57 protein-coding genes (1 of these 57 only partly in view) are annotated in these 57671 nt (G+C 42.4%); 37 read left to right on the forward strand and 20 right to left on the reverse strand.

All coding sequences use genetic code 11. The features are described from left to right. The 4 genes from cyoB to cyoE form a co-directional block, all read left to right on the forward strand. Positions 1–1681: the 3' portion of a cytochrome o ubiquinol oxidase subunit I gene (gene cyoB, locus AN394_RS01590; protein ID WP_055020653.1), read on the forward strand. The gene continues 308 nt to the left of window position 1, outside the view; the window shows 1681 of its 1989 coding nt (coding positions 309–1989); the start codon falls outside the window, past its left edge; it ends in the stop codon at positions 1679–1681. After that, entirely contained in the window at positions 1678–2313 is a 636-nt protein-coding gene (gene cyoC / locus AN394_RS01595) for a cytochrome o ubiquinol oxidase subunit III (protein WP_054562296.1), read from the forward strand. Before cyoB ends, cyoC begins: the two co-directional genes overlap by 4 nt. Continuing rightward, entirely contained in the window at positions 2313–2672 is a 360-nt protein-coding gene (gene cyoD / locus AN394_RS01600; RefSeq protein WP_055020654.1) for a cytochrome o ubiquinol oxidase subunit IV, read from the forward strand. Before cyoC ends, cyoD begins: the two co-directional genes overlap by 1 nt. Before the next feature lie 141 nt (positions 2673–2813). Further along, positions 2814–3698, forward strand: coding sequence for a heme o synthase (cyoE, locus tag AN394_RS01605; RefSeq protein WP_054554292.1), 885 nt, complete (start codon positions 2814–2816; stop codon positions 3696–3698). 82 nt (positions 3699–3780) lie between these two features. Here cyoE and AN394_RS01610 read toward each other — a convergent pair whose 3' ends face one another. Continuing rightward, positions 3781–4689 (reverse strand): histone deacetylase, encoded by a 909-nt coding sequence (locus AN394_RS01610; RefSeq protein ID WP_055020655.1) that lies wholly within the window; start codon positions 4687–4689, stop codon positions 3781–3783. Between the two features lie 53 nt (positions 4690–4742). Beyond that, positions 4743–5108, reverse strand: a complete 366-nt coding sequence (locus AN394_RS01615; protein ID WP_055020656.1) for a PilZ domain-containing protein — start codon at positions 5106–5108, stop codon at positions 4743–4745. Between the two features lie 163 nt (positions 5109–5271). On the opposite strand from AN394_RS01615, the gene AN394_RS01620 reads away from it, so the two are divergent. Continuing rightward, on the forward strand, positions 5272–6021 hold the full coding sequence (locus AN394_RS01620; RefSeq protein ID WP_055020657.1) for an EAL domain-containing protein: 750 nt from the start codon (positions 5272–5274) through the stop codon (positions 6019–6021). Between the two features lie 26 nt (positions 6022–6047). On the opposite strand, the gene ettA is transcribed toward AN394_RS01620, so the two are convergent. Beyond that, entirely contained in the window at positions 6048–7721 is a 1674-nt protein-coding gene (gene ettA / locus AN394_RS01625; RefSeq protein WP_054562291.1) for an energy-dependent translational throttle protein EttA, read from the reverse strand. Positions 7722–7967: 246 nt separating this feature from the next. Between ettA and metA the strand changes: the two genes are divergently transcribed. The 4 genes from metA to AN394_RS01645 all read left to right on the forward strand — a co-directional run bounded on the left by metA (position 7968) and on the right by AN394_RS01645 (position 14018). Beyond that, positions 7968–8915 (forward strand): homoserine O-succinyltransferase, encoded by a 948-nt coding sequence (gene metA / locus AN394_RS01630; protein ID WP_054562290.1) that lies wholly within the window; start codon positions 7968–7970, stop codon positions 8913–8915. Next, complete coding sequence (locus AN394_RS01635) at positions 8905–9972, forward strand: homocysteine S-methyltransferase family protein (protein ID WP_054562289.1); 1068 nt, start codon at positions 8905–8907, stop codon at positions 9970–9972. The genes metA and AN394_RS01635 overlap by 11 nt, the downstream gene beginning before the upstream one ends. A gap of 9 nt (positions 9973–9981) precedes the next feature. Further along, a complete protein-coding gene (gene metH / locus AN394_RS01640) occupies positions 9982–12612 on the forward strand; it encodes a methionine synthase (RefSeq protein WP_055020658.1) in 2631 nt (876 codons plus the stop codon). Between the two features lie 365 nt (positions 12613–12977). Beyond that, positions 12978–14018, forward strand: coding sequence for a GGDEF domain-containing protein (locus AN394_RS01645; protein ID WP_055020659.1), 1041 nt, complete (start codon positions 12978–12980; stop codon positions 14016–14018). Between the two features lie 40 nt (positions 14019–14058). Here AN394_RS01645 and AN394_RS01650 read toward each other — a convergent pair whose 3' ends face one another. Both AN394_RS01650 and AN394_RS01655 read right to left on the reverse strand, forming a co-directional pair. Continuing rightward, entirely contained in the window at positions 14059–14256 is a 198-nt protein-coding gene (locus AN394_RS01650; RefSeq protein WP_055020660.1) for a CsbD family protein, read from the reverse strand. A 196-nt stretch (positions 14257–14452) separates the two neighbouring features. After that, complete coding sequence (locus AN394_RS01655) at positions 14453–15220, reverse strand: ABC transporter substrate-binding protein (RefSeq protein WP_055020661.1); 768 nt, start codon at positions 15218–15220, stop codon at positions 14453–14455. Positions 15221–15389: 169 nt separating this feature from the next. Here AN394_RS01655 and hrpB point away from each other — a divergent pair, with 169 nt between their 5' ends. Then, positions 15390–17810, forward strand: coding sequence for an ATP-dependent helicase HrpB (gene hrpB, locus AN394_RS01660; protein ID WP_055020662.1), 2421 nt, complete (start codon positions 15390–15392; stop codon positions 17808–17810). A gap of 151 nt (positions 17811–17961) precedes the next feature. After that, positions 17962–18399, forward strand: a complete 438-nt coding sequence (locus tag AN394_RS01665) for an MBOAT family O-acyltransferase (RefSeq protein ID WP_055020663.1) — start codon at positions 17962–17964, stop codon at positions 18397–18399. Between the two features lie 4 nt (positions 18400–18403). Here the strand turns inward: AN394_RS01665 and AN394_RS01670 are convergent, their stop codons facing one another. Both AN394_RS01670 and AN394_RS01675 read right to left on the reverse strand, forming a co-directional pair. Beyond that, complete coding sequence (locus tag AN394_RS01670; protein WP_055020664.1) at positions 18404–19495, reverse strand: alkene reductase; 1092 nt, start codon at positions 19493–19495, stop codon at positions 18404–18406. 98 nt (positions 19496–19593) lie between these two features. Then, a complete protein-coding gene (locus tag AN394_RS01675; RefSeq protein ID WP_055020665.1) occupies positions 19594–20481 on the reverse strand; it encodes a LysR substrate-binding domain-containing protein in 888 nt (295 codons plus the stop codon). A gap of 110 nt (positions 20482–20591) precedes the next feature. On the opposite strand from AN394_RS01675, the gene AN394_RS01680 reads away from it, so the two are divergent. The 7 genes from AN394_RS01680 (at position 20592) to AN394_RS01710 (ending at position 28414) form a co-directional block, all read left to right on the forward strand. Then, positions 20592–21773: an MFS transporter gene (locus AN394_RS01680; protein ID WP_054562280.1), complete on the forward strand. Its 1182-nt coding sequence runs from the start codon at positions 20592–20594 to the stop codon at positions 21771–21773. 89 nt (positions 21774–21862) lie between these two features. Next, positions 21863–22330, forward strand: a complete 468-nt coding sequence (locus AN394_RS01685; RefSeq protein ID WP_055020666.1) for a nuclear transport factor 2 family protein — start codon at positions 21863–21865, stop codon at positions 22328–22330. A 292-nt stretch (positions 22331–22622) separates the two neighbouring features. Then, complete coding sequence (betI, locus tag AN394_RS01690; protein ID WP_055020667.1) at positions 22623–23213, forward strand: transcriptional regulator BetI; 591 nt, start codon at positions 22623–22625, stop codon at positions 23211–23213. Between the two features lies 1 nt (position 23214). Further along, positions 23215–24678 carry a betaine-aldehyde dehydrogenase gene (gene betB, locus AN394_RS01695; protein ID WP_054562277.1) on the forward strand — a complete coding sequence of 488 codons (1464 nt, stop codon included), beginning with the start codon at positions 23215–23217 and terminating at the stop codon, positions 24676–24678. Further along, positions 24678–26348, forward strand: a complete 1671-nt coding sequence (betA, locus tag AN394_RS01700) for a choline dehydrogenase (RefSeq protein ID WP_055020668.1) — start codon at positions 24678–24680, stop codon at positions 26346–26348. The genes betB and betA overlap by 1 nt, the downstream gene beginning before the upstream one ends. Positions 26349–26477: 129 nt before the next feature. After that, complete coding sequence (locus AN394_RS01705; RefSeq protein WP_054562275.1) at positions 26478–27695, forward strand: choline transporter; 1218 nt, start codon at positions 26478–26480, stop codon at positions 27693–27695. An 11-nt stretch (positions 27696–27706) separates the two neighbouring features. Continuing rightward, positions 27707–28414 carry a TorF family putative porin gene (locus AN394_RS01710; protein WP_055020669.1) on the forward strand — a complete coding sequence of 236 codons (708 nt, stop codon included), beginning with the start codon at positions 27707–27709 and terminating at the stop codon, positions 28412–28414. A gap of 77 nt (positions 28415–28491) precedes the next feature. On the opposite strand, the gene AN394_RS01715 is transcribed toward AN394_RS01710, so the two are convergent. Genes AN394_RS01715 through AN394_RS01725 form a run of 3 tightly spaced genes read right to left on the reverse strand, consistent with a single transcriptional unit; the run spans position 28492 to position 30845 of the window. Then, the gene (locus AN394_RS01715; protein WP_054562273.1) at positions 28492–28707 is read right to left on the reverse strand and encodes a hypothetical protein; all 216 of its coding nucleotides are present in this window, start codon (positions 28705–28707) and stop codon (positions 28492–28494) included. A gap of 47 nt (positions 28708–28754) precedes the next feature. Further along, positions 28755–29645, reverse strand: a complete 891-nt coding sequence (locus AN394_RS01720; RefSeq protein ID WP_054562272.1) for a dienelactone hydrolase family protein — start codon at positions 29643–29645, stop codon at positions 28755–28757. Between the two features lie 48 nt (positions 29646–29693). Beyond that, on the reverse strand, positions 29694–30845 hold the full coding sequence (locus AN394_RS01725) for a hypothetical protein (RefSeq protein WP_054562271.1): 1152 nt from the start codon (positions 30843–30845) through the stop codon (positions 29694–29696). Between the two features lie 127 nt (positions 30846–30972). On the opposite strand from AN394_RS01725, the gene AN394_RS01730 reads away from it, so the two are divergent. Both AN394_RS01730 and AN394_RS01735 read left to right on the forward strand, forming a co-directional pair. Further along, on the forward strand, positions 30973–31437 hold the full coding sequence (locus AN394_RS01730) for a MarR family winged helix-turn-helix transcriptional regulator (RefSeq protein ID WP_054562270.1): 465 nt from the start codon (positions 30973–30975) through the stop codon (positions 31435–31437). Between the two features lie 86 nt (positions 31438–31523). Next, the gene (locus AN394_RS01735) at positions 31524–32273 is read left to right on the forward strand and encodes an RIO1 family regulatory kinase/ATPase (protein ID WP_054562269.1); all 750 of its coding nucleotides are present in this window, start codon (positions 31524–31526) and stop codon (positions 32271–32273) included. Between the two features lie 32 nt (positions 32274–32305). Here AN394_RS01735 and AN394_RS22480 read toward each other — a convergent pair whose 3' ends face one another. From AN394_RS22480 to AN394_RS01770, 7 genes are all read right to left on the reverse strand, one after another. After that, on the reverse strand, positions 32306–33718 hold the full coding sequence (locus tag AN394_RS22480; RefSeq protein WP_054562268.1) for a family 43 glycosylhydrolase: 1413 nt from the start codon (positions 33716–33718) through the stop codon (positions 32306–32308). A gap of 255 nt (positions 33719–33973) precedes the next feature. Then, positions 33974–34444, reverse strand: a complete 471-nt coding sequence (locus AN394_RS01745; protein ID WP_054554318.1) for a hypothetical protein — start codon at positions 34442–34444, stop codon at positions 33974–33976. After that, a complete protein-coding gene (locus tag AN394_RS01750; protein ID WP_055020670.1) occupies positions 34444–35586 on the reverse strand; it encodes a PepSY domain-containing protein in 1143 nt (380 codons plus the stop codon). The genes AN394_RS01745 and AN394_RS01750 overlap by 1 nt, the downstream gene beginning before the upstream one ends. A gap of 108 nt (positions 35587–35694) precedes the next feature. Further along, positions 35695–36534, reverse strand: a complete 840-nt coding sequence (locus AN394_RS01755) for a mechanosensitive ion channel family protein (protein ID WP_055020671.1) — start codon at positions 36532–36534, stop codon at positions 35695–35697. Between the two features lie 33 nt (positions 36535–36567). After that, positions 36568–37278 (reverse strand): LrgB family protein, encoded by a 711-nt coding sequence (locus AN394_RS01760; RefSeq protein ID WP_054562264.1) that lies wholly within the window; start codon positions 37276–37278, stop codon positions 36568–36570. Next, positions 37268–37621, reverse strand: coding sequence for a CidA/LrgA family protein (locus AN394_RS01765; RefSeq protein WP_055020672.1), 354 nt, complete (start codon positions 37619–37621; stop codon positions 37268–37270). The genes AN394_RS01760 and AN394_RS01765 overlap by 11 nt, the downstream gene beginning before the upstream one ends. 69 nt (positions 37622–37690) lie before the next feature. Continuing rightward, the gene (locus tag AN394_RS01770; protein ID WP_055020673.1) at positions 37691–38482 is read right to left on the reverse strand and encodes a crotonase/enoyl-CoA hydratase family protein; all 792 of its coding nucleotides are present in this window, start codon (positions 38480–38482) and stop codon (positions 37691–37693) included. 258 nt (positions 38483–38740) lie between these two features. Between AN394_RS01770 and AN394_RS01775 the strand changes: the two genes are divergently transcribed. The 5 genes from AN394_RS01775 (at position 38741) to AN394_RS01795 (ending at position 44844) form a co-directional block, all read left to right on the forward strand. Then, positions 38741–39943 (forward strand): efflux RND transporter periplasmic adaptor subunit, encoded by a 1203-nt coding sequence (locus AN394_RS01775; RefSeq protein ID WP_235575478.1) that lies wholly within the window; start codon positions 38741–38743, stop codon positions 39941–39943. A gap of 9 nt (positions 39944–39952) precedes the next feature. Continuing rightward, a complete protein-coding gene (locus tag AN394_RS01780) occupies positions 39953–43066 on the forward strand; it encodes an efflux RND transporter permease subunit (protein WP_055020674.1) in 3114 nt (1037 codons plus the stop codon). A gap of 118 nt (positions 43067–43184) precedes the next feature. Continuing rightward, positions 43185–43505 carry an HI1450 family dsDNA-mimic protein gene (locus AN394_RS01785; RefSeq protein ID WP_054554325.1) on the forward strand — a complete coding sequence of 107 codons (321 nt, stop codon included), beginning with the start codon at positions 43185–43187 and terminating at the stop codon, positions 43503–43505. A 59-nt stretch (positions 43506–43564) separates the two neighbouring features. Then, positions 43565–44359 (forward strand): YdiY family protein, encoded by a 795-nt coding sequence (locus AN394_RS01790; protein WP_370316364.1) that lies wholly within the window; start codon positions 43565–43567, stop codon positions 44357–44359. A gap of 14 nt (positions 44360–44373) precedes the next feature. Continuing rightward, the gene (locus AN394_RS01795; RefSeq protein ID WP_054562259.1) at positions 44374–44844 is read left to right on the forward strand and encodes a hypothetical protein; all 471 of its coding nucleotides are present in this window, start codon (positions 44374–44376) and stop codon (positions 44842–44844) included. A gap of 54 nt (positions 44845–44898) precedes the next feature. Here AN394_RS01795 and AN394_RS01800 read toward each other — a convergent pair whose 3' ends face one another. Continuing rightward, positions 44899–45384, reverse strand: a complete 486-nt coding sequence (locus AN394_RS01800; protein WP_054554327.1) for a peptidylprolyl isomerase — start codon at positions 45382–45384, stop codon at positions 44899–44901. A 12-nt stretch (positions 45385–45396) separates the two neighbouring features. Then, entirely contained in the window at positions 45397–46308 is a 912-nt protein-coding gene (ygfZ, locus tag AN394_RS01805) for a tRNA-modifying protein YgfZ (RefSeq protein ID WP_054562258.1), read from the reverse strand. A 120-nt stretch (positions 46309–46428) separates the two neighbouring features. Between ygfZ and AN394_RS01810 the strand changes: the two genes are divergently transcribed. Together AN394_RS01810 and AN394_RS22505 are read left to right on the forward strand one after the other, a co-directional pair. Continuing rightward, positions 46429–46680 carry a succinate dehydrogenase assembly factor 2 gene (locus AN394_RS01810; RefSeq protein WP_054562257.1) on the forward strand — a complete coding sequence of 84 codons (252 nt, stop codon included), beginning with the start codon at positions 46429–46431 and terminating at the stop codon, positions 46678–46680. A gap of 40 nt (positions 46681–46720) precedes the next feature. Beyond that, complete coding sequence (locus tag AN394_RS22505; protein ID WP_408003007.1) at positions 46721–47080, forward strand: protein YgfX; 360 nt, start codon at positions 46721–46723, stop codon at positions 47078–47080. Here the strand turns inward: AN394_RS22505 and nadB are convergent. After that, positions 47055–48677, reverse strand: coding sequence for an L-aspartate oxidase (gene nadB / locus AN394_RS01820; RefSeq protein ID WP_054562255.1), 1623 nt, complete (start codon positions 48675–48677; stop codon positions 47055–47057). The genes AN394_RS22505 and nadB overlap by 26 nt on opposite strands. 393 nt (positions 48678–49070) lie before the next feature. Between nadB and rpoE the strand changes: the two genes are divergently transcribed. The 10 genes from rpoE (at position 49071) to pdxJ (ending at position 57592) form a co-directional block, all read left to right on the forward strand. Beyond that, complete coding sequence (rpoE, locus tag AN394_RS01825; protein WP_036969086.1) at positions 49071–49652, forward strand: RNA polymerase sigma factor RpoE; 582 nt, start codon at positions 49071–49073, stop codon at positions 49650–49652. A 1-nt stretch (position 49653) separates the two neighbouring features. After that, a complete protein-coding gene (locus tag AN394_RS01830) occupies positions 49654–50280 on the forward strand; it encodes a sigma-E factor negative regulatory protein (protein ID WP_054562254.1) in 627 nt (208 codons plus the stop codon). A 4-nt stretch (positions 50281–50284) separates the two neighbouring features. Further along, positions 50285–51238: a MucB/RseB C-terminal domain-containing protein gene (locus AN394_RS01835; RefSeq protein WP_054562253.1), complete on the forward strand. Its 954-nt coding sequence runs from the start codon at positions 50285–50287 to the stop codon at positions 51236–51238. 3 nt (positions 51239–51241) lie between these two features. Continuing rightward, positions 51242–51691 (forward strand): SoxR reducing system RseC family protein, encoded by a 450-nt coding sequence (locus AN394_RS01840; protein WP_054562252.1) that lies wholly within the window; start codon positions 51242–51244, stop codon positions 51689–51691. A gap of 70 nt (positions 51692–51761) precedes the next feature. Then, a complete protein-coding gene (gene lepA / locus AN394_RS01845; RefSeq protein ID WP_054562251.1) occupies positions 51762–53549 on the forward strand; it encodes a translation elongation factor 4 in 1788 nt (595 codons plus the stop codon). A 26-nt stretch (positions 53550–53575) separates the two neighbouring features. Next, a complete protein-coding gene (lepB, locus tag AN394_RS01850; protein ID WP_054562250.1) occupies positions 53576–54511 on the forward strand; it encodes a signal peptidase I in 936 nt (311 codons plus the stop codon). 2 nt (positions 54512–54513) lie between these two features. Next, entirely contained in the window at positions 54514–55191 is a 678-nt protein-coding gene (gene rnc / locus AN394_RS01855) for a ribonuclease III (RefSeq protein ID WP_054554337.1), read from the forward strand. Continuing rightward, a complete protein-coding gene (gene era, locus AN394_RS01860; protein WP_054554338.1) occupies positions 55181–56113 on the forward strand; it encodes a GTPase Era in 933 nt (310 codons plus the stop codon). Before rnc ends, era begins: the two co-directional genes overlap by 11 nt. Positions 56114–56130: 17 nt before the next feature. Then, complete coding sequence (gene recO / locus AN394_RS01865; protein WP_054562249.1) at positions 56131–56817, forward strand: DNA repair protein RecO; 687 nt, start codon at positions 56131–56133, stop codon at positions 56815–56817. 43 nt (positions 56818–56860) lie between these two features. Then, on the forward strand, positions 56861–57592 hold the full coding sequence (pdxJ, locus tag AN394_RS01870) for a pyridoxine 5'-phosphate synthase (RefSeq protein WP_054554340.1): 732 nt from the start codon (positions 56861–56863) through the stop codon (positions 57590–57592). Positions 57593–57671: the final 79 nt, after the last annotated feature.

Genomic DNA, 57671 nt, shown 5'->3' on the forward strand with positions numbered 1-57671 from the left:
AATATTTACGGCACACGGGGTGATTATGATCATCTTTATGGCGATGCCGTTTATGATTGGTTTAATGAACATCATTTTACCGCTGCAAATTGGTGCCCGTGATGTTGCATTCCCATTCTTAAATAACCTTAGCTTTTGGTTAACTGCTGGCGGTGCAATCCTAATCAATATCTCATTATTCTTTGGAGAGTTTGCGAAAACGGGTTGGGTGGCATATCCACCGTTGTCAGAGTTGTCATTCAGTCCAGGTGTCGGGGTCGATTATTATATATGGGCCTTGCAAATATCCGGCTTGGGTACCTTATTAACATCGGTAAACTTCTTAGCGACTGTATTTAAAATGCGTGCACCAGGCATGACATTAATGAAAATGCCTATTTTTACTTGGGCATGTACGTGGGCGAATATCTTAATTGCAGCATCGTTCCCAATTTTAACGGCTGTACTGGCAATGCTAACGCTTGACCGTTATCTCGATTTCCACTTCTTCACAAATGAACTAGGTGGTAACGCGATGATGTACATCAACTTATTCTGGGCATGGGGTCACCCTGAGGTTTACATTCTGATCTTACCTGCGTTTGGTATTTTCTCAGAAGTTATCTCTACGTTTGCTGGTAAACGCCTGTTTGGTTACAAGTCGATGGTTTACGCAAGTGGTGCAATTTCGATTTTAGGTTTCATCGTTTGGCTTCACCACTTCTTTACGATGGGCTCAAGCGCTAACGTTAATGCCTTCTTTGGTGTTATGACCATGGTTATTGCGGTACCGACCGGGGTTAAGTTGTTTAACTGGTTATTCACTATGTATCGTGGTCGTTTACGTATTACTGTGCCTGTCCTTTGGACTTTAGGCTTTATGGTGACGTTCACTATCGGTGGTATGACGGGTGTTCTACTTGCTATTCCTGGTGCTGACTACGTATTACATAACAGCTTATTCTTAATCGCTCACTTCCATAACACCATTATTGGTGGTGCGGTATTTGGTTATTTAGCTGGTTTTGCGTTTTGGTTCCCTAAAGCAATGGGCTTCAAACTTGACGAGAGCTGGGGCAGACGATCTTTCTGGTGCTGGTTAATTGGTTTCTTCGTGGCATTTATGCCGTTATACGTACTTGGTTTCTTAGGTATGACACGTCGCTTAAACCACACGAACAACCCTGATTGGAACATTTGGTTATACATTGCAGCTGGCGGTGCGGTGATCATTATGTTCGGTATCTTGTTCCAAGTTGTGCAACTTGTAGTGAGCTTCAAAAACCGCGAGCAACTTGATGATACAACGGGCGATCCGTGGAATGGTCATACTCTTGAGTGGGCATCGGCTTCACCTCCGCAGTACTACAACTTTGCGAAAATCCCTCATGTTGATGACATCGATGCGTGGACAGACATGAAAGAAAAAGGCTTAGCTTACAAGCAAGAAGACTCTTATAGCCCAATTCATATGCCAAAAAATACATCGGCAGGTGTATTAATGAGCGCGGCTTTAACAACCTTCTGTTTTGCCATGATCTGGCACATTTGGTGGCTTGCAGCCTTTGGTTTACTGGGTGCTATCGTGGTGTTCATCAAGCGTTGTTACACCAGCGATATTGATTACTACGTGCAACCAGATGAAATTGTTGAACTAGAAACGGCTCACAATACAGCCGCTACGAAGGAGGTGAATGCATGAGTACCATTTCTGCAGGGCTCGACACCTTAAACGGCGCACACGGTCATGTCGATGCACATGACCATGAGCACCACGATACAGGTGGTAACACCGTATTTGGTTTCTGGCTTTACCTTATGACTGACTGCCTGTTGTTTGCATCATTCTTTGCAACCTACGCAGTATTGTTTATGAACACTGCTGGCGGTGTGTCGGGTAAAGACATTTTTGAACTTGATTTTGTGGCGGTTGAAACCGCAGCTCTACTACTCAGTAGTATCACTTTTGGTTTTGCGATGATTTCTGCTCATGGGCAGAAAAAGGCGGCTACATTAACTTGGTTGCTAGTTACCTTTGCCTTTGGTGCAGTGTTTATTGGTATGGAAGTGTACGAATTTCATCACCTAATTGCGCATGGTAATGGCCCTCAGCAAAGTGCCTTTTTAACATCGTTCTTCTCTCTAGTGGGCTTACATGGTCTTCACGTTACAGCTGGTCTTATTTGGATGACTGTCCTAATGATTGAAGTTGTGCGCCGTGGTTTAAACCCACAAACAGTGACACGCCTAAGTTGTTTAAGCCTATTCTGGCACTTCTTAGATGTGGTGTGGATCTGTGTATTTACCGTTGTTTATTTAATGGGAGCAATGTAATGAGCCACAGTGAATCACATGTAATTAATAACTTAGAAGTTCATACGCATAATGAACAATCACATGGCAGCGTTAAAGACTATTTAATTGGTTTTCTACTGTCAGTGGTTTTAACGGCTATTCCATTTTGGGCTGTGATGAGTGGTTCGTTTTCGAAAACGACCACTGCATGGAGCATCGTGAGCATGGCGATTGTGCAAATTTGGGTGCATTTGAAATATTTCTTACACCTAAACTTCAAAACTGAAGACGGCAAGGCAAGTTCATTGTCGTTTATCTTTAGTGCTTTAATCATTGTAATGGTGGTTGGTTTGTCGGTGTGGATCATCTACGAATCGAACGCCATGATGATGTACTAATAACAATTACTTGGTAATTGGTAAAAGATTTACGAGAGGAGCTGGTTAGTCTGAGGTTGTGTCTCCAGTTCTCACAGTCTGTTACTAACTAGTTTCTTTCGTAATATTGCGTTTGTGCTGAAAATTAGAGGAGTCGAGGAAGTGTTTCGACGTTATTTAAATGTCACTAAACCTGGCATTATCATGGGCAATTTGATCTCTGTCGCGGGGGGATTCTTGCTAGCCTCTCGTGGTGATATTGACCCATGGTTAATGATCGCAACCTTACTAGGGTTATCTTTAGTAGTAGCATCAGGATGCGCGATCAATAACGTAATTGATCGTGATATTGATGTTGCTATGGCGCGCACTCGCAAACGCGTCACAGTGACTGGCGAAATGTCAGCAAAGGCGGCTATGGCACATGGCATCGTGCTTGGTGTTATTGGTTTCGGATTATTAGCAGTGTATACCAACGTAGTGGCACTCTTATTTGCTACTTTTGGTTACGTCATCTACGTAGGTGTGTACAGCTTATATATGAAACGTCGTTCTGTGTACGGCACCTTTGTAGGAAGTTTATCTGGCGCAGTACCACCTGTAGTGGGTTATTGTGCCGTGACTGGGCAGTTTGATGCTGGTGCTGTGATTTTATTGGTTATGTTTAGTCTATGGCAAATGCCTCATTCATATGCAATTGCAATCTTTCGTTATAACGACTACCAAGCGGCCAGAATTCCTGTGTTACCAGTAGCGCAGGGGATCGAGAAGGCAAAGCATCACATTGTTTTATATATCGCCGTGTATGCGTTGGTTGTGATGTTATTAACCATTAGTGGTTATACAGGTTTAGCCTTTATGGCTGTAGCCTGTACAACGAGTTTTTGGTGGTTGCTAATGGCGCTTCGTGGCTATCGTCGCAATATTGATGTAAGCGGCTGGGCGCGCCAAGTGTTTGCTTTTTCAATTGTAAACATCACGGTTTTGAGCATAGCGATGGCTTTAGATTACCATTCGGTAGCTCCACAGCTACTTGTTTTAACTTAGAAAAAAGTTGCTAACATATCCCAATGTTACAGTAGCAAAGGCCCGGTTTTTTCTCCACCGGGCCTTTTTTCTTTGTTATTTTTTAAAAACGAGCAGCTTGCTCTACCACAATACCATGGCGAGCCGCTAAACGGCGATGATCTTTATCATAGCCACCACCAATTACTGTTGCGACAGGTACATTGTGCTCAAGGCAACGCTTGAGGACTAAATGGTCGCGTTGCTCTATCCCTTGCCAGCTTATATCGAGTTTCCCTAAAACATCTTGCTGCCATACATCTACACCTGCATCATAAAGCACTAAATCTGGGTTTAGGGTGTTTAATAAATAACTCAGAGTATCGTCAACAACGCCTAGGTATTCACTATCAGCGACATTCGGCGCTAAACCTATGTCTAAATCGCTGGTTGACTTTCGAAATGGAAAATTCTTTTCACAGTGAATAGAGCAGGTATAAGCATAGGGCTGATGCGCCAGCATTGCTGCGGTACCATCACCTTGATGAACATCTAAATCAAAAATAAGTATATTGGTTACTTCACCACTTTTTATCAGAGTTTCGCTGGTAAAAGCGAGGTCGTTTACCATGCAATAGCCTGAGCCAAAATCAGTATGGGCATGGTGAGTGCCCCCCGCTAAGTGACAAGCAATGCCATGTCTAAGTGCTAAACGTGCTGTTTGTAAGGTGCCTAGAGGCGCAGTAAAGGTACGTGCCATCAGCTCTTTTGACCAAGGTAAGCCAATACGGCGCATCGCTTTTTCATCTAAGCGGTTGTGCCAAAGGTCGTGGATATAGTTTTCGCAGTGCACTAATTCAAGGGGCTCAGGGCTGCCAAGCATCGGTTGAGTTAGGTTGTCATTTATTAATCCAAGGTTTTGTACATGCTCATATAAATAAGCAAACTTACTCATCACAAAGCGATGATTAGGATCGAAACTAAACGAGTAATTTGGATGATACACCAAGGGTAAGTGGGGATTTAACTGCATAGCTCATTGAATAGCTGAATTTGCTACAGCATAACGAATCTACCGACAAAAGTTTACTCTGGCGCGTGAATTAAATGGGCTAACTCGCGATGTAATAATGCTTCATCACCCAGATTTAGCTCAATCAACCGTTTTAAGTGAGTAATACTATCAATATCGATATGTTCACAGCGAAGGCCAGCATGTTGATGCTCAACATGACATAGCTCCACTTGCATTTTAATCTCGATAGTTGATTCTGGCAGGGTGAAGATTAAGTCAGCTTTACTATGAATAGGCACTAAAAATGAATCACTTTTAGTAATGAGCGCACCTTGCAAAGATAGATCAAGTAACTGACAGTGATAGTCGTTATCTTCGATACGAAGGATCGCAGGGCAAGAAAATAATACCCGCGAAAACTCTCTGCGTTCATTCATAGCTGTATCTCCTACTTTAGTGACCTAATGAGTATAGTCGAGTCAGCGGTTGTCGCCTGATTAAATGGCAGCTGAGTATTGAAATTCAAAATCCGGTGGGTTGCCATTATTTGCAAATTAATCTCCTCGGTCTATCTTTAATAGGCATTGATAGGAGTATGATGTGATTACACTTGCAGAAATTGAAGCGGCACTTGATAACAATGAATTCTTTTTAGAATACTTACCCACAATACGTTTAAGTGATAATCGGTGTGTTGGAGCAGAAGCGCTTATTCGTTGGCAGCGAAATGATAAAGTCGTCCCACCTCTCGAGTTTATACCGTTAATTGAAGGTTCTGTATTAAGTGGCATGATCACATACTGGGTCATAGATAAAGTAGCCGAAGAGCTTGCTGAGTGGCTGAATAAGCATGACAACGTACATGTAGGTATTAATGTTCCACCAGAGCTTTGGGGGCGAGGCGGAGTATTCTATACCCTGAAAAAGTCAGCTTTGAATAGTAATGCCAGCAAAGTGATATTTGAATTATCTGAGCGAGGGATCCCCGATAGAATGGGTGTTCAAACTATTCTAGAAAATATCTCTAAGGCAAAAATGGCGTTAGATGATATGCAATTAGGTGAAGCGAATATCTTAGCGCTTGCGCAGTTAAATGTTGATTATATAAAAATAGATAAGTCGGTAATCGATCTGATTTTACAAGATGACTGGGCTACTTCATTACAAAAGAAACAACTCGCAAATTGTGGTTATGACAGTAATCATGCCTATATTGCTGAGGGAGTCGAAACCAAAAAACAAGCCCAAGTAGTCGCTAAAGCGGGGATACAATTTGCACAAGGTTGGTATTTTTCGAGATCATTGAAAGTTGATGAATTCCTTGCATACTTTGCACAAAAAAGCCCCTAAATAGGGGCTTTTTGAGTATCAGCTAATTAGCCAATTTTTTTGTATTTAATACGCTTAGGTTGTGCTGCTTCTGCGCCTAAGGTTTTCTTCAACCACTCTTCGTATTCTGTGTAGTTACCATCGAAGAAGTTAATTTGGCCTTCGTCACGGTAATCAAGAATATGTGTAGCAATACGGTCAAGGAACCAACGGTCATGCGAGATACACATTACACAGCCAGGGAACTCTAAAATAGCGTTCTCAAGTGCACGTAGTGTTTCAACGTCTAGGTCATTGGTTGGCTCATCCAGTAGTAATACGTTGCCACCTGCTTTTAATAGCTTAGCTAGGTGTAAACGGTTGCGCTCACCACCTGATAGGTCTTTAACGAATTTTTGTTGGTCGTTACCTTTGAAGTTAAAGCGGCCAACATAGGCACGGCTTGGGAATTCAAAGTTACCAATTTTTAATACGTCTTGGCCGTTAGAGATTTCTTGGAAAACAGTGTTGCTTTCGTCCATGTCGCCACGGAACTGATCAACCGTTGCAAGCTCAACTGTGTCACCAACAATAATCTCACCGCTATCAGGCGTTTCTTCACCACTTAGCATTTTGAATAGCGTTGATTTACCCGCACCATTGGCACCGATAATACCTACGATAGCGCCTTTCGGCATTGCAAAGTTTAAGTCATCGATTAATACACGGTCGCCAAAGCTCTTCTTCAGGCCTTTCACTTCGATAACTTGGTCACCTAAGCGTGGACCCGGTGGAATGAATAGTTCATTCGTTTCGTTACGCTTTTGGTAATCGTTTTGTTGAAGCTCAGAGAACTGTGCCATACGTGCTTTAGACTTAGCTTGACGGCCTTTCGGGTTTGAACGAACCCATTCAAGTTCTTGCGCGATTGATTTTTGACGTGCTTTTTCAGATTTCTGTTCTTGTTGTAAACGTAAATCTTTTTGCTCAAGCCACGATGAGTAGTTACCTTCCCAAGGAATACCTTCACCACGGTCAAGCTCTAAAATCCAACCTGCTACGTTATCTAAGAAATAACGGTCGTGGGTTACAGCAACCACGGTACCTTCGTAGTCGTGTAAGAAGCGCTCTAACCAAGCAACTGACTCAGCGTCTAAGTGGTTGGTCGGTTCGTCAAGAATAAGCATATCTGGTTTTTCAAGTAGTAAACGACAGATCGCAACACGGCGACGCTCACCACCCGAAAGGTGTTCAATTTTTGCATCCCAAGGTGGAAGGCGTAATGCATCAGCTGCACGCTCTAACACGTTGTCGATATTGTGACCGTCGTGCGCTTGGATGATAGCTTCTAGTTCGCCTTGCTCTTTAGCAAGTGCATCGAAGTCAGCACCGTCCATTGCATACTCGTTGTATACTTCATCAAGGCGATTTAGTGCATTTTTAACTTCGCTTACAGCTTCTTCTACTGTTTCGCGAACTGTTTTGCTTTCGTCTAGCACGGGTTCTTGCGGTAAGTAACCGATTTTAGTGCCTGGTTGAGGGCGAGCTTCACCTTCAAAGTCTTGGTCAACACCAGCCATAATGCGAAGTAACGTTGATTTACCTGCACCGTTTAGACCTAGCACACCAATTTTTGCGCCTGGGAAAAAGTGTAAAGAAATATCTTTTAAGATAGTGCGCTTAGGTGGCACAACCTTAGATACTCGACTCATCGAGAATATAAACTTGTCTGGTAACACCATGAAAGAAGCCTTCAATTTATAATAAAAATTAACAGCAAGTATTGTATACCCAAACTACCTCAAAATACAGAATTCAGCGTTTATGATAGGCTTAATATCAAGGTGTTATTTACTCAAAGAGTCATACATTTTAATTAATGACCGCTCAGAAATACTATTTCATTTAGACATCTAAACATCTAGAGGTTGAAATTTCTAACTATCCGTTCATAATTAGCAGTCAGATAAGTATGCTCGGAGCCAGCTATGCCCATTACAGTAAAAGATGAATTGCCTGCCATTGCAAAGTTACGTCAAGAAAACGTGTTTGTAATGCCAAAAAGTCGTGCTAAAACGCAAGAAATCCGCCCAATGCGTTTGGCCATCTTAAACTTAATGCCAAACAAAGTTGAAACCGAAGTGCAGTTTATTCGCTTGTTAGCAAACTCACCGCTGCAAGTTAATGTTGAGCTGTTGCGCTTAGATACCCATCGCACCAGCAGTAACTCTGAACAGCACATGGATACGTTTTATCGTTATTTTTCAGAAGTGAAAGATAATAACTACGATGCCATGATCATAACGGGCGCACCGCTTGCTCATTTAGAGTATGACGAAGTTGCCTACTGGGATGAACTAAAAATTATTTTAGATTGGGCAGAGCAGCATGTGACGTCTACGCTGTTTTCGTGTTGGGCGGCCCATGCGGGGCTTTATCATCACTATGGTCTTAAACGTGATCTGAAACCAAACAAATTAAGCGGTGTTTTCACCCATAAAAGCTATTTTGACCACGCAGCGCTAACGCGTGGCTTTGATGATACCTTTTTAGTGCCACATTCTCGTTATGGTCATATTGATATCGATAAGATCAATGCCTGCGAGGAGCTAGTGGTGTTAGCCGGATCAGAGCGAGTAGGTGCCTACTTAATTAAAAATAAATCAGGTAGCCAAGTGTATATTACTGGCCATCCAGAGTACGATGCTCATACCTTAAAAGGGGAGTATTTACGCGACCAAGAAAAATCAGCGGATGCACCTAAGCCAGAAAATTACTTCCCTGACGATAACCCAGACAACGAACCGTCGAAAACGTGGCAAAGCCATGCCTTTTTATTGTTTTCGAATTGGTTAAACTATTATGTGTACCAAACTACACCGTATGATATTAACTTAGTTAGCCAAGATGTAAGGACTAACAACTATGCCGAGTAATGCAGTGAATAAACGCGAACAATTAACCGAGGCGCTAAAACAGCGAATTTTAATCCTCGATGGCGCGATGGGCACCATGATCCAAGAATATAAATTAGAAGAACAGGATTATCGCGGTGAGCGCTTTAAAGACTGGCACGTACTTATTAAAGGCAATAACGATTTATTAAGCCTGACTCAGCCAAAAATCATTGCTGATATTCACCGTGCTTATTTAGAAGCCGGTGCCGATATCATCGAAACGAATACCTTTAATGCCACGACTATTTCTATGGAAGATTACGACATGGCGAGCCTTAGCCGCGAAATCAACCTCGAGTCAGCGAAGCTTGCACGCGGCGTGTGTGATGAACTTGAAGCAAAAGATCCTAGCAAACCGCGTTATGTAGCCGGTGTACTTGGGCCAACGTCAAAAACCTGTTCTATTTCACCAGATGTAAATGACCCAGGTTATCGTAATATCAACTTTGATAAGCTGGTGGCTGCGTATGTTGAGTCAACACTGGCATTAATGGAAGGTGGTGCTGACCTTATTTTAATAGAAACCATCTTTGATACCCTTAATGCTAAAGCGGCTTCGTTCGCAGTAGAAGAAGCATTCGAGCAAGCTGGTCGTAGTTTACCTGTGATGATTTCGGGCACCATTACCGATGCCTCTGGCCGTACTTTATCAGGGCAAACCACAGAAGCATTTTATAACTCAATTCGTCATATTAAACCGCTATCAATCGGCCTTAACTGCGCCCTAGGCCCTGACTTACTGCGCCAGTATGTTGAAGAGTTATCGCGCGTTTGTGAAACCTTTACCTCGGTGCATCCAAATGCAGGTTTACCGAACGAGTTTGGCGAATATGATTTAGAAGCTCCTGAAATGGCAAAAGAAATTATTGATTGGGGCAAGTCTGGCTTTATCAATATTGTAGGTGGTTGTTGTGGCACGACACCGGCTCATATTAAGGCGTTTGCGAAAGGCCTTGAAGGTGTAAAACCTCGCCAATTACCTGAGCTTGAAGTGCGTATGCGCTTATCGGGCCTTGAAGCGTGTAACTTAAACTAGGAAACCGACATGACTGACCAAATTGCTGTATTTACTAACGTCGGTGAGCGTACCAATGTAACAGGCTCGGCTAAGTTTAAGCGCTTGATCATGGAAGAAGATTACGAGACCGCTCTCGATGTTGCCCGTGAACAAGTAGAAAATGGCGCGCAAGTGATTGATATCAACATGGATGAAGCTATGTTGGACTCAAAAGCGGCGATGGTAAAGTTTTTAAACTTAATTGCCTCAGAGCCTGATATCTCAAAAGTACCTATCATGGTCGACTCATCTAAATGGGAAGTGATTGAAGCAGGCTTAAAGTGTATTCAAGGTAAGGCCATTGTTAACTCAATTTCACTTAAAGAAGGTGAAGAGCCATTCATCCGCCAAGCTAAGCTAATTAAACGCTTTGGTGCTGCTGCGGTGGTTATGGCGTTTGATGAAACCGGGCAAGCAGAAACTGCTGATCGTAAGTTCGAGATTTGTCAGCGTAGTTACAAAATACTCGTTGATGATATTGGCTTTCCGCCAGAAGACATTATTTTTGACCCAAACATTTTTGCCGTCGCAACGGGCATTGAAGAGCACGATAACTACGCTGTTGAGTTTATTGAAGGTACGCGCCGAATTAAGCAAGGCTTACCGCACTGTAAAGTGTCGGGTGGTGTATCGAATGTGTCGTTCTCGTTCCGTGGTAATAACCCAGTACGTGAAGCTATTCACTCAGTGTTTTTATACCACGCGATTAAAGCGGGTATGGACATGGGCATTGTAAATGCGGGCCAATTAGCGGTTTACGATGATATTCCCGAAGAGCTGCGCAAAGCTGTAGAAGATGTGATCCTCAATACCGACCCAGGTGCCGGTGAGCGACTTGTTGAACTTGCACCCAAATACTCTGGCATGGCGCAAGCAGAGAAAGTTGAAGATTTAGAGTGGCGTACTTGGCCTGTTGAAAAGCGCCTTGAACATGCACTAGTAAAAGGCATTACCGAATACATCGATGAAGATACCGAAGAGTGCCGCAAGAGCAAAGCTAAGCCTATCGAAGTGATCGAAGGCCCGCTTATGGACGGCATGAACGTAGTAGGTGACTTATTTGGCGCAGGTAAAATGTTCTTACCTCAGGTTGTTAAGTCTGCTCGTGTGATGAAGCGCGCCGTAGCCTATCTTGACCCTTTCATTGAAGCTGAAAAAGAAGAAGGCGCAACCAATGGTAAAGTGGTTATGGCAACCGTTAAGGGTGACGTACACGACATTGGTAAAAACATTGTAGGCGTGGTACTGCAATGTAATAACTACGAGGTTATTGACCTTGGTGTGATGGTGCCGGCAGAGAAAATTTTGCAAACCGCCATTGACGAAAAAGCCGATATTATTGGTTTATCAGGGCTTATTACCCCTTCGCTTGATGAAATGGTGCATGTTGCGAAAGAAATGACCCGCCGTGGTTTTGAATTACCGCTACTGATTGGTGGTGCAACAACCTCTAAAGCGCATACCGCGGTTAAAATTGAACCTCAGTATGATAAAGGTGTGGTTTATGTAAATAACGCCAGCCGCGCTGTGGGTGTGGTTTCTAATTTATTGTCGAAAGAGTTAAAGCCGGCATTTTTAGAGAAAACCAAAGCTGAGTATGAAAAAGTACGTGAACAACAAGCACGTAAAAAGCCGCGCTCAAAACCCGTTACTTTACAGCGTGCTCGCGACAACGCTGTAAAACTCGATTGGGACAACTACACGCCACCTGTGCCGAAAAAACTGGGGGTGACTGAGTTTAAAGATGTTTCGATTGCGACGTTAAGACAGTACATCGACTGGACACCTTATTTCATGACGTGGTCAATCGCTGGTAAGTACCCACGTATTCTTGAAGATGAAATTGTAGGTGAACAGGCTAAAAGCTTATTCGCTGATGCCAACGCAATGCTTGATGAGCTTGAGCAATCAGGTGCGCTACAACCTCTAGGTGTCATTGGTTTATTCCCTGCAAACCGAGTAGGGGATGACATTGAGATTTACACCGATGAGTCGCGTACAACGCTTTTAACTACAGCGTGTCATTTACGTCAGCAAACAGAAAAAACCGACTTTGCTAATTATTGTTTAGCTGATTATATTGCGCCAAAAGGCACCCCTGATTACTTTGGTGCTTTTGCGGTTACTGGTGGTCTTGAAGAAGACGACCTTGCCGATGCCTTCGATGCTAAGCAAGATGATTATAATAAGATCATGGTTAAAGCCGTAGCAGATCGCTTGGCTGAGGCATTTGCTGAGTACTTGCATGAGCAAGTACGTAAAGAGTATTGGGGCTATGCGGTAGATGAAAATCTATCGAACGATGAACTTATTCGTGAAAACTACCAAGGTATTCGCCCTGCGCCAGGTTATCCTGCTTGTCCTGAACATACAGAGAAGAAGAAAATCTGGCAGTTACTTGATACCGAGCAGCGTATTGGCATGAAGCTAACCAGTTCATATGCAATGTGGCCGGGTGCGGCGGTTTCTGGTTGGTATTTCTCTCACCCTGAAGCTAAGTACTACGCTGTAGCGCAAATTCAAAAAGATCAGGTTGAAGATTACGCTAAGCGTACCAACATGACTCTTGCAGAAGCTGAGCGTTGGTTGTCGCCTAATTTGGGCTATGAACCAGAATAATAACCTTTAGTTATTAGCTTTTGTTTAAATTAAAAACGAGCCCACAAATGGCTCGTTTTTTTATGCTCATTTTTTATCATACTTTTTTCTTTTTAATTGTTTTAATACTGGTAAATTCCTTCTAATTTATATATTTGTGTTAAAGTTATACCAATTCGCTTAATAAAGTGGTCTATTTTGAGGCAATAAAACCTCGTTGATAACAAGGCAAAAATTTCGTTATTTAGTTGTTCTAAATCAGAAATTTTTTTGTTCTAAATCAGAAATTTTTAACGCAGGTAGCGACAGGTTTAATCCCTCAAAATGATTAAGTATTATTGCGGATTGGTATTATTGAGATTGATCAAGAAATCTAAGGTGAAATTGTGATTGATACAGTGAATGCAAGTGACAAAGATAAAGCACGATTTTTACGTGTTTTCGCATTTATTGGTTCGATTACCTCGTTTTTAATGGCGATCACCAGCTATCAAGATGGTTACCATGCCCTTAGCTATTTATTGATTATTGGCGGCTTTGTGTTTGCCTCACCTTTCGTCATTAAAAATCGTGACGAAACCATCGCAGTACTTATGCTGTACGCCCTCTATTCGATGATGTGTTTTTTAATTGTCTCTGGGGGGAGCAATGGCACTGGGCCGTTATGGCTGTTTATTGTATCTCCTGTGACATTTTTTATTCGTGGCTTAAAGCGCGGAGCGTTCGATCTTATCTTGCTTGCCAGTATTATCTCGGTGCTTTTCTATTTTACCGATCAATTTGGTTATTACAGTTATCCGAGTCACTACTTTCCGACACGTGTCATGCTGTGTTTCTCGATTTTATGTATTTTGGCTGGCTTCTACGAATATTACCGCAACAAATACAGTTTGCAGTTAATGGAACAACTTAAGCTTAATCAAAAGCTTGCACGTACTGATGCGATGACTGAACTCGCTAACCGTCGCTACGCAACTGAATGCTTGCAAGATAAGCGCTTTGGCGAAGGGGCTGTGTTCTTGCTGATGGATGTTGATAACTTTAAACAAATCAACGATACCTACGGTCATCAAGTGGGCGATGAGGTGCTAATATTTTTCGCTGATGTCTTTAAAGAAGTGTGCACAGAAGAAGATGTTATTTCCCGTTGGGGCGGCGAAGAGTTTTTAATAGTGATCCCAACAGGGTATGAGCTTAGAGCCAGAAAAGTAGCTGAAAAAATCCATAAGAAGCTTGCTGAAAAGCCATTTACGAGCGGCCAGCATCGTTTTAATGTCACCTTAAGTATTGGCTTGTACGTGCGCGTTGCTGATGAGAGCGTGGATCACTGTTTGAACATTGCCGATAAACGGCTTTACCGCGCTAAATCGCAAGGTAAAAATCAAACGGTTGCTGAAGTCGATTTAGCAAAGCATGAGCCTGCTTGATAAATAAAGCCGCAATTAGCGGCTTTATTGATTGCTCAAATTAATGGCTTTTTTCAAAGTCGCTGACTTCACGCTCAGCTTCTTCCTTAGATTTACCGTATTTTTGCTGAAGCTTACCAATCAGCTCTTTACGGCTACCTTCAATTTTATCTAAATCATCATCGGTAAGGTCACCCCATTTACGTTGTGCTTTACCTTTAAGCTCTTTCCAATTGCCTTCTAAACGATCGCTGTTCATCATAATCTCCTTACTTTGTTAAACATTCATCTTAGTAAGAGCAATCGCTGTACCAATTTGGTGAACTTTGTTAACTGATTGATTTATAGTTGTTTTATGCTTTTACATATAATGAGTGGAATTTATAAGTTTGCAATTACTACGTAGTTTTTAGAATCAGCCTGTAATATTTTCTGTTGCGCTAGTTTTTAGATACTTAGTGGCTCTTAGAGGTATAGCGATTGATTATCCGCGTGTATTCTTCAGTTGATTTTAGTTTACGCAAGTTCTCGTTAAACAGGTCTCTTAAGGCTTCGTCTCGAAATAAAAAGCCACTGGGGTTTTTGCCAAACAACGCAAATCGTTGCACAGGTTTAGAGACATCAATTTCGTCATTGATATTAATTAATGCTCGATAATAATCAAAAATTTTACCGTCCATCTGGATCACCTCGTAGCGCTCTCGATACAAAAGCTGTACTTGTGCAAGTTGATCATAGGTTTCTGCGTATTGTGGGTTTTCTCTGGCCATTGCTTGATATTCTGGTGTGAGTAATTCTTTTGCACCTTGCCATGAAAGAACACTAAAGTGTTTTAATTGTGCAATAGAGCTAAGCTGCAGGTTTTGCTTGGCCAGACTAAAAGCGAAGTTCTCGTAGCTGTAAGCAATATCTGAAAAGTAACCGCTCATTTGATGGGTTTCGATAACTTTTTCATTAATATCAGACACAACATCAACTAAGTTCTCAGTATACAAAGGGATCCGCCTTGCATAGGGAACGTAGACAAAGTGTATTTGATAACCGTGAACACCGAGTGTCGCACGAAGTAAGTCAGGAATTATGCCTGTGTTGTCTTCAACCATCACCCAAGGTGGTAGTGTATTGCCAAGTGCAACCGTAATTTTTTGCTGACTAAACGCTTTTTGAAACGGGAAAACTAACAGTAGCAAGGTGATTAAGATACGGGTGTAAATCCTGAACAAGTTAATTCCTTATTCTGATTTTTGTTTGGTCGTTTAATCAAGAATAAGTCTAAACTGGCAGAATGCAATGTTTTCACTTCTAAAGCCCGAGATAGAAAATAAGCCTATAGCCATCGCAATTTTTAGTTTTTTGATACAATGCGTGAAAAGAAAGTAAGAGATACCTAACGTGCTGCCAGTTCAAGATATTTATCAATCCTTGTTAACCACATTACAGAGTAACCCAATGGCCTTATTGCAAGCGCCACCGGGAGCGGGTAAATCGACATGGCTGCCTCTTACCTTAATGCGCGAAGGGCACTTTAAACGCATTGTTATGTTAGAGCCAAGACGACTGGCTGCACGCAATATTGCCCAGTATTTGGCAAGTCAGCAGAATGAAAAAGTCGGTGACAGTGTCGGCTTACGCATTCGTGGTGAATCAAAAGTAAGTTCTACAACTAAACTCGAAATTGTCACCGAAGGCATGTTGACGCGTATGTTGCAAAATGACCCAGAGCTTAGTGATGTAGACTTACTTATTTTTGATGAGTTTCACGAGCGCTCAATTGCCGCAGATACGGCTTTGGCATTTGCCCTCGAAACACAGGCAGCACTTCGCGATGATTTAAAAATCTTACTGATGTCGGCAACCCTAGATGGCGATCGTTACAGTGAGTTTTTCAGCTGTCCTATTATCTCATCACAAGGTCGAAGCTACCCCATTGATGAAGTGTATATTCCACTTAAAGACGAAAGCCGTTGGCTCGATGACATACCTACACTAATAAAACAGGCGCTTAGTGAGCAAACGGGCAGTGCTTTAGTATTTTTACCAGGGCAGCGTGAAATCATGCGCGTTCAGCAGTCTTTAAATGATTTAGGTGATAGCGTCGAAGTATTTAGCTTGTATGGTGAGCAAAATAAAAACGAGCAACAAGCTGCTATCGCGCCTGCTAAAAATGGCAAACGCAAAGTGGTATTAACCACCAATGTCGCTGAAACCAGTTTGACCATTGAAGGAATACGTATTGTGGTTGATAGCGGCAAACGCCGTGCTGCCAATTTCAATTTAAAAACCGGTGTTACAGAGCTTGTTACGCAAAGTATTTCTCGTTCTTCTGCCATACAGCGCGCTGGTCGTGCTGGGCGAATTGAGCCGGGGGTTGTGTATCGACTAGGCTCTAAGCAAACCTTTGAGCGCCGTAACAGCCATGATGCGCCAGAAATTCTGACCAGTGATATTAGTCAGTTGTTATTAGAGGCAAAGCAGTGGGGGGCATCACTTGCTGAGCTTAGCTTACTCGACCCACCTAGTCGCCAGCAGATTAAACAGGCAACGGCACTTTTGAAAATGCTCGAAGCCATTGATGAAAATGAAAAGCTAACACCCCTTGGCAGCCAAATGCTGAGCTATGGAGCCGATATTCGCCTCTCGCATATGCTCATTAAGGCAAAGCAACTAGAGCAGCGCATGTCTGGTATTTATGTATTAGCGGGGTATTTAACTGCACTGCTTGAAAGCCGCATCAGTATGCCAGCTGATCTTAATTTGGCATTACATAGTCAGCACAGCAAACCGCACCCAGTATTTAAGCAGCAATTAAATTATTGGCTATCGCGCTTGCAACTCAAGCCGGTTAATGAGTTTAAAACAGAGTACTTGTCGCTGCTGGTGGCGCTTGCTTTTCCAGACCGCCTAGCCAAAAAGCGCGGTAATGGTTATTTACTTGCCAATGGTGCAGGCGCCGATTTAAGTGAGGAGTTTTGGCATAACGATGACTATATTGCCATTGCGCATATGGGCGGTCATAAGGGAAACCGTGTTTTTGCCGCTGTTGCCTTTTTGCCAAGTGAGCTTGAAGATGAGCTTTCCCATTTATTTACTGAGCAAACTCGCTGCGAATACGATGAAAAAGCAGGGCGTTTTATCCATCAAGATGAGCTCAAGCTGGGTGCCATCACCATAGCGAGTCAACCAAGTAAACAGCCACTAGATAAAAACGAGCGCACCAAAGCTTGGTTAAATTTATTTAGTAAGCGGGGCTTTTCGGTATTTAATGAACAGCCCGATAGTGAGCAGTTACTTATTCGAATGAGCTTGGCAAGTAAGCTGTTACCAGAGTCATTTCCGCGTTTAAATCATGATGATTTAATTGCCGATAGCCAATGGCTTGCACCTTATTTGGATGATATTAAAAACCTTGAACAATTAAAAAAGTTCAATTACAGCGAAGCGATTAAAAGCTGTTTTGATTGGCAGCAGCAAAGTTTATTGAATGAACACCTGCCCTTGCGATTAACGGTGCCAAGTGGTTCAAATGTAAAAGTGGCTTATCAGCTCGATGGCCCTGCGAAGCTCAGTGTACGCATGCAAGAAGTGTATGGCATGACCAGCACGCCTTTGCTAGCCCAAGGTAAACTGCCATTATTAATGGAGTTATTATCACCAGCGAGGCGACCGCTACAGTTAACTCAAGACTTAGCTAACTTTTGGCAAACGAGTTACCGAGATGTGCAAAAAGAAATGAAAGGGCGTTATCCAAAACATTTTTGGCCAGACGACCCAGCCACCAGCCAAGCGACTAATAAAGTAAAAAGTAAGATGTGATTTTAATGAAGCTGAGTGCTTAGCTCAGCTTCATCACTTGCCTTAGTTCTGCACGCTTCATAAACCGTTACAATTTCAAGCCTTGTTTTGGTTTCTCTTTTGTTGGTTGTTTAGTAGTCTAATTGAGTCATTAGTAAAAAAGAGAAATCCTGTGTCTGCAGCTATTACCCTTGCTCAATACGTTAAAAAACGTACAGGTGTGCCTCTTGGCCATAAAGATTCGTTGCGCAATATGCTGATACGCTCGCTGGGTGCTAGCTCGTTTTATTTATTTTGGCGATATTGGAATCCGGTGTGGAGCTATTACTTATCTCGGTATGTAATGAAGCCTTGCAATGACATTATGCCGGCTTGGTGTGCCCTTGTTTTGACTTTTGCTGTCAGTGGGGCGCTGCACGATTTAGCGGTGAGTTTAGTGAAGTTAAAGCCACTATTCTTTTTTACTCCTTGGTTTACTGTGATGGGCGTGTTGGTATTAGTAAGCAAGTACAGCCAACTCCAGTTTAGCTCTGCTCCTTGGTGGTTAAGAGCGCTCGCCAACATCAGCTTTATTGTATTGAGCTTTTGGTTGACGAGCCACCTTTTTTAGCGCGTTACTGCGTTGCTAAAGGGTAGTCAGTGTAACCTTTAGCACCGCCTCCAAATAAGGTATCTGGATCATGCTGCGCAAGTTCAACGCCTTGTTCAATACGAGCTGGCAGATCAGGGTTTGCAACAAACGGGCGACCAAAGCCAATTAAATCAGCCCAGCCTGCGGCTAATGCTTGCTCTGCTTTCTCGCCAGTGTACTTTCCTGCATAAATCATTAACCCAGCATAGTTTTCACGCAGTGCTTGCTTAAAACTTTGCTCCATTAAAGGCGCATCATCCCAATCAGCTTCGGCAATGTGCAGATAAGCAACGTTGAGATCACTGAGTACTTTTGCTGCGCCAATATAGGTTTCAAACGGGTTATCATCGACCGTACCATTGAGGGTTGTGAGTGGAGCAAGGCGCACGCCAACACGCTCAGCGCCAATTTCATCACAAACCGCTTGTGTCACTTGTTGTAAAAAGCGTAAGCGGTTTTCTAAACTGCCGCCGTATTCATCAGTGCGTTGGTTTGACTCTGAATCAATAAATTGATTAATTAAGTAACCATTAGCAGCGTGAAGTTCAATACCATCAAACCCTGCATCAACTGCATTACGGGCTGCTTGGCGGTATTCGTTTATAACCTGTTTGATGTCGTCATGGCTCATTGCGCGTGGCTGTGCTGTGGCAACAAAGTCAGGTTTGTCATCTTCATCAATAAAAACTTTTACGTCTTTAGCTGCAATAGCAGATGGCGCGATTGGTTGCTCGCCACCTGTGTTACTTGGGTGAGATACTCGGCCAACATGCCAAAGCTGAGCGAACATAATGCCACCAGCTTGATGAACTTTGTCGATTACTTTCTTCCAACCGGCTATTTGCTCGGCAGTGTAAATACCCGGTGTCCAAGCATAACCCTTACCTAGGGCTGATATTTGTGTGCCTTCGCTGATAATTAAGCCAGCGCTCGCACGTTGTGCATAGTAATCGGCCATTAACTCATTGGCGATATCACCCGGTTGTGATGAGCGAGAGCGGGTCATCGGTGGCATAACAATGCGGTTTTTTAATGTATGACCGGCAAGTTGTACAGTATCGAATAATTTGTTCATTACGGCTCCTTGAAAGCGAATATGCTTTCAGCATAACGAAAATTATTTATGAAATTAATGCCACTAATCACAAAACACTTTTGTTAAAAGTGCAAAAACTAAAGCGTTAACCTGGGTGCTATAAAGTCTAAAAACGCTAATACTCGTGATGACACACCGCTGTTTTGATAATACACCGCATGCACTTTTTCGCGGCGATTAGGGCTCAGTACCTCGCCTTCGAGCACTTTTACTAAACGGCCTGCTTTTAAATCTTCGTTGATCATAAATTCCGACAACAAGGTAATGCCGTGACCTTGAATACAAAGCTGGCGCACAGTTTCACCACTTGATGCACTGATTGAAAATTTAAGGTCTAAAGGCGTGGTTAGCGGCCAGTGATTTAAATGCGGCGCATCGGTAAAACCAATAAGCTGGTGCGAGGATAAGTCGGTTAGCTCGTTTAATGGCGGTGCCGCTTTTAAATAATCAGGGCTGGCAACGAGCTGTAGTTTGCTAACTCCCAAAGTGCGCGCATGCAAGTTTGAGTCAGCGAGTTCGCCAATACGAATAGCAATATCGGTTTTATGCTCAAGTAAATCGATAATGTTGTCGTGGCTGGTGATTTCGAGTTTTATATCAGGGTAAGCTTGGTTAAAGGCTTTTAAATGTGGTGCTAATTGGTGAAACACAAAGGGGCTTGCAGCATCGACTCTTAATTTTCCTGATGGGGCGCAGTGCAAAAGCTTTAAGGCCTCTTCGCCTTGTGCGAGCTGACTCAGTGCTTCTCTAGCATAGCCTAAAAATAACTGACCTTCTTCGGTCAGCTCAATGCGCCTTGTAGTGCGGTTGAATAAGGTAACGTTTAAGGATTTTTCGAGCCGAGTTACCGCCCGTGATATTTTTGCTACTTGCTCATCTAATGCATTGGCTGCACTTGAGAACCCGCCGGTATCAACCACGCTAATAAATGCTTCTAAATCTTGGGTGTTGGAGATCACGCTCATGGTTTTACCTTTTCATTTTTGACAAAAGTATTTTGTCACTACTGCTATTTTTTGCAAATTTAATTTTAGCCACAATAGCCGCACTTTCAAAATTAAACAGAGGATATGTGATGCCAATAGCATTACTTGCGTTAACTCTCAGTGCGTTTGCCATAGGCACCACTGAGTTTGTGATTGTCGGCTTAGTGCCAACCATCGCTGATGATTTAGCGGTTTCGTTACCGAGTGCCGGACTACTTGTTAGCTTGTACGCATTAGGGGTTGCGGTGGGGGCGCCAGTATTAACCGCGCTTACCGGACGCTGGAATCGAAAACATGTATTACTTAGCTTAATGAGCCTATTTGTAATTGGTAATTTACTGGCTTGGCAAGCACCTAGTTATGGTAGCTTGATCACCGCAAGGATTCTAACAGGCCTTGCCCATGGGGTGTTTTTCTCAATTGGTTCAACGATCGCTACTGGGCTTGTAAGTAAAGATAAAGAAGCCAGTGCCATTGCGATTATGTTTACGGGGTTAACGGTTGCATTAGTAACCGGTGTGCCATTAGGGACTTGGATTGGTCAGCACTTTGGTTGGCGAGCGACCTTTTTAGTGGTGTCTTTACTGGGCTTAATTGCACTTGTTGGTAGCGCGTTTTTAATTCCTAGCAACTTAAAGCAAAGTAAACCGGCGACTTTGGGTGAGCAGCTAAAAGTAATGGTGCAACCTAGGCTTTTACTGGTGTACTTGATGACCATACTTGGTTATGGCGGCACATTTACTGCCTTTACATATTTAGCGCCCATTTTAGAGCAGCAAACTGGTTTTGCATCAGCCACCATTAGCTTAATTATGCTGGTATATGGGGTATCGGTTGCTGTTGGCAATATCTACGGCGGTAAATTAGCTGATAAAAAAGGCCCCATTAGTGCGCTGACCATTATCTTTAGTGCTTTGAGTATTGTGCTGTTAGTGCTGACCTTTACCATGCAATCTAAAGTCGCTGCGGTACTGACCATACTTGTATGGGGGGCATTTGCGTTTGGTAATGTGCCTGGGCTGCAAGTTTATGTGGTTAAACTTGCCGAAAAGTTCACACCCAATGCCGTCGATGTGGCCTCAGGGTTGAACATTGCAGCGTTTAATATCGGGATTGCGCTAGGTTCAGTGTTAGGTGGTGTTGTCGTTGAAAACTACTCATTGCAAGACACTGCTTGGATTGGCGCTATCATCAGTTTAGCGGCGTTAATTGCAACACGATACAGCGGCTATTTAGATAAACGCGAGATCCCAAAGCCACAAACAGCTTAAAACTAAATTGTTGATAGTTTGATGCTTTGTCGTTATTTTTGGTGCGTAGTTTGATTATTAGTCAATAACTAAAACCACAAGGAATAACGATGAAGCACCTTTATTTTCTAGCTATTTGCCTGTTCAGCACATTTAGCAGCCAAGCAAAGCAAGTTAACCCAGAGCTCACATCATCAGCACAGCAGTACTTTAATACCATGGTTGCAACACAAGCACCCAATGCCACCAACAAAGAGTTAGAAGCCTTTTTAGCTTTATTAACTGACGATTTAGCAAACCAACACTTACCTTATCAAACAGATGATTCAAGGGAGCCAGATGGCAAAGCGATGATGCGTAAAGGCATGACTTTTTACCTTGGGGCGCACACTGAATATCAAGCAAACTTACTCGATACCTTTATTTTTAATGATTCTGCCATTGCCTTGCGTTATACCCATCATGCTAAAGGTATACACCCACAAAACCAGCAAGAAATTGAATACACGCAGACCATTATGGATGTGCTCGAAATAGAAGATGGCAAGATAGCGGTTATTCGTAAATACCACGAATGAGCTTAGCTTAACTTTTAGCCTAACATGAGCGCTTTCATAAGCGCTTTTTTATTAAAATACGCCTGCAATAAATTTTCTCTTTTTTCCGCATTTCAGCTTAAATTCATACTTTTTAGGCTTTATTTTGAATAAATTTAAAACTTTTTTATATTTCGGATAATAAACGTAAGAACAGTGGGTTAGCTTAACTTACGAGTGTAGCTTTGCGGTTGTTTACAATTTGTCAACCTTGAATTGCCATGCTCATTACCTTAACCTTTATTTTAATTGAACGTTCAATCAATAAAAAATTATGCCGAAAGTTGGAATGGAACCTGTTCGTCGTCAGCAGTTAATTGACGCCACAATAGAGTCGGTTGCAGAGCTTGGTTTGCAAGGCACCACCATAAATAGCATTAGTAAAAAGGCAGGCTTATCGTCTGGCATTATCAGTCATTATTTTGGTGGTAAGCAGGGCTTAATTGAAGCCACTGTGCGTTATTTATTGACCAGCTTAAAGCAAGCACTTTTGAATCAAGTAACGCCACAAACTAGTCCAGAGCAACGATTAATGTTTATCGTTGAAGCAAACTTTTCGCGTATTCAGCAGCAAAGCAATAACACCAAAACTTGGTTGAGCTTTTGGGCGCATTCAATGCACGACGCCCAGTTGCATCGCTTACAAAACGTAAATAGTAAACGTTTATTTAGTAACTTATTAAGCTCATTCAAACAGTTAATGAGCGATAGCGATGCCAATTTAGCTGCTGAGCTAAGTGCAGCCATGATCGATGGTTTATGGCTAAGAGCCGTATTAAGTAAGTCAGACCAAGATCAATTCGAAAATTGTGAGCGTTTAGCCAAAGACTACATTCGTTCACTGATAAAACAGTATGGAGCCTAAAATGACCACACCTGTTTACGAAAATTTTATTAATGGCCATTTTTTAAAGAATCAAACTGGCGATACCTTTGCAGTTAAGAATCCTGCAACGGATGAAGTGATTTATCACGTTGAAATTGCTGATGAGTTTATTCAAAACGCGGCAATCGAAAGCGCAAAACAAGGGTTTGCAGCATGGTCTGCAATGACGCCAATTGAGCGTAGCCGTATTTTATTAAAAGCCGTGGCAATCTTACGCGATCGTAACGATGAACTGGCTAAAGTAGAAGTACTTGATACGGGTAAGCCTTGGCAAGAAGCCGAGTGTGTCGATGTTGAAACTGGCGCCGATGTTATTGAATATTTTGCTGGCCTTGCTCCTGCGCAAGTGGGTCAGCAACAAATGGTTGGCAATGATTTTTACTACACACGTAAAGAGCCTTTAGGTATCTGTGCCGGTATTGGTGCATGGAACTACCCACTACAAATTGCTTGTTGGAAATCAGGCCCAGCACTGGCTGCAGGTAATGCGGTTATTTTCAAACCTTCTGAAGAAACACCACTTGGTGCAATTAAACTTGCAGAGATTTTCATCGAAGCGGGTGTACCTGCTGGCGTATTCAACGTTGTGCAAGGCGCTGCTGAAGTAGGGCAATGGTTAACAGCAAACCCAAATATTGAAAAAGTGTCTTTCACTGGTGAAGTAGGCACAGGCAAAAAAGTAATGGCAAGCGCTGCTGGTTCACTTAAAGATGTGACCATGGAGCTTGGTGGTAAGTCACCGTTATTAGTATTTGATGATGCCGATGTATCACAAGCTGTTAGTGCGGCAATGTTAGGTAATTTTTATACGCAAGGCGAAATCTGCACTAACTGTACACGCATTTATGTGCATAAAAATGTTTATCAGCAGTTTATTGATGAGCTGAAAACACGCACTGAGCAAAATATTATTGCTGGCGACCCAATGGATCCTGAGGTGAATTTAGGGGCGCTTATCTCTAAAAAACACCAAGAGCTAGTACTTGGCTATATCGATAAAGGTATTCAAGAAGGCGCAACCTTATTAACCGGCGGTAAGGCACTATCACCAGTATCTGCGCCAAACGGCTACTTTGTGGAACCGACCGTTTTTGTCGACTGTAAAGATGACATGACCATAGTTAAAGAAGAGATCTTTGGCCCGGTAATGAGCGTGTTGGTGTTTGATGATGAAGATGACGTTATTCAGCGTGCAAACGATACGCACCTAGGCTTAGCCGCAGGCGTGTTCACTAAAGATATTCAGCGTGCACACCGCGTTATCCACCAGTTACAAGCCGGTATTTGTTGGATAAACAGCTATGGTAATTCACCTGCAGAAATGCCAGTAGGTGGTTACAAGCAATCAGGTATCGGCCGTGAAAACGGTATCGAAACTTTAGATCACTATACCCAAACTAAATCGATTTATGTGGGTATGAGCAATATAGAGAGTCCATTTTAATGAGTACACAGAACTATGATTACATCATAGTCGGTGCTGGCTCTGCAGGCTGCGTGTTGGCAAACCGACTATCAGCAGACCCTTCGAATAAGGTGTTATTACTTGAAACGGGTGGTAGTGATAAAAGCATTTTTATAAAGATGCCTACCGCGCTATCAATCCCAATGAATACTGACAAATATGCATGGCAATTTCATACCGAGCCAGAGCCATATTTAGATAACCGTCAAATGCACTGCCCACGAGGTAAGGTGTTAGGTGGCTCATCATCGATTAACGGCATGGTCTATGTACGTGGTCATGCCAAAGATTTTGATGAGTGGCAGCAACACGGCGCTAATGGTTGGGATTATCAAGCATGTTTACCGTACTTTAAACGTGCGGAATCATTCTACTTAGGTGGTAACAGTTACCGTGGCGATAACGGCCCATTAGGGGTTAATAACGGTAATGAAATGGCTAACCCGCTTTATAAAGCCTTTATCAAAGCGGGCCAACAAGCAGGTTATGCGCAAACTGATGACTACAATGCAGCCCAGCAAGAAGGTTTTGGGCCAATGCATATGACGGTAAAAGACGGCGTAAGAAGCTCTGCTAGCCGTGAGTATTTAGACCCAGTTAAGTCACGTAAAAATCTAACGCTAATCACCGGTGCCTTAGCTGAAAAAGTTCTGCTAGAAGGCAAAAAAGCCGTTGGTGTTGAGTTTTCAGTGTCTGGCTCTAAGCAGCAAGCATTTTCAGCAAAAGACGTTATTTTAAGTGCGGGCCCAATTGGCTCACCGCATATTCTGCAATTATCAGGTATTGGTGATAAAGATATCCTGAGCGAAGCGGGGGTTGAGGTTAAACATCACTTACCAGGTGTTGGTCAAAACTTACAAGATCACTTGGAGTTTTACTTCCAATATAAGTGTAAGCAACCAATTACTTTAAACGGCAAATTAGGCCTTGTTTCAAAAGGGCTAATTGGCGCTCGTTGGCTATTAAACCGCTCAGGTTTAGGGGCGACGAACCATTTTGAATCATGTGCATTTATTCGCTCAAAACCGGGTGTTGAATGGCCAGATATTCAGTATCACTTTTTACCAGCTGCAATTCGTTATGACGGTAAAAGTGCCTTTGATGGTCATGGCTTCCAAGTTCATGTTGGGCATAACAAACCAAAAAGCCGTGGTGCAGTAACGATTAAGTCGGCGGATCCACAGGTTGCACCTAAGATCCAATTTAACTACTTACAGCACCAAGATGACATTGAAGGCTTTAGAGCTTGTGTACGTTTAACTCGTGAGATTATCGAACAAAATGCGTTTGATGAGTATCGCGATGGTGAAATTCAACCCGGTAAAGATATTCAAAGCGATGAAGAAATCGATGCGTTTGTTCGTCAAGCGGTTGAGAGTGCTTACCATCCGTCATGTTCGTGCAAGATGGGTGAAGATGAGATGGCCGTGGTTAACTCGCAAACTCAAGTGCACGGTATCGAAGGTTTACGGGTTGTAGATTCATCTATTTTCCCAACCGTTCCTAACGGTAATTTAAATGCACCAACCATTATGGTGGCAGAAAAAGCGGCGGACCACATTTTAGGTAAGCCTGTGTTATCGGCATCAACTGCAGATGTTGCCATGGAAAAACAATGGCAATCAACGCAGCGTAGTTCGGAGATCTAATAAGGCCACCCGCAGTTTCGGCTGTGGGGCTTGCAGTGGCGCGCATCACGAGTTGTTTGTGATGCGTTAATGCGAGGAATAAAACTGGAGAAACAATGAAGTATTATTACTTATTTTGGGGGGGGAACTATGACCTTTTGGCTTAGTGCTGGCATCATTTTTACCCTGTTAGCAATTGCGGTTATTTTATTTAAATGGGGTACGGTAAGGTGTGTTGGCGTCACACCGGTTAGAACGTTTACGTTCATTGCAATTTTATTTACATCGGGCCTAGATGTTGGCTTGATTATGTTTCCACTGACAGAGTTTGCAGGTTATGCAGACATAAAAGCAAGCCCAGAGTATGCGTTTGCCAATCCATTAGCCATCGAGTTTGGTTTTTGGGGCTTCTTGATCTGGGGATTTTATTTCCTTACGTGCTTTTATTTCTGCGTAATAGAACCTAAAGTAAAATTCTTTGAAATTGCTTGGGTAAAACTAATTAATAACATCGTTATTATTGGCACATGCGCATTTACTGCATTTTTACTGCTGTCGAATTTACCTTGGTATTTACCGTCGCTTGGTGATGGTGAGTCAATTATTCCGACATTCTACTTAATGGTGTTTGCAGCGATTTGTTTTGCTGTGTATTCGAGCACAGACATTAAGTATGTACGCTTTTTAAGTATTTCTACTACTTGGTTATTTATCGCTTTAATCGCATTTATGTGGTTCGGTGCCTTTGTGGGTTCTGATGCACAAACATCAGCATTTGTTGATAACCTTGCGTTAATTGGCAGCTACTTTGGCAACATCAATGAGTTTGTATTACCACTGAATGATTACCATGCCTTCTACCTGTTTTGGTGGTTTGCTTGGAGCATCATGATTGGTCAATTTACTTCGCGCTTTGTGGGTGGCTTAAAAACTTACCAAGTGCTGGCGGCTATGTTGATTTTCCCGTCTATTCCAATCGCTATCTGGTTTAGTGTTTTGTATCAATATCATGAAGCGGGTATTGCAACAGCAGGCCTGAAAAACATCGCTATGGTGTTTGTTGGTGTGGTGTTTGTGATCAACTCACTTGATTCTTTGATCCGTTTATACACAGATAACCTAAACTTAACGGTGAAGCGTTTAGGTAAATTTAATTACATTGCCTTAAATGTGGTGGCGCTTTCATTATTAACCCTGCTGTTTAAGTTCGACTTTTTACAGATCCAATGGGTTGGTGCGCTCGTTATCGCGTTATTTTTCGGCTGTGCTGTGTTTATTGGCTACAGCAAGTTAAAAACAGTGAAAAATATCGAAGGCTCACCAAAAGACAACAAATTAGATTACACAAAAATAGAAACAGTTAGCTAAGGGAAACCAACATGACAACAAGACAAACAGTATTAGCAGCAGCGTTGCCATTGGCATTACTATCGACATCAGCTATGGCTGACTTATCGACTACGGTTACATTGGCTTCAGATTACACCTTTAATGGTGTAAGCCAAACCATGAATGACCCCGCGATTCAGGGGAGCTTAGATTATGCCTTTGCAGATTCAGGTATGTATGTAGGTACTTGGGCTTCAAATGTAGATTTTGGCGATGACACAGACATCGAGTGGGATGCGTATTTTGGTAACTATGCTGAGTTAACTGACGCTCTTAGTATTGATTATGGTATTGCTTACTACTCATACCACGGTGAAGATTACTCAAGCGATGGTAATTATTTTGAGACTTATGCAAAGTTTGGCTATACCAATAGCCTAGGTTTTACAGAACTTAACTTCTGGTACGCTTGGGATTACTTCGGTACCGATGCTGGGCATGTGATTTCTATGCTTGCCCATACCTTTGAAATTGCCCCAAATCATGCAATTCGTGCCAGTTTTGATGTATCTAACTCATTAGATGGCAATAAGTTTGCTTGGGATGGTAATGATAAGTCATACAACCATTATCGTTTAGCCTATCAAACAAGCTTTGCAGGTTTTGATTTTGAGCTTGCAGGAGAAAATACCAGCCTTGACTGGGATACCGCAGATGAGCGCATTGTCGCGTCTATTTCACGTAGCTTTGATTTATAAGTAGCGTTTTGCTAGCGCAGCTTTAATAAAAACGGCTAACCTTTGTTAGCCGTTTTTTTATGCTTAGAATATGGGTATTAAATCTCTTCGCCTTCGTGCTGCATCGCTAAATCATCAAGCTCAGCAAGGGTGTAATCAAAGCCACTGGTATCGACTTCGTAGCGTATTTTCACGCCATAACCACCTTGGCAAAGACTCGCAGTGACTTTAGCCACTGACCAATGTTTAAGCTTGTTTAAAAACCGATTAGCGGTTTGCTGTGAGTCAAAGCGATAACTGACTTGCGATTCCATCTCTTTTCTAGCCTAAATTTTTTCGAGAGTGTATGAAATTGCTCTGTTTAAATCAATTGCTCATTGAAAAACGCCAATGTGCGTTGCCATGAAAGCTCCGCCTGTTTTTCATCATAACGAGATGTAGAGTCGTTATGAAAACCATGATTTGCTTGTTCATACATGTGCATCGTGTAAGGCACTTGATGCGCTTTTAAGTCGCTCTCATATTCTGGCCAAGTTGCATTAACGCGGTTATCAAACTCAGCTAAGTGTACTAGCAGTGGGGCTTTGATATTTTGTCTCAGCTCTTTAACAGCCGGAGTGCCGTAATAGGGTACGCCCGCATTAATTAGTTTGCTATCAACTGCAGCTAGGTAGTTAACCATATAACCACCAAAGCAAAAGCCTACCGCACCGAGTTTACCGTTACTATTTGGGTGTCTTTTTATGTATTCAGCTGCGGCGATAAAGTCTTGTTGGATTTTTTCTTTATCCATAGAGCGCTGCATTGCGCGGCCTTCATCATCATTACCAGGATAGCCACCAAGAGGGTGCAATGCATCTGGCGCAAAGGCAATAAAACCGGCTTTGGCAAGGCGGCGAGCAACATCTTTAATATAAGGGTTTAAGCCTCTGTTTTCGTGGATCACTAATACTATTGGGAGCTTGCCCGTTAAATTAGCGGGTTCGACTAAATAGCCTTTACCTTCGCCGTGACCTTTAAACGAATCAAAGGTTTTATAACTGGCTTTAATATCAGGGTCATTAAAGGATACTTGCTCAGCTAATGCGTAGTTCGGTAGTAAAGCGCTACTTAGCATTGCCATTGAATAGCCAAGGGCAGCTAAGCCACCCAGCTTTTTCATAAAGGTGCGACGGTCCATTAAGCCATGTGCGTATTCATCGTACCAATCGAAAGCTTCTTGGGGAATGTGGTTATGGCGTTGCTCAGTCATACTTATATCCTTTAAAAACGAGTTAGGTTTATAACTTTAGCTGAAATATCAGCGATTAACAGCCAGTTGTTTTGTTTGCATTACTACGTCCATAAAGCGGCGTTGCCAAATAGCCTTAAAGGCTTTGTTAAATAGGTATAAAAATATTAGCGGCATTAATAACAGCTTTAAAATCAGCAGTGACAAGATATTCAAAAAGTCGATAAATAAGTCTTCGACGGCAGCCACCATGTTGCTAATACCAGAGGTGACGGTATCGATAATTTTACTCACCTGCGACGATTGGTCTTGATTGAGTGATGCGTTAAGGTTTTCTAGTTGCTTGTTTAAGGCGTCTTTGTCTAGGTTCAGCTGTCTTTGCTGGTTTAGTACCGCATTAAACTGCGCTGTTAATTGCTGCTTTTTATCAAGTAATGGCTTGGCTTGTTCAAGCTCAGTAAAGGTCAGTCGCTCAGACAAGCTGCGGGTTGCTTGAATCGCTTCTATTTGGGCTTCGACCTCTGCTAAATCACCTTTGAGCTCAGTGGCTCGCTGGTGGTTCTTAATCTGCTGCTCATTTAATAGCGAGAGCTTGTCGAAGATGGTTTGTTTTTCACTATCGACCTCGGCTTTTAGCTTGGCTGATAGGGCAGAGGTGTTATTTGCACTACTATTCACCGTCTCGACTTTTTCGCTTACGATTTCACTTTGCTGGTTTATTTGCTCATCTAAGAATACTTGGCTCACGAGGCCTGTTGTAAGCACCACAGCAGGCACTAAAAAGCGAATTAAAATAAGACTCGCCATAATTTTATGACGTAAGTTGGGTAAGAAGTTACGCCATTCACAAATAAAGTATGCGACAACCGAAACTGTAAAGAGACTGCTAAAAATAACCCCAGAAGAAATGGTGTATAAAATGCGTTGTAAAAATAACGAGCCTATAGCTAAGCGCATAGCATCCGACATGTATTCAGCTAGGTCATTTACTGGGTCGAGTAGTTGTGCAGGTTGAATACTCGCAATACCAATGCCCACTTCGGCTGATTGCAATAGCGAAATAGCAGCGTTAACTGTACGTGATGAAGCGTACACTAGGGTTGATTGTACTAGGGCGCTGTCGATAAAGCGCATAATGAAATGGTTATAATGCTCTAGCCAACAAAGAAGTAGCAGTATTGTAAGAGATAAATACTTGATAATATGTTGTTTAGTTAGCATAACGCCCCCGACAGTTAGTACGCTTCTTCACGCTACACTATTCATAGCTGTTGAAGCAATCTAATAGGATTGAATTATTTTTCCGATTAACTGTCTATGAATTGCTATTAACCGCTTTAGAGGAAATATGAAAGAACCTGCATCAATTGGCCAGTGCTGTATTGAAGATTTAGATCCCGTGCAAGACTTAGGTCGCTTAGTCTCTTACTTACGTTCAAACCTAGTGACTCATCTTGATGATGCTTTAGAGGATAAAGAGCTAACGTCGGCTCAGTACATTGTGGTTGTGCTACTTGCGCGCGGTAAAGTAAATACCTTGGCTGAGCTTTGTGAGCACATGGTGTATGACCGTGGTGCCATGAGTCGATTACTTTCTCGTTTAGAAGACAAGGGCTTAGTTGCTAAAAAGCAGTCAGTTGAAGATCGCCGTTCAACTCTTTTATGCCTGACTGAAAAAGGCCAACAGCTTTACCCAGAAATTTTACCTACTGTAAATGATATCTATCGCAAAGCACTCACAGGCTTCTCTGATGATGAGCAAGAGCAACTCGCAAGCTTATTGTTTAGAGCAATTCATAATTTAAAAGCATAAATTTCTCTAAGCGGTACATTGTCGCTGTAGACGCATTTTGATAATATAGTTGCCTAGGCATTTAATTTTAACAAGTCCGGGTTGTTATGTTTGAATCATCTTTGCTTGCGCAGCTTCACGCTCAATTTCCAGCTCATCAATTTAGCCCCGAAGGTTTGTCGGTTGTTCACACAGGCCGCTTTGCCAATGCCATTGTTTATCGTTATAAAGACGCGAAATTTGATTTAATTATTAAAGATTTTCAGCACAGCCCATGGTGGGTGAGAAAAACCATCGCGCCGCTTTTTATCAATCAAGAGTACAAGGGGCTGGCACGCCTGCAAGATGTAGACGGAGTGGTCGATAACTTTTGTCGTTTGTCATCAATTGCTATTGCTTATGATTTTATTGAAGGCACGCCACTTCGCCAGCTTGCCTTGCAACAGCAGCATTTACCGAGTGAGTTCTTTAAAGAATTTGAGCGTTTGGTAGCAAAAATGCATCGCCGCGGCGTGGTGCACCTCGACTTACGTAATTTAGGTAATGTTATTTGTTCAAAAGACGGCAAGCCTTACATTATTGATTTTCAGTCAGCGATTCGCTTTGCACGCTTTCCTCGCTGGTTACAGCGTTTTATGCGTGGTGCCGATATGAGTGGGGTTTATAAAGCATGGCATAAGTTAGCCAAAGACTCGTTACCGCAAGCAAAGGCTGATTATTTGCACGACTTTAATCATGTGCGTAAGCGTTGGATTTTTAAAGGTTATCCGATTCAACGTGCCTATTTATGGTGTAGCGGGGCTGTAACTCAGATTCTTAATTCTGAATTTGTTCGCAGTATATTAGATAGATTGTAAAAAGCGCGCTTGCACGCGCTTAGTGGGGAGAACTAGTATTTAGGCCAACCATTCGCATCCCAATTCAGGGTGCTGATGAGCAATTTAGGGGTACCATTATCACCTGCATCATAGGCATGACGAACAATCACATCGGTATTTAAAATGTCTTGTCCACCTGGACCTACCCATTGGCTATTACCCGCATCAAGAATGCTCCCGCCGCTGGCTAACATGTCGGTACCATTTTTATCTAGGTATGGGCCGCGGATGTCACTAGAGCGACCATACGCAATACGGTAAGTACTATTCGTGCCATCACAGCATTTGCCAACTGAAACAAACAAATAGTAATAGCCTTGGCGATACACTATGGTAGGTGCTTCGATGCCACCAGAGCGACTTGCTAAAGAGTAGATTTGACCAAATGGTTTCATGGTCATTGGGTTAATACGCGTTAGTTTAATACCCGAATTCCATGAGCCAAAGGCAAGCCAAGGTGCTCCATCTTTTGCTACCACGAGATCGGGGTCAATGGCGTTATAATTATTGCTATTGGTCGTGTTAATTACTAAACCATCATCACGCCAATCACCGGCTGCCACACTACTTGCTGAGGTAAGGCCAATAGCGCTAACACGTGAACCAAAGGTCGAAATCGAATAATAAAGCCAGCTACGACCATTGTAGCTTTTTAATTCAGGCGCCCAGACATCAATTCCATCATGATCTGGCACATAGTTACTCCACCAGCTTAAACCATTTGAGAAAATTGGTTGCGCATCATTCCAATCTACACCGTTGCTTGAATATTTACCGTAAATACCAGGGCCTGTTTGAAAAACCCACCAAGTGCCATTTTCATAGCCAAGTGTTGGATCGTGGGTGACTAAATTACCTGTAAGTGGCCAGTGGTCTGCAGCGCCATTAGTTGTGGATGGATCCCAAGGGGTTGATTCAACATTAGCAAGCTTGGTTAGCTGCCACTGCTGTGCATCGCTGCCGTTATAGCTCCACTGGCTAATATTTGCGCCATCGTTGCCATCAAAAGCATATAGGTCAAGAGCCTTACCACTGTGATCGTTAATAAAGCTGTAATAACCGCTACCTTCCTCATTAATTTGCCAGTGTTGGCTGGCAAGATTAGCGTACTCATATTGCACCACATTGCCGCCATCGGCGGTCGAGAAGTCAAACACCTCTAGGGCTTTACCACTATTTAAGTTAATAACCGAATAGTTGCTGCCACCTATGTTGGTGATTAACCAGCGCTGGGTGTCGTGATTAGTGTCAGCCCACTGACTAACATTTGCACCGTCGTTGGTTTGCGCGCTGGCTACTTCAACAAACTTAGCACTGTACTTTGATTTAATGGTGTATACGCCATTATCAATCGCATAAGCACTGGGCAGAATGAGGGTTGTTGCCAAGCTGAGTGCAGCTAGGGCTTTTTTTGAAAGTATCATTGTGTCTCCAAATCATTGTTATTGAGCTTTCCTTGTGTGTTTTGCTCCTTGGATGAGTTTTGATCTACAGCTACTAACTCAGTTAAGAGTATTGGTGCAAATGAAAACTATTTATAATACTTTATTATATTATTACTTTTGTAAAGGTGAATGGTAAAAATAATTAACAAAAATTTTACCTTTAACTATTTTGGAAGGGACTTTAGTGTTTAGCTGAGATACAAAAAAGCCACTCAGTGAGTGGCTTTTCGGATGTTATTGAGTAATAAACTGGCTGGGAATATCCCATTTGAGGGTATGCAGTTGGCCTTGCCAAGTTTGGATGGTGATCCACAGTTTATCATCTGCTGAGATGGTTTTAGGGGCTATCGCATGGGCGTGCTGACCATGATTGGTGCCATGCATTATGCCTTCTTCATCTTTAGCAAACTCCGTTAGTGCTAAAGGCGCTTGGCCAATATTTAAATACGCCTGACGAACATTGCTTATGTCACCTTGATTAAAGGCGATAAAGAAATCTTTCACATACTCATTGTGGTGTGAGTACGGGGCATCTTCATTTAGCGGCATCGGGGCGATTTTAAATTCGCCCGCTTGTTGCTCTTGCCAAAGTGCAGGAAACTGAGGGTTTAATGACTGATAAATAAACCATACAGGTAAAGCCAGTACCACAGCATGTAAAACATACTTTTTACGTTGCCACCAAGTTGCTTGTAAACGAGCCATTAGTTTGCCTCCTGAACGTTATTCACTGGCGCTGATTGGCGCGCTTTTACAGGTTTGTTATTTACTAATTTTGCGGCATACATCATAAAACCAGTGATCGACATACCACTTAAAATTAAACCAAAGATAAACCAGATAACCTTTGTCCACAGACCGCCAATGTTACCGTAATGCAGCGGATCGGCGATATGTGAAAGGGTGAGTAATCCCGACATGGTTTCTGGGCTTTTACTTGCTGCAATTTCACCTGTCCAAGGATTGATTGAAGTTGAGTAAGCGTAGTTATCGTAGAAAATAGTATCGCCACTGCCCATGATATTAAACATGCCGCGGTTATGCTCTGGCAGCATCACATAACTAGGTTTGAAATCTGGGAATTTCTCTTTGGTAATAGCCAGTGCCGCTTTTAAGTCGGTTGGCGGTGTTTGTTTATCCGCAGGTAAAGTTGACACTGCCACTAGCGGTGCGTGCTCTTCAATGTCTATTTCATTATGCCACATGATGGCTTGCACTAAATACCACAGGCCTGTTAGTGCCATTACTGCCATAAACCAAATTGACCAAACGCCACTTAGGGTATGTAAATCTTTTAGAAAGGTTTTTTTACCTTGATTAAAACGTAGTTTTGGCTGACTAAATGCGCGCCAAAAGTTTTTATAAATCACTAAGCCTGTTACTAGTGCACCTAAAATAACAAAAGCCATGGCGCTGACGAGGTAGTAACCTACGCTGTAACCTTCTTGCCAAGGGAAGAATAGCCAGCCGTGTAGGGTACGCATAAATTCAATGAATGAGATAGTGTCATTAACCGCTTGTACTTCGCCGGTGTATTGATTGACGTAAGCCACAGCATAAGGTTTGTCGGTATCAGTGAAAATAACCGCATTTACCAAGTAAGGTTCATAAGTGAGTACACTCATTACATCGGCAGTCGGGTAGGATTTTTCAACGCTATTAATAACTTGATCAACACCAAGTGCTGGTAAATCATTTGGGTTGTTTGCACGTGCTTCACTGTTGGTCAGCCAAGTAAGCTCATGGCTTATCACAGATACAGTACCTGTGACGCAAATAAAGCAAAATAGCACCCATACTGGGAGCGAAAACCAACCATGTAGTTGGAACCAAAGACGTTTACTCATGGTAAAATAGCCCGACGTTAATTGATGATAGTAATTGTTATCATTTAAATTGTACTACAATCTTTTGAACAAACACAATCTCTGTCGACGAGCTGCAAAAAAGGCGCTTTAAGCGCCTTTATTATTAGTTTGATTGAGGGTAACAATTCGTTGTGGGAAAGGAATTTCGATATCCGCTCCTTGAATTGCTTTAAATACATTGCGGTTCACCGCTAATTTGGTCTCAATAATTTTGGTGGTTGGCACCCAAAAGCGATAGCTCAAGGTAACACCGCTCTCAGCAAAGCGCTCAATACCGACTTGTGCATGAGGAGAGTCACTAACTAGCTCATGCTCGTCTAACACTTTTTCGATAAGCTCAATAGCGAGGTCTGCATTGGCATCATAAGCGATGTCTATTTCACCTTTAACTAATGAATAGCTAAACGAATTATGTAAAATCTCACCAACAATATGTTTGTTAGGAATGGTGATTTCGACTTTTTCTTCGTTAATCAGAATTGTGTGACCCAGCTCAATGGTTTTAACTTGCCCACTCACGCCTTTTACTTCAATAGTATCGCCAACAACAAATGGCCTTGTTGCAATGATGGCAAGGCCCGCACCGTAGTTTGAAAGCATGCCTTGCATTGCTAAACCAGCACCTAAAGATGCAGCACCAATGGCAGCGACAAATGGGGTCACGCTAATGCCAATTTTGCCAAGGGCAATAACCAAGAACATAATGATCAGCAATACTTTGATGACATTACTGACAAAGTTGGTGAGGGTAATATCGATATTGTGACGCTGCATGAGTCCAGCAACCATATTCGATACTTTTTGCGCAATCCATAAACCAATAAATAGAATTAAGATGGCACCTAAAATTTGCATACTGTAGGTGACCAAATATTCCATGATCAGATTGTAGTATTTTTCGACTTGCTGTATTTCTGAGTCAATCATGTGTTTTCCTAACAAGGTTACTGCGAATTCTGACTATACCAGAACATGCTGAATAACAGGATAAAGTATCGGCACTATTATCGCGCTGAGTAGCGCACTTAATGCCATCGCCACAGAGGCAAAGGCACCTGCTTTTGGCTGATCACTAATCAGTGATGCTGTGCCAATGGCATGGCAAGCGGTACCAATGGCAACACCTTTTGCTTGGGCGTTGCGGATATTTATCAGCGAGAAAATCAAATTACCAAATATAGCCCCAAGTACGCCAATAAAAATCACCATGGCTGCCGCCAAAGAAGGAATCCCCCCCAGTGACTCAGTTACTAATAAGGTGATGGGTGTTGTTACAGATAAACTTGCTAGGGATGCGCTTAGCTGAGCAGGGGCAGCAAAAAAATAACATATTAGCGAGGCGACCAAGGTGGCATTGATCACCCCTAAGCTACAACTTATGAGGATTAGCAGTAGGTTCTTTTTTACGTGGATAAATTGCTGATAAAGCGGTAAAGCCAATGCCACAATGGCAGGCTCAAGCAACCAGCTTAAAACTTTACTGTGCTCGGCAAAAGGCTCATAAGGGAGCTTAAATGCCACTAACAACGCTGCAGTTAACACAATTGCCCAGCACACAGGATTACTAAGCGCTTTGGCAGTGGCATGCTGGGTTTTCGCGTTTAAAAACCGCAGTACTAAGAAAAGCGCAATAATGCACGGAACGCAGAGCCACCATAAACTAACTGTCATTTTCGCGGCCCTTAAAATAAGCGATAACAGCGCCTATGAGTAAAACACTGGTCAGTGGCACGACAATAAAAATAGTTAGTAATAAAGGCCAGTTCTGCGAAATTAAACCTAGGTGCTCAATAATGCCAACCCCTGCAGGGATGAAGAACAACGGCATATAATTAAGTAAAGGGCTGGCTGTTGGTTTTAAATGTTGTTCTTTAACGAGGCCCGTTAACAGTAGCACGAGAAGTAACACCATACCGAGTAATGGGGCAGGGAAAGAGCTTTCAAGCAAAGCCGTTAAAAACTTTGCAACGGCTAAGCAGGTAAGAATAATGACACTACTGATAAGGTATTTCATAAGTCAGGATAATTGCGAATAAAGTACAACTACATCATACCCTTGTCAGTTGTACTATGCGACTTTAGCTTACCATGATTTGGCATTATTAAATTGAATATCCTCTGCACCTTTCGCCTTTGCAATCGCCTTTTTAGTATTAGGGTTCATCAGTAAGCGAATTTGACTCCAGGTTTCTTTAGCGAGAATTTTACGCTGCTGTGAACGGTAGCTTTGCTGAGTAATTCGTTTAATTGCTGCCAGAGTATCTGGCGAGCGCGCTAGTAGCGTTTCTAGTACGGCATCGGTTTGTTTATCAACGTCATCAGTGAGCTGTGTAACTAAGCCATATTCTTTAGCGTCTTCAGCAGAGACTGGCCCTGCATGACTTGCTAACCAAAGTGCTTGGTCACGCTTCATTAAACCTGCAAGCACCACGTTAGCCCCCATATCAGGGCATAAGCCCCAACGAGCTTCCATGATCGCTAATTTAGCGTTTTTATCGACGATGCGGTAATCAGCACCAAGTGCGATTTGCATACCGCCACCAAAGCAGTGTCCGGTTACTTTCGCAATCACCGGAATACTTAAGTCTTGCCAACCTAGTACAACTTTTTGCGCTAAGTTTTGGTTTCCTGGTAACCACTTGAATAAAAGCTTGATGATATTGCTTGGCTTTTTCATCACCGCAGCAACATCCAATCCAGAGCAAAAGTGTTCGCCTTCACCAGAAATAACCACCGCACGTAAACTGCGATCACGTTTAATTTTTTTGATTACGTTTGAAAGCTCGACAAACATGGCAAAACTGAGTGCATTTTGTTTCTCGGGACGAGCAAGGCTAACCCATGCGACTTGTTGTTTTATTTCTAGTTTTATCATGGTAACTCCTCTGACCTGTTTGCTAGAGCTTACGAGTTAATTACAACTAAGTAAAGAATTGCTGATGTGTCGCAAGTAATCATTATATTTTCCAAAAATGGGTAACCTTGTCATATATTTAGTTACAAATTGGTGTATATTTTTAAAACAAAGATGCTAGTTCATCGCTAGTTTGATTTTGTGATTAGTTAGATACTTTCGCAAAATCCCATGACACGACTAGACTTAGTTTTAAGTCGCGCAACAAGGAGTAAATATATGCTGATGCGCAAAACAGCTCGCATAACTAAACAATCATCTCGTTCTTTGGCTTTTGCTGCAATTTCTGTAGCATTAACAACTACATTGGTTGGCTGCTCAGATGATAAAGCACAACAACAAGCTACGCCGCCACCGGCCGTATCAGTATTTAATGTCGTCACACAAGAAGTTGGTAATTACCGAGAGTTTGTCGCGCGTACTGAAGCATTCCAAGAGGTTGCTATTAGAGCCCGTGTTGAGGGGGAACTAATTGAACGTCACTTTAATGAAGGTTCATCGGTCGAAAAAGATCAGCTTTTACTGCGTATTGACCCATCAGAGTACCGCTCTACTGTGGCAGAAGTTGAAGCTGACTTAAAAAGTAAAGTTGCCGCAGCAGGCGCCGCTGAACGTGATTTAAAACGCGGCAAAGATGTGGCTGCGCAAGGTTTTATTTCACAATCAGACCTCGATAAACTAACCACTAATTTTGAGCAAACCACCGCAGCTGTTAAAGCCGCAGAAGCTGAACTTGAAAAAGCAAAACTTAATCTAAGTTATACCGAAATTCGTGCGCCGTTTGCAGGGCGTATTGGTAAAGTGAACTATGATGTGGGGAATATTGTTGGGCCATCATCCAATGAGCTTGCGGAGCTGACCGATGTAGACCCAATTTATGTAAGTTTTCAGGTTGAAGAAGCAGACTACATCTCTTATCGCCAAAATCATCAAGCACCGTCAGATAAAGACCCTCGCGATGTGCCAATCGATTTAACTTTACGCTTACCGAATAATTCGACCTTCCCTGATAAAGGCGAACTTGATTTTGCTGATACCAAAATTAACCGCAACACAGGCACGGTTGAGCTAAGAGCCGCTTTTGATAACCCAGATGGCATTGTCATGCCGGGCTTATTTGTCACCTTGATCGTTGAAAGCACCAATAAACAAGACTTGGCACTCATTCCTCAAGTAGCGGTACAAGAAAACCAGCAAGGTAAGTTTGTGCTCGTTGTTGATAACGAAAACAAAGTGGCTATGCGGATTGTTAAACTTGGTCGTCGTATTAATGCAATGTGGGTTGTTGAGTCAGGCTTAGAGGCTGGTGAAAAAGTCATTATTGAAGGTTTACAAAAAGTTCGCCAAGGCGCTGAAGTGAAAGCTGTTGAAAAAAATGTCGATGAAACAACCGGCACTATTTCTAGCAAAGCTAACTCTTAGGAGTGAGATATGATCAGTAAAACTTTTATATCTCGCCCAAAATTTGCCTTGGTAATTTCGATTGTTATTACCATTGCGGGTTTAATTTCAATGGCTTTGCTGCCTGTGAATATGTATCCGCAAATAACCCCTCCGCAGGTACAAATTAGTGCTAGTTACCCAGGTGCAAGTGCGCAAATAGTTGAAGAGTCAGTGATCCGGCCCATAGAAGAGCAGGTTAATGGTGTTGAAGATATGATGTATATCGAATCAACATCGTCGAATAACGGCACGGCCAACATAACTGTGTATTTTAAGGTCGGCACAGATACAGATATTGCCCAAGTTAACGTACAAAACCGTGTGGCACTTGCAGAAGCAGGCTTACCTGAAGAGGTTAAGCGCCAAGGTGTGTCGGTTAAGAAAAAATCGAGCTCGATGCTACTTGGTATCAACTTGTACTCTAACCAAGAAAATATCGACGCTATTTTCTTAAGTAACTATGCAACTAACTATTTAACCGAGCCACTTGGCAGAATAAATGGAGTTGCATCTGCTGAGGTAATGGGTGAACAAACCTATTCAATGCGTTTGTGGTTACGCCCAGATCGAATGGCGTCACTGGGTTTAACTGTGTCAGAAGTTCAAGCTGCGCTGCAAGAGCAAAATACTATCGTAGCAGCAGGTAAACTGGGGGCTGCCCCCTCTGCACCGAGCCAGCAATTTGAATATTCGATTCAGGCAAAAGGGCGTTTAAAAACCCCTGAAGAGTTTGGGCAAACCATCATTCGCTCAAGTAAAGATGGTAACTTCGTGCGCTTAAACGATATTGCCCGTATTGAATTAGGTGCGGCAAGCTACAGCACAACAGCAAAGTTAAACCAGCAAGATACTGCATTCTTAGTTATTTATCAGCTAACAGAAGCGAATGCGACACAAGTGGCTACCGATGTAAAAGCCCGTATGGCAGAGCTTGCTAAGCAGCTACCTGATGGCGTTGAGTACTCAATTCCTTATGACACTACAGAGTTCATCAATCGCTCGATTGACGAAGTGGTTGTCACCCTTGTTCAAGCTGTTGGCTTAGTTATTTTAGTGGTGTTTTTATTCTTACAAAATTGGCGCGCTACGCTCATTCCAACGGTGGCTATTCCGGTATCCTTGGTGGGGACTTTCGCGTTTATGATGATGATGGATTACTCCATCAACTTAATCACCTTGTTCGGTTTAGTGCTAGCAATTGGTATTGTGGTCGATGATGCCATTATCGTTATTGAAAACGTTGAACGAATACTTAAAGAAGAAAAGCTGCCAATTAAAGAAGCGGTTACCAAAGCGATGGAGCAGGTATCGGGGCCGATAGTGGCAACGACCTTGGTTTTGCTTGCGGTGTTTGTGCCAGTAGGCTTTATGCCGGGAATAACCGGGGAGCTTTATAAGCAATTCTCGGTGACGATTTCTTTTGCAGTACTCATTTCATCTTTAAACGCACTGACATTAAGCCCTGCATTGTGTGCTTTATTGTTAAGCGAAAAAGCCATGAAGCCGATTAAATGGTTAGCACCGTTCGAAAACATTATTACTCGCTCAACCAATGGTTACAGTAAAGTTATTAACTTTATCCTCAAACGTACCGCCAGAATGGCATTATTTGCTCTGGTAATCTTTGCTGCCGCAGGGTGGCTAGTAAAAACAGTGCCTACAGGCTTTGTACCAGCAGAAGACCAAGGCTTCCTGTTTGTTGATGTGCAATTACCAGATGCGGCAGCAAGCGGTCGTACCCAAGATGTAATGCATAAGCTGGGCGACATTGTAAAAAATGAACCAGCGGCAACCGATTTTATTGCGGTGTCTGGTTTCTCATTACTTGGCGGTGCGGGTTCTAATAATGCGCTTGGTATTGTGGTACTCAAAGACTGGGAAGAGCGAACTAGCCCTGAACTTGGTTTACGTGCGGTACTAACGCGCTTGATGGGGCAGTTCTGGGCGATGCCTGATGCGCAAATCATGGCCTTTAACCCGCCTGCAATTCCGGGGCTTGGTAACAGTGCTGGCTTTGAGTTTAGGTTACAAGATAGTGAAGGGCGCGAGCCTGCAGAGCTTGCTCAAGTATTAAATGGCTTAATTTATGAAGCGAACCAGCGCCCAGAGCTATCAAATGTTTACAGTACATTTAGAGCCAATGTGCCGCAGTATTTCCTTGAAATTGACCGTAATAAGGCAAAAGCTCAAGGGGTCGCGCTTAGCGATATTTTCTTAACTTTACAGGCGCAACTGGGCTCATTATACATTAATGACTTTAACCAATTCAGTCGTACTTACCGTGTCATCATGCAGGCGGAAAGCCGTTTTCGTCAAAACCCCGCAGACTTACAGCACTACTACGTGCGTAATGATGAAGGAGCAATGGTGCCGCTCACTACATTGGCTAAACTTGAGCCAATTCTTGGCCCTACAAGTTTAACGCACTTTAACTTATACCGAAGTGCAAGCATTAGCGGACAACCTGCGGCGGGTTATGCCAGTGGTGATGCTATTAAAGCAATGCAAGAGTTGGCTGAGCAATTACCAACAGGCTATGTGTACGAGTGGGCTGGGCAGTCTAAACAAGAGATTGAAGCGGGTAACATGGCGCCAATTTTGTTTGGCTTAGCGGTAGTATTTGTGTATCTATTCTTAGTAGCGCAATACGAAAGTTGGACAATTCCGTTTTCGGTCATTGCAGCGGTACCGCTGGCGTTATTTGGTGCCATGCTTGCGCTGTATGTAATTGGTATGGAAAACAACATCTATGCACAGGTTGGTTTAGTGCTACTGATTGGCTTGTCCACCAAAACCGCCATTTTGATTGTTGAGTTTGCTATGGAAGAGCGCGCGGCAGGCAAAAGTATTTTTGAAGCGGCTCTTAACGCGGCAAGATTACGCTTTAGAGCGGTGTTGATGACGGCATTGTCGTTTGTACTTGGCGTATTGCCGTTGGTGTTTGCAAGTGGCGCAGGGGCAGGTAGCCGAATATCGCTCGGTATTACCGTGTTATTCGGGATGTTAGCTGCAACCATTTTTGGTACCTTGCTTGTTCCTCTATTTTATACGCTCGTGCAATCAATGCGCGAAAAAATAAAAGGCACAGCAAGTGCTGAGTAAAATCTGTTATTAATTACAAAAAAGTCAGGGCAACCTGGCTTTTTTTTTGGTAAAACTCAAAAGAGGTTTGTTATCATAACCAGATTCAAAGCGACACACATGTGCAGAGGTTTAAGGAATGGCTGGTCCACGCTTATACAGTGAAGAAGAAGTAACTCATCAGGCTTATGATATCTTTTTAGAATTAGCGCCTGATAATTTAAGCGAGCAAGATATTGCTGATTTTAACGAGCACAGAGAAGAGCTTGGCTTTATTGAAGAAGGTGAGCCTGACGAGCAGTGGCAAGATTTTGTTGCACTCGAAATTGAACCTGAGCTATTTGTGCAAGTCTTAGTAGGACTTGAGTTCGACAATCAAGATATCTTGTTTGCGAAAATTTTAATTAGCCGAGACAAAGATGCACCGTTTTGCCACATTCTTTGGAAAGATAGCGAATAACTCTCCAGCCGATGTTTGACTCTACTTTTAGTTGTTTTAATTCAATAAAACGAATTATTTTGCCCGCCCTGCTAGTTTGCAGTTGGCAGGCTTTTGCTGTTGATCCGTTTGAAGACTTCCATGAGTACGGCCAATTATCAGAAGAAGAAATCCATAAAATTCATAAAGGCGAGTTGCTGTACGGAGATATGGAGTTTGGTTTTATGGTAAGCCGTGGCAATACCAACTCAACCAGCTTCAAACTTAAAGGTAACCTATACCAAGATTTCGAAAAGTGGCGTAACCAATTTAAGCTCGATACTTTATACAAACGTGACCGTAATGAAGAAACTGGTGATGAAGAAGTCTCTGCTGACCGTATTTTTGTATCGGGCCAAGGTAACTATAAGCTAAATGTGAAAAATGAGTCATTTTTCATATATGGTGACTATGAGCGAGATAAGTTTAGTGGTCTTGAGTTTAAGAGCACCATAGCGACTGGTTACGGTAACCGCATTTACCAAGGCAGCAAGAATAAAGTCGATATCGATGTGGGCCCTGGTTTATACCGCTCGGTGGCTGATCAAGAGACTGCAACAGAAGAAGATGAAACAAAAACAGGTTATCTGCTTCGTTTAGCGCTGCAGTGGGAGCGTACGGTCTCTGCTCGTACTCGCTTTAATCAAGATGTCAGTTATGAACAATCATTGTCAGGGTTAAACTCGCGTTTAAAGTCAGAAACATCCCTGATCAGCAAAATTATGGGTGATGTATCACTCAAATTTACTTACATGTATCGCTATAACTCAAAACCAGAGGAAGATAAGCTCAAGTACGATTCTGAGCTGAGTGCAACCTTTGTTTATAGCTTTTAAGAGAATACTTCAGAATGTATCAACATAAACAGTACGCTATTTTTATTTTTGTTATCTTAGGCTGGATTGGCGCCTTCATTGCCTTAGCTTGGAACTTAATTGGTGCAGATATTCCTCTTATGGTGTTTAGCGCTATCTTAGTGCTGGTGGCCTTTTTGTTTCATGGCTTAACGATTAAGGTGAGCGATAAAACAGTAAGCTGGGCATTCGGTCCGGGTGTATTTGGTAAAACAGTGACTTTTGATGAGATTGAATCAGTTCGAGCGGTAAGTAATTCATTTCGCCATGGTATTGGTCTGCGTATCACGCATGATGGCTGGGTTTACAGTGTATCTGGATTTAGTGCTGTTGAATTGGCAATGAAAGACGGTACGCACTATCGCTTAGGGACAAATGACCAAGAAGGCTTACTTGCTGCGCTTAGAGAACATATTGCAGAACCTGTGACAGACGCTTCTGTGGATACAGAAGAAGTAGTCGAATAAGAACACAGCAGATATAAGAAAAGCGCCAATGGCGCTTTTTTTTATAGTAATGGTTTAGTGGCTGTGACCACAACCACCTTCACCGTGCACATGACCATGTGCTAATTCTTCTTCAGTTGCATCGCGTACTTCAAGTACTTCAACATCAAAATGAAGGGTAATACCTGAAAGAGGGTGGTTACCATCTACAATAACGTCTTCGTCTTGAATTTCAATGATCATTACTGATTGGTCGCCAGCGTCTGTCGTAGCGCGGAACTGCATACCAACTTCAATTTCCATACCTTCAAACATTGATTTTGGCACTGCTTGCATTAGGTCATCGTGACGCTCACCATAGCCTTGCTCTGGCTCAACTGTTACGCTGAATGTGTCGCCCGCTTCTTTACCTAATAGCGCATTTTCGAGGCCTGGAATTAAGAAACCCGTGCCAACGATAAACACTAGTGGCTCGCCATCGAAAGAGTTGTCGATGGTGTTTTTGTTATTATCCAATACTGAATAATGCATTTTTACCACTTTGTTTGCTGCTACGATCATAGTCATTCCTATTTATTCATCTTCGAGAGAGTAAGGCAGAGCTTGAATAGATAACTCTACCTGAGGGAGGTGTTTTGCTCGCAAAATTTGGCCTGCTTCATTGTCGTTAGGAAGCACAACCAGACCCATTAAGGTTTGTGTTTGTTGATTAAAACTTTGGCTAATAAGCTTGCCAGCACGGCGCCAGTTTTCGCCCATTTGTGTTTCGAGTTCAAGCTCGTCAAGTAAGCCTTCAGCTTTGCCCGAAACTATATACATAGCACGTTTATTTTTGCCTAGGTATTTCATACGAGCGACGGTTTCTTGCCCTGTGTAGCAGCCTTTTCTGAAACTGATACCACCAAGCGCTTGCAAGTTAACCATTTGCGGTACGTATTCGCCAATAGCGTCGCTGTTTAATGACGGCTCGCCTGCGGCAATAGCTGCCTGTTGCCATAACGCGTCATCATCAAGAGCTGTGACGTTATCAGGTAAGCTAAATTCTTCGTTGACCATAAGCAATACACGGTTATCTGCAAGCTTTAACGCTTTACCGCCAGCAAAGTCGACTGCGCTGTGCTCGTCGTCAAAATTAATTGCTAAGGTTTCTAGAGTCGCTGTTAGGTCATCACCTAGTAAGCCAATTAGCGGTTTTTCAGATTGCTGAATTTCTACTTGCGAAAATACCGCATATTTTTTTAACTCGACTAGCGATTGCTCTACCTCAGGTTTTGAGCCCGCAAGGTAATAGCTATCAAGGTGTGAAAACAACCTAAACACACCCCAAAGCTTGCCTTTTGCATTACAGTGGCCAGCCCAAAGGAAGTTATCATCAGTTAATTTGTTGATATCTTGCGTAATTTGTCCGTGAAGGTAAGACAACTTATCTTTGCCAGTTAGGCTGATAAGTGAATAAGATAAAGGACATGCGTAAACAGTCGACATAAAAACCTTCTTTACGATATGAATGAGCGCTAATGATAACTTAGTTAGGGTAGCAATTTAAATAGCTGTTTATTCGATAGCAATTTGGTAAACTGCAGACAAATAAGTACGAGGTTTAAAATGACTGAAATTCACAGTAAAGAACGTATTCGTTGGGCATGCCGTCGCGGTATGTTAGAACTAGATGTTTTATTTATGCCATTCGTTGAAGAAGCGTTTGACTCACTATCAAAAGAACAGCAAGCCGTTTTTCAACGCTTACTTGAGTGCGATGATCCTGATTTATTCGCCTGGTTCATGGGTCATGAAGAGTGTAAAGACCCAGAGCTTAACGGTATGGTCGCGTTAATTTTAGACCGAGTTCGTGTATAGATTTACCGTTACAAATAACACCCCAGACCACAAACCCTTTGTGGTCTTTTTTTGCTTAACAGCCATCATATTATGCTTTGTTTACCAGCATGTTTTCGCTCAACTTTTGGCTTGTTTAGCGTGCTTTTTCTTAGCCATTCTTAGTTTTAAAAAAGTCCAGCAAGCACAGCCTGAAAAGGGTTTTATAATTTTAGAGCAAGCAGAGCTCAGGTTTGTTAACGACAAACTTAAAATTCAAGGCCAGATAACAGCTAAAAGTTATGTGTTTGCTAATTTTGTAGTGCTGAGGTTGGCTGGGTTTTATCAATCACACTGGCTGATTATAAGCTCAGCCAGTGTTGATAAAGAAAGTTTCTCGCGTTTAAAGCGTGCGATTATTGCAGTGCAGCAACCGACTTAGGGGTTAAAATTGTTGGTGTTGGATTTTCGTTTTGCTCTGGGTAATCAATCGTGTAATGAAGACCACGACTTTCTTTACGCTCAAGGGCGCTGCGAATAATAAGCTCTGCAACCTGTACTAGGTTTCGAAGTTCTAATAAGTTATTTGTAACTCTAAAGTTGGCGTAATAGTCGTGAATCTCTTGCTGCAGTAATTCAACGCGGTGAAGCGCACGTTCTAAACGTTTTGTTGAGCGTACAATACCCACGTAATCCCACATAAATAACCTTAGTTCATGCCAGTTGTGGGTAATAACGATTTCTTCGTCTGAGTTAGTTACGCGACTTTCATCCCAAAGTGGTAAGGCTTCAAGGGCAGGGCTTGCATCGATTTTGCTCAGAATATCTTTCGCGGCAGCATGGGCAAACACGATACATTCAAGTAACGAATTACTCGCCATACGATTAGCACCATGTAAACCTGTGTAAGCTACTTCGCCAACCGCGTATAAGTTATCTAAATCTGTACGGCCATTAAAGTCGGTCATAACACCGCCACAGGTATAGTGTGCAGCAGGCACCACAGGAATGGCTTCTTTGGTAATGTCGAGGCCAACACTTAAGCATTTTGCGTAGATAGTTGGGAAGTGTTCAATGATAAAGTCTTTGTCTTTGTGACTAATATCAAGGTACACACAGTTCGCACCAAGGCGTTTCATTTCAAAATCGATAGCACGAGCAACAATATCGCGAGGGGCAAGCTCTTCGCGCTCATCAAAGTCTTTCATAAAGCGAGTGCCATCAGGGCGTTTTAAATACGCACCTTCACCGCGCATTGCTTCGGTGATCAAAAAGTTTTGCAGCTCTGGGTGGTACAAACTTGTTGGATGGAATTGGTTAAACTCCATATTGGCAACACGGCACCCTGCACGCCATGCCATTGCTATACCATCACCACTCGATACATCAGGGTTAGAAGTATATAAGTACACTTTACTTGCGCCGCCTGTTGCCAGTGATACGAATTTAGCTGCAATGGTTTCAACTTTTTTATCAACACAATTCCAGACGTATAAGCCGTGAACATGCTTGCCTTTTTTGGCTAAGCTTTTATCTGTAATTAAATCAATGGCATTGTAGTTTTCTAACAGAGTGATGTTAGGGTGTGCTTGTACTTGGCTAATTAAGGTTGTTTGCACTGCTCGGCCAGTTGCATCGGCAGCATGTAAAATACGACGATGACTATGACCACCTTCGCGAGTTAAATGAAAACGCTCTTTACCTTTTGAATCGAATTCCATATCAAAAGGTACGCCTTGCTCAATAAGCCACTTTAAACATTTTTTAGCATTGCTTGCTGTGTAGTGAACCGCATCACGGTCACATAATCCGCCGCCTGCATCGAGTGTATCTTCAACATGAGATTCAATACTGTCATTCTTTTTATCAAATACTGCTGCAATACCACCTTGAGCATATAAGGTAGAACCTTCAGTTAATGCGCCTTTACTAAGTACCGTCACCTTACAGTAATTAGCAAGCGATAAAGCAAGAGAAAGGCCAGCGGCGCCGCTGCCAATGATAGCGACATCAGTAATGTGATGTTTATTTTGGTTCATGTCTGTGGTCTTTGCGGTTACAATGCTCGGCTAGTAGTGCCAAAAGTTTGAGCAAATAAATTTTTATGTGGTATACGTATATGTACCATATTTGCTTTAACACTATTAGTCATTTTAATACGTTATACCAATCTTATTAGTTTTATCGTCACATAAACAGTTTATTGTTAGCTGTTTTTAATTGTGAATTCAATTTAGATAACCGTTGATTTTTAAGCAGTTATTGAGGTTGTCGTGTAATAAGATTGGTATGACTCAATTTATTTGCGTGCTATTTTATAAAAAAATCATTTTAAACTGAACTTTTATATTCATGGTGCAGTCAGAGTTTGTGTAAACAATGGCGAGTATATGAATAGCAAGCAAGAATCAAACAGAGGAGTACCGGCTCGAATGAGCGAGCAGGATTTGGATTTAGCGCTAGTTAAAAGGGTCCAGCAAGGAGATAAAAACGCCTTCAACCTATTAGTTAGAAAATATCAGAATAAAATTGCAGGTTTGATTTCACGTTATGTATCGAACCAAGGTGATGTTGCTGATGTCGCACAAGAAGCTTTTATTAAAGCTTACCGTGCTTTACCTAACTTTAGAGGTGATAGCGCCTTTTATACTTGGTTGTACCGTATCGCCGTAAATTGTGCTAAAAATTACTTAGTTGCGCAGGGCCGTAAGCCCCCAGCTAACGATGTTGATGCCGAAGAAGCAGAATTTTATGACAGTGCAGATGCAATGCGTTCAAACGCATCGCCAGAAAACCTGTTATTAAGTGACGAAGTACGTGCTGTAATTTTTAATACGATTGATAGTTTGCCTGAAGATCTTAAAACCGCGATTACCCTTCGTGAAATTGAAGGTATGAGCTATGAAGAAATAGCCGTGGTTATGGATTGCCCTGTGGGAACGGTGCGTTCACGTATTTTCCGTGCCCGTGAGGCGATTGATAATAAATTGAATCCATTAATAGGTGAGTCTTAGTATGACAAAAGCAGACGTTAACAAGTTGGATAATGAGCAGTTGTCCGCGTTACTTGACGGCGAGCAGCAGTTAACTGATCAAGCGATCACAAACGACGATGTATCTACATTTGGTCGTTACGCAATGATTGGTGATGTAATGCGTGCTGAGGCAAATAATAACGCTTTTAATTTTGACATTGCAGATGCAGTGGCAGAATCACTTGAGCAAGAACCTGTTTACGCAGATTTCGCGAATAAAACAACGGCACCAAAAAGCGAAGAAATCGTGGCGGCAACAGGCACAGATAACGTGGTAGCATTTAATTGGCGTCGTCCATTTGCCCAAGTGGCTATTGCTGCTAGTGTTGCTATGTTTGCGATTGTGGGCGTACAAACATTGCCACAAAACACCGAGTCACCGCAAAGTGACATTCCAACATTACAAACAGTACCGTTAACGGGTATGGCTTCTCCTGTAAGTTACTCATCTGAGCAGCCTGCATTAGAAAATGCAGAGCAAGGTTTACGTGAGTTACAACAGCAGCGTATTGGCGCATTAGTTCTTGAGCACCAACGTCAAGCACGTGTTGCATATTCGCTAGAAAAATCGCAAACTGCAGAAAATGCAGACGAGGAAAAAAACTAATTAAATGAAAGTTTTTACTTTTATTTTGTCGCTGGTATTAACGGCTCCTGCCATTGCCAGCGACGAAAATCCCGCCAAGACTTTATTAAATGATATGGCTACGGCCGTTCATACTCGCAACTTTGACGCATCATTTGTGGTTGTAAAAGGCCAAGCTATGGAACCCTATCGCTGGTTACATGCAAAACAAGGTGATATTGAACTTGAGCATCTAAGTTTACTCAACGGCGCTGGCCTAGAAATGGTGCGCGTTGACGATCAAGTTACCTATTTTGAGCCTCATTCAGAGCCTTATTCAGTTAAAACAGACTCTATCGCTGGGCCAATTCCTGAAGTACTTTTTAAAGATATTAACCGACTAAGCGCTCATTATGATTTTGTGCTTGGCGGAAAAGGCCGTATTGCAGGGCGCTCAGCACAGTTAGTGCGTATTGAATCAAAAGATGAATACAAATATAACTATTGGATTTGGTTAGATACTGAGTCATCGTTGTTACTTAAATCTGCCTATGTGAATCACAAAGGTGAGATGCTTGAGCAGTTACAGTTAACTCATATCAGCGTAACAGAACAGCCAGCGCCTATGTTAGTTGAAATGCAAAATCGTGACTTTCCTGCGGTGTTGGCGACTAACGATTTAGCCAATAATGAAGACAGCGCAGCGAATGATTGGAAAATTGGTTGGTTGCCAGATGGCTTTAAATTATTAAAGTCAGATCGTCATAAACTTGACTTAAACAATGAACTTGCTGACTATTATTTATATTCAGATGGGTTTGTTGAAGTGTCTGTTTTTATTCAAAGACCTTTACCGGGTAAGCGCGCAAGCGGTGCTTTAACGTCAGGCGCAACGACTGTGTATGTACACAATGGTGGTAGCTTTGATGTATCGGTTGTTGGTAATATCCCTGCTATGACAGCCAAAGCTATAGCTGAGTCGGTAGCGCGACCTCTTTAAATCATGATTGAACAAACACTCACTGTCGTGTCGGTAAAAGGCACGACAGCGAATTTAGAAGCAGAGCAAAAGCAAGCCTGTGCCGGCTGTAATGGTCGTTGTGGTTCGCAAGTTTTTGCAAAGCTGTTTGGAACAGCTAAAAAAACCTTTCCTTATACCTTCGAAAAAGAGCTCCAAGTAGGGCAAAAAGTAACATTAGCACTCGATGATAGTCACTTAGTTAAACACGCTATGGCTGTTTACATGCTACCCCTTTTGTTTAGCTTAGGGTTTGCTTTGATCGCATTTTCGGCTTTTTCGCTTACAGAAGGCTGGCAAATTTTAGCCGCCGTGATTGGTGGCATAACGGGCTATGCGATAGCAAAATCAAGGGTTAAGAGCCTTAAGCATGATATTAAAGTAATAAAAATTCACCCAATTACTATTCCTTTCACTCAAATAGATGGTGATTAAAGCCAATTAAATGTAAAATTGTCGCTTTATACACTTAGTCCATTTTATATAGAAGTTTAGAATCCAGTTTATGAAGCATATCCGTAATTTTTCGATCATCGCCCATATTGACCATGGTAAATCGACTCTCTCTGACCGTCTTATCCAAGTTTGTGGTGGTTTAACAGACCGTGAAATGCAGCAGCAGGTGTTAGACTCAATGGACATTGAGCGTGAGCGTGGTATCACCATCAAAGCGCAAAGTGTAACGCTAAATTATAAAGCTAAAGACGGCGAAACATATCAGTTAAACTTTATCGACACGCCAGGACACGTTGACTTCACATACGAAGTATCACGTTCACTTGCAGCCTGTGAAGGTGCACTTTTAGTTGTTGATGCGGGTCAAGGTGTTGAAGCTCAAACTTTAGCTAACTGCTACACAGCAATCGAAATGGACTTAGAAGTTATTCCAGTTCTAAATAAAATCGACTTACCACAAGCCGATCCACTTCGTGTAGCAGAAGAAATTGAAGACATCATTGGTATCGATGCCCTTGATGCTGTGCAATGTAGTGCTAAAACCGGTATTGGTATTGAAGAAGTACTCGAAATCATTGTTAAAGATATTCCGCCACCAGAAGGTGACAAAGATGAGCCACTACAGGCGCTTATCATTGACTCATGGTTTGACCCATACCAAGGCGTTGTATCATTAGTACGTATTAAGCACGGTGAATTGCGCGCGGGCGATAAAATTAAGATCATGTCGAATGATCAAGTTCACATCGCAGATAAAGTAGGTATTTTCACGCCAAAACAAACCAACACGGGTATCTTAAAAACCGGTGAAGTAGGCTTTGTTATTGCGGGTATTAAAGAAATCCATGGTGCACCTGTAGGTGATACCATCACTTTACAACGTAATTCTGCTCCAGAGCGTTTACCAGGCTTCCAACGCATTAAACCGCAGGTTTATGCTGGTATGTTCCCAATTTCATCAGATGACTATGAATCATTCCGTGATGCGCTTGATAAATTAAGCTTGAACGATGCGTCGTTATTCTTCGAGCCAGAAAACTCAACAGCACTAGGTTTTGGTTTCCGTTGTGGCTTCTTAGGTATGCTACACATGGAAATCATTCAAGAGCGTCTTGAGCGTGAATACGACATTGACCTTATTACTACTGCGCCAACAGTAATCTACGAAGTAGAGACTAAAGACGGAACTAAACAGATAGATAACCCGTCTGACTTACCGCCGGTGAATAATATTCTTGAAATCCGTGAGCCAATTGTTGAAGCTAACATATTAGTTCCGCAAGAGTTTTTAGGTAACGTAATTACGCTTTGTGTTGAAAAGCGTGGTATGCAAACTAAAATGAGCTACCATGGTAAGCAAGTTGCGGTGACGTACGAATTACCGATGGCTGAAGTAGTCATGGACTTCTTTGATAAGTTAAAATCAACAAGCCGTGGTTTTGCATCGCTTGATTATAACTTTAAGCATTTCCAAGCTTCAGACATGGTACGTGTTGACGTATTAATTAATGGTGAGCGTGTTGATGCGTTAGCGATTATTGTACACCGCGATATTGCACAATCACGTGGTCGTCAGTTAGCCGAAGCACTGAAAGACTTAATTCCACGTCAGCAGTTTGATATTGCGATTCAAGCAGCGATTGGTCAGCATGTTATTGCCCGTACAACAGTTAAGCAATTACGTAAAAACGTAATCGCGAAATGTTACGGTGGTGACGTGAGCCGTAAGAAGAAACTACTACAAAAACAAAAAGAAGGTAAAAAGCGAATGAAGCAACTAGGTAACGTTGAAGTACCTCAAGATGCATTCTTAGCTATCCTTAAAGTTGGTAAATAATTAGAAGTAAATAAAGGAATTAATGCATGGCGGGTTACTTTTCTATTTTCTTAGTGTTGTTAACGCTAGGCTCAGGATTAATTTGGTTAATTGACCACTTTATGTTTGCGCCAAAGCGTCAGCAACGCATTGCCCTTGCTCAAAACGCAGCAGGTGGCGAATTAGACGAAGAAACCGCTGCATTAATTGCGCCTGAGCCAAGTATCACTGAAACGGCAAAGTCAATTTTTCCGATGATTGCAGCGATCACTATTTTTCGCTCTTTCATTTTTGAACCGTTTCAAATTCCATCTGGTTCAATGATGCCAACCCTATTAGTGGGCGACTTCATTTTAGTGCAGAAGTACTCATATGGCGTTAAAGATCCTATTTGGCGTAGCCAGTTAGTTGATGTTGATGAACCTGAACGTGGTGATATTGTGGTATTTAAATACCCATTAGACGAGCGCGTAGATTACATTAAACGTACGATTGGTTTACCGGGCGATAAAATTGTATATCGCAATAAGCACCTTTATATTCAGCCAAAATGTGCCGAAGGTGTAACGCAGCAAGGTGATTTGCTGTGTAATGAATACAACAAAATTGATATGGAAATCCTCAATAGTGACGAGTTCAAGCAGGGTTCGATGAATTTAGTGCGCTTAGAAGAAAACCTAAGCACATTGAATCATAATATTTTAATTAACCCGCAAGCTCCTGAAATGAAAGGCCGTTATTATCAACAACCAGGTACACGCTCAGACGAGTGGGTTGTTCCTGCCGATCATTATTTCATGATGGGTGATAACCGTGATAATAGCCAAGACAGTCGCTTTTGGGGCTTTGTACCTAAAGAAAACTTGGTAGGTAAAGCCGTCTTTATATGGATGAGTTTTGAATTTGAGAATGGCCCAGATGACTTTTTACCAGGCTGGGTTCCAACTGGTGTTCGTTTTGAACGCCTAGGTAATATTCAGTAACGATGAAAAAAAACGTAACAGAGTTATACAACAAAATAGGTTATACATTTACTGATCAAGCTTTGCTTGAGCAGGCAATGACGCACCGCAGTCATAAAGGCCAACATAACGAGCGCTTAGAGTTTTTAGGTGATTCGATTTTGAGCTTTGTGATTGCGAATGCACTTTACACTAAATTTCCAAAAGCACGTGAAGGTGATTTAAGCCGCATGCGTTCGACCCTAGTTCGTGGTCAAACGTTGGCTGAGTTTGGCCTAGAGTTTGGCTTAGGCGATTACTTACGCTTAGGTCCAGGCGAGCTTAAAAGCGGTGGTTTTCGCCGTGAATCAACCCTTGCTGATGCCGTTGAGGCGATCATTGGTGCGGTGTTCTTAGACTCAAACATTGAACAATGTGGTGAGTTAATTTTAAGCTGGTACGAGTCGCGTCTTGATGCAATTTCGCCGGGCTTAAATCAAAAAGATCCAAAAACATTACTTCAAGAATACTTACAAGCGCGCAAATTATCGTTACCTGGCTACACTGTAATTGATACAAAAGGCCAAGCGCACAATCAAACATTCACGGTTGAATGTATTGTTGAAGGGATGGATAGCATTATCTCAGTAGGTAGCTCACGTCGTAAAGCTGAGCAAAAAGCCGCTGAAAAAGCCTTAAAGATACTTAAAAATGAATCTTGATGATTTAATTAGCAAAGAACCTGCAGAGCTAGACACGCACTGCGGTATGGTTGCCATTGTTGGCCGCCCAAATGTAGGTAAATCAACCTTACTTAACTATATTGTTGAGCAAAAGGTGTCTATTACTTCTCGTAAGCCACAAACCACACGCCACCGTATTATGGGTATTCATACCGAAGGTAAATACCAAGCTGTTTATGTGGATACACCAGGCTTACACGTCGAAGAAAAACGTGCTATTAACCGTTTAATGAACCGTGCCGCATCAAGCTCAATTGGCGATGTGGAACTGATCATCTTTGTGGTTGAAGGCACACACTGGAACGAAGACGATGAGATGGTACTAAATAAAGTACGTCAGAGCGGTCGTCCAGTATTATTAGTTATGAATAAAATTGACCAAGTTAAAGACCGTGATTTAGTGCTTCCGCACATGCAGTTTTTAGGTGGTAAATTTGATTTTGTGGCTATTATGCCGGTCTCAGCAAAGCAGGGTAAAAATATTGATTTAATCAAAGATGAAGTGAAAAAGCGTTTACCGCTTTGTGAGTTTTACTTCCCTGAAGATTACGTAACAGACCGTTCAATGCGCTTTATGGCGGCTGAAGTGATCCGTGAAAAGCTGATGCGCTTTATGGGTGATGAGCTACCATATTCAGTCACCGTCGAGATCGAGCAGTTTAAATGGCAAGAAAACGGTGTTTGGCAAATTAATGGTTTGATCCTCGTTGAGCGTGAAACGCAAAAGCGTATGGTGATCGGCAATAAAGGCGAAAAGCTCAAAGTGATTGGCCGTGAAGCTCGTAAAGACCTTGAAGACATGCTTGATAACAAAGTGTTTTTAGAACTTTGGGTAAAAGTGAAGTCTGGCTGGGCTGACGATGAGCGTGCGCTACGTAGCCTTGGCTATGGTGAAGACTAAGTAAAGTCTTACACGCCATGGATAGCGAATTCTACACAGCATACTTGCTGCACCGACGTCCATTTAGCGACTCGCAAGTCATGCTCGATATGCTGGTAGAAGGCGTAGGTCAGCTGAGAATGCTGGCCCGTGTTAGTGGTCGCCAGGCCACTAAACATAAAGCACAATTACAACCTTTCCAATCTCTGCTCGTACAATATAGCGGCAAGTCTGATTTAAAATACATTAATCGTTTTGAACCCCATGGCCGGCAAACTATGTTGCAGGGTACCGAGCTTTATTGCGGCTTCTATATGAACGAATTAACCAATCGTATCGTACCTATCAATGAGCCGATGGAAAGTGTATATCATCTTTATAAACAGCATCTAGACGAGTTATCATGCACTAAAAACCTACAAGCTGTGCTGCGCTCTTACGAGTTTCAACTGTTAGAGATGCTGGGTTATGGTGTTGATTTTAGTGTTGATGCCGAAGGTGATGAAATTAACGATGCAGCAAATTACCAGTACTTTGCTGAATACGGTTTTTTACTGCATGACGACCCCCATAGTGGCTTTTCAGGAAAGCAATTAAATGCCATAGCAGCTCATGACTTTAGCGCCCCTGATGTGTTATATATGGCAAAGCAATTAAGTCGATACCTACTCAAGCCTTTACTTGGTAAAAAGCCATTAAAAAGCCGTGAGTTATTTATTAAGTAGGCTGATGTTCAGCCTTGAATCGTTGTTTTAAACAGGTAAAAAAATGAAAGATATTCTTCTTGGTGTAAACGTTGATCACATTGCCACTTTACGCCAAGCGCGTGGCACGAGTTACCCAGATCCTGCGCATGCTGCAGCTGTTGCAGAGCATGCTGGTGCAGATGGTATCACCATTCATTTGCGTGAAGACCGTCGTCATATTCAAGACCGCGACGTATATGTGATGGCAAAAACGATTCAAACACGTATGAATCTTGAAATTGCAGTCACCGATGAAATGATCGACATCGCCCTTGAAGTGAAACCTGCTTATGTTTGTTTAGTGCCTGAAAAGCGTGAAGAGCTCACCACTGAGGGTGGCCTGGATGTTGTGGGTAATTTTGAAAAAGTAAAAGCAGCAACAGAAAAGTTAACTGCAGCAGGAATTAAGGTCTCGTTATTCATTGATGCTGACAACGCACAACTTGACGCTGCAAAAGCGTGTAATGCTCCATACGTTGAAATTCACACCGGTGCTTATGCTGATGCTGAAAATGACGAAGAGCTTCACACTGAGCTTGAGCGTATTCGTAGCGGCGTACAATATGCTGATAGCTTAGGTTTAATCGTTAATGCCGGCCATGGTCTTCATTATCACAATGTAAAACCTATTGCGGCAATGCCAGAAATTTATGAGTTAAACATTGGTCATGCGATTATTGCCCGTGCAGCGATTGATGGTTTAGAAAAAGCAGTCAGCGATATGAAACGTTTAATGATTGAAGCAAGACTTTGAACTGCCGCTCTTTTATAGACGCTGGTAAGTTTGAATACTGAGCGCGGTGGATATGATATCCACCGCGTTTTTATTTACT

The sequence above is a fragment of the Pseudoalteromonas sp. P1-26 genome (assembly GCF_001401795.1).
GTDB lineage: Bacteria > Pseudomonadota > Gammaproteobacteria > Enterobacterales > Alteromonadaceae > Pseudoalteromonas.

Coding starts and splice junctions, on each gene's coding strand:
- cyoC (WP_054562296.1), top strand. CDS start 1,678: ATGAGTACCATTTCTGCAGGGCTCGACACCTTAAACGGCGCACACGGT.
- cyoD (WP_055020654.1), top strand. CDS start 2,313: ATGAGCCACAGTGAATCACATGTAATTAATAACTTAGAAGTTCATACG.
- AN394_RS01610 (WP_055020655.1), bottom strand. CDS start 4,689: ATGCAGTTAAATCCCCACTTACCCTTGGTGTATCATCCAAATTACTCG.
- AN394_RS01615 (WP_055020656.1), bottom strand. CDS start 5,108: ATGAATGAACGCAGAGAGTTTTCGCGGGTATTATTTTCTTGCCCTGCG.
- ettA (WP_054562291.1), bottom strand. CDS start 7,721: ATGGTGTTACCAGACAAGTTTATATTCTCGATGAGTCGAGTATCTAAG.
- metA (WP_054562290.1), top strand. CDS start 7,968: ATGCCCATTACAGTAAAAGATGAATTGCCTGCCATTGCAAAGTTACGT.
- AN394_RS01635 (WP_054562289.1), top strand. CDS start 8,905: ATGCCGAGTAATGCAGTGAATAAACGCGAACAATTAACCGAGGCGCTA.
- metH (WP_055020658.1), top strand. CDS start 9,982: ATGACTGACCAAATTGCTGTATTTACTAACGTCGGTGAGCGTACCAAT.
- AN394_RS01650 (WP_055020660.1), bottom strand. CDS start 14,256: ATGAACAGCGATCGTTTAGAAGGCAATTGGAAAGAGCTTAAAGGTAAA.
- AN394_RS01670 (WP_055020664.1), bottom strand. CDS start 19,495: ATGAACAAATTATTCGATACTGTACAACTTGCCGGTCATACATTAAAA.
- AN394_RS01675 (WP_055020665.1), bottom strand. CDS start 20,481: ATGAGCGTGATCTCCAACACCCAAGATTTAGAAGCATTTATTAGCGTG.
- AN394_RS01680 (WP_054562280.1), top strand. CDS start 20,592: ATGCCAATAGCATTACTTGCGTTAACTCTCAGTGCGTTTGCCATAGGC.
- AN394_RS01685 (WP_055020666.1), top strand. CDS start 21,863: ATGAAGCACCTTTATTTTCTAGCTATTTGCCTGTTCAGCACATTTAGC.
- betI (WP_055020667.1), top strand. CDS start 22,623: ATGCCGAAAGTTGGAATGGAACCTGTTCGTCGTCAGCAGTTAATTGAC.
- betB (WP_054562277.1), top strand. CDS start 23,215: ATGACCACACCTGTTTACGAAAATTTTATTAATGGCCATTTTTTAAAG.
- betA (WP_055020668.1), top strand. CDS start 24,678: ATGAGTACACAGAACTATGATTACATCATAGTCGGTGCTGGCTCTGCA.
- AN394_RS01705 (WP_054562275.1), top strand. CDS start 26,478: ATGACCTTTTGGCTTAGTGCTGGCATCATTTTTACCCTGTTAGCAATT.
- AN394_RS01710 (WP_055020669.1), top strand. CDS start 27,707: ATGACAACAAGACAAACAGTATTAGCAGCAGCGTTGCCATTGGCATTA.
- AN394_RS01715 (WP_054562273.1), bottom strand. CDS start 28,707: ATGGAATCGCAAGTCAGTTATCGCTTTGACTCACAGCAAACCGCTAAT.
- AN394_RS01720 (WP_054562272.1), bottom strand. CDS start 29,645: ATGACTGAGCAACGCCATAACCACATTCCCCAAGAAGCTTTCGATTGG.
- AN394_RS01725 (WP_054562271.1), bottom strand. CDS start 30,845: ATGCTAACTAAACAACATATTATCAAGTATTTATCTCTTACAATACTG.
- AN394_RS01730 (WP_054562270.1), top strand. CDS start 30,973: ATGAAAGAACCTGCATCAATTGGCCAGTGCTGTATTGAAGATTTAGAT.
- AN394_RS01735 (WP_054562269.1), top strand. CDS start 31,524: ATGTTTGAATCATCTTTGCTTGCGCAGCTTCACGCTCAATTTCCAGCT.
- AN394_RS22480 (WP_054562268.1), bottom strand. CDS start 33,718: ATGATACTTTCAAAAAAAGCCCTAGCTGCACTCAGCTTGGCAACAACC.
- AN394_RS01745 (WP_054554318.1), bottom strand. CDS start 34,444: ATGGCTCGTTTACAAGCAACTTGGTGGCAACGTAAAAAGTATGTTTTA.
- AN394_RS01750 (WP_055020670.1), bottom strand. CDS start 35,586: ATGAGTAAACGTCTTTGGTTCCAACTACATGGTTGGTTTTCGCTCCCA.
- AN394_RS01755 (WP_055020671.1), bottom strand. CDS start 36,534: ATGATTGACTCAGAAATACAGCAAGTCGAAAAATACTACAATCTGATC.
- AN394_RS01760 (WP_054562264.1), bottom strand. CDS start 37,278: ATGACAGTTAGTTTATGGTGGCTCTGCGTTCCGTGCATTATTGCGCTT.
- AN394_RS01765 (WP_055020672.1), bottom strand. CDS start 37,621: ATGAAATACCTTATCAGTAGTGTCATTATTCTTACCTGCTTAGCCGTT.
- AN394_RS01770 (WP_055020673.1), bottom strand. CDS start 38,482: ATGATAAAACTAGAAATAAAACAACAAGTCGCATGGGTTAGCCTTGCT.
- AN394_RS01775 (WP_235575478.1), top strand. CDS start 38,741: ATGCTGATGCGCAAAACAGCTCGCATAACTAAACAATCATCTCGTTCT.
- AN394_RS01780 (WP_055020674.1), top strand. CDS start 39,953: ATGATCAGTAAAACTTTTATATCTCGCCCAAAATTTGCCTTGGTAATT.
- AN394_RS01785 (WP_054554325.1), top strand. CDS start 43,185: ATGGCTGGTCCACGCTTATACAGTGAAGAAGAAGTAACTCATCAGGCT.
- AN394_RS01795 (WP_054562259.1), top strand. CDS start 44,374: ATGTATCAACATAAACAGTACGCTATTTTTATTTTTGTTATCTTAGGC.
- AN394_RS01800 (WP_054554327.1), bottom strand. CDS start 45,384: ATGATCGTAGCAGCAAACAAAGTGGTAAAAATGCATTATTCAGTATTG.
- ygfZ (WP_054562258.1), bottom strand. CDS start 46,308: ATGTCGACTGTTTACGCATGTCCTTTATCTTATTCACTTATCAGCCTA.
- AN394_RS01810 (WP_054562257.1), top strand. CDS start 46,429: ATGACTGAAATTCACAGTAAAGAACGTATTCGTTGGGCATGCCGTCGC.
- nadB (WP_054562255.1), bottom strand. CDS start 48,677: ATGAACCAAAATAAACATCACATTACTGATGTCGCTATCATTGGCAGC.
- rpoE (WP_036969086.1), top strand. CDS start 49,071: ATGAGCGAGCAGGATTTGGATTTAGCGCTAGTTAAAAGGGTCCAGCAA.
- AN394_RS01830 (WP_054562254.1), top strand. CDS start 49,654: ATGACAAAAGCAGACGTTAACAAGTTGGATAATGAGCAGTTGTCCGCG.
- AN394_RS01835 (WP_054562253.1), top strand. CDS start 50,285: ATGAAAGTTTTTACTTTTATTTTGTCGCTGGTATTAACGGCTCCTGCC.
- AN394_RS01840 (WP_054562252.1), top strand. CDS start 51,242: ATGATTGAACAAACACTCACTGTCGTGTCGGTAAAAGGCACGACAGCG.
- lepA (WP_054562251.1), top strand. CDS start 51,762: ATGAAGCATATCCGTAATTTTTCGATCATCGCCCATATTGACCATGGT.
- lepB (WP_054562250.1), top strand. CDS start 53,576: ATGGCGGGTTACTTTTCTATTTTCTTAGTGTTGTTAACGCTAGGCTCA.
- rnc (WP_054554337.1), top strand. CDS start 54,514: ATGAAAAAAAACGTAACAGAGTTATACAACAAAATAGGTTATACATTT.
- era (WP_054554338.1), top strand. CDS start 55,181: ATGAATCTTGATGATTTAATTAGCAAAGAACCTGCAGAGCTAGACACG.
- recO (WP_054562249.1), top strand. CDS start 56,131: ATGGATAGCGAATTCTACACAGCATACTTGCTGCACCGACGTCCATTT.
- pdxJ (WP_054554340.1), top strand. CDS start 56,861: ATGAAAGATATTCTTCTTGGTGTAAACGTTGATCACATTGCCACTTTA.